Origin of the sequence: Pseudomonas sp. lyk4-R2A-8 (assembly GCF_030209095.1) — a bacterium.
GTDB classification, from domain to species: domain Bacteria; phylum Pseudomonadota; class Gammaproteobacteria; order Pseudomonadales; family Pseudomonadaceae; genus Aquipseudomonas; species Aquipseudomonas quebecensis.
This window is the reverse complement of the sequence record NZ_JARVSS010000015.1, coordinates 167,673-225,343: the sequence shown is the minus strand read 5'-3', so window position 1 is coordinate 225,343 and position 57,671 is coordinate 167,673. Positions and strand designations below refer to the sequence as shown.

At 61.2% G+C, this 57,671-nt stretch carries 49 protein-coding genes and 2 tRNA genes (1 of these 51 only partly in view); 24 read left to right on the top strand and 27 right to left on the bottom strand.

All coding sequences use genetic code 11. The annotated features are described in order from the left end of the window. Positions 1-92 precede the first annotated feature (92 nt). Positions 93-1,397 (top strand): homoserine dehydrogenase, encoded by a 1,305-nt coding sequence (locus tag QRN10_RS16655; protein ID WP_285428723.1) that lies wholly within the window; start codon positions 93-95, stop codon positions 1,395-1,397. A gap of 103 nt (positions 1,398-1,500) precedes the next feature. After that, the gene (gene thrC / locus QRN10_RS16650) at positions 1,501-2,910 is read left to right on the top strand and encodes a threonine synthase (protein WP_181078917.1); all 1,410 of its coding nucleotides are present in this window, start codon (positions 1,501-1,503) and stop codon (positions 2,908-2,910) included. Positions 2,911-2,991: 81 nt separating this feature from the next. On the opposite strand, the gene QRN10_RS16645 is transcribed toward thrC, so the two are convergent. Further along, positions 2,992-3,234, bottom strand: coding sequence for a hypothetical protein (locus QRN10_RS16645; protein ID WP_253509224.1), 243 nt, complete (start codon positions 3,232-3,234; stop codon positions 2,992-2,994). A gap of 325 nt (positions 3,235-3,559) precedes the next feature. On the opposite strand from QRN10_RS16645, the gene QRN10_RS16640 reads away from it, so the two are divergent. After that, on the top strand, positions 3,560-3,844 hold the full coding sequence (locus tag QRN10_RS16640) for a DUF3509 domain-containing protein (RefSeq protein WP_181078919.1): 285 nt from the start codon (positions 3,560-3,562) through the stop codon (positions 3,842-3,844). Positions 3,845-4,102: 258 nt separating this feature from the next. On the opposite strand, the gene QRN10_RS16635 is transcribed toward QRN10_RS16640, so the two are convergent. Continuing rightward, a complete protein-coding gene (locus QRN10_RS16635; RefSeq protein ID WP_253509222.1) occupies positions 4,103-5,302 on the bottom strand; it encodes a CaiB/BaiF CoA transferase family protein in 1,200 nt (399 codons plus the stop codon). A gap of 147 nt (positions 5,303-5,449) precedes the next feature. On the opposite strand from QRN10_RS16635, the gene QRN10_RS16630 reads away from it, so the two are divergent. Further along, positions 5,450-5,992, top strand: a complete 543-nt coding sequence (locus QRN10_RS16630) for a YaeQ family protein (protein WP_253509220.1) — start codon at positions 5,450-5,452, stop codon at positions 5,990-5,992. A gap of 62 nt (positions 5,993-6,054) precedes the next feature. Beyond that, a complete protein-coding gene (gene recJ, locus QRN10_RS16625; protein ID WP_253509218.1) occupies positions 6,055-7,764 on the top strand; it encodes a single-stranded-DNA-specific exonuclease RecJ in 1,710 nt (569 codons plus the stop codon). A gap of 60 nt (positions 7,765-7,824) precedes the next feature. Here recJ and QRN10_RS16620 read toward each other — a convergent pair whose 3' ends face one another. From QRN10_RS16620 to QRN10_RS16605, 4 genes are all read right to left on the bottom strand, one after another. Next, a complete protein-coding gene (locus QRN10_RS16620; protein WP_285428722.1) occupies positions 7,825-9,105 on the bottom strand; it encodes a virulence factor family protein in 1,281 nt (426 codons plus the stop codon). Beyond that, positions 9,105-11,747: a bifunctional lysylphosphatidylglycerol flippase/synthetase MprF gene (gene mprF / locus QRN10_RS16615; RefSeq protein ID WP_181078929.1), complete on the bottom strand. Its 2,643-nt coding sequence runs from the start codon at positions 11,745-11,747 to the stop codon at positions 9,105-9,107. Before mprF ends, QRN10_RS16620 begins: the two co-directional genes overlap by 1 nt. 266 nt (positions 11,748-12,013) lie before the next feature. Beyond that, positions 12,014-12,090, bottom strand: a tRNA-Met gene (locus tag QRN10_RS16610). Between the two features lie 207 nt (positions 12,091-12,297). Beyond that, positions 12,298-12,374, bottom strand: a tRNA-Met gene (locus tag QRN10_RS16605). A gap of 279 nt (positions 12,375-12,653) precedes the next feature. Between QRN10_RS16605 and dinB the strand changes: the two genes are divergently transcribed. Further along, entirely contained in the window at positions 12,654-13,712 is a 1,059-nt protein-coding gene (gene dinB / locus QRN10_RS16600; protein ID WP_253509211.1) for a DNA polymerase IV, read from the top strand. 62 nt (positions 13,713-13,774) lie between these two features. Here dinB and QRN10_RS16595 read toward each other — a convergent pair whose 3' ends face one another. From QRN10_RS16595 to QRN10_RS16580, 4 genes are all read right to left on the bottom strand, one after another. Continuing rightward, positions 13,775-14,728: a hypothetical protein gene (locus tag QRN10_RS16595; protein ID WP_181078933.1), complete on the bottom strand. Its 954-nt coding sequence runs from the start codon at positions 14,726-14,728 to the stop codon at positions 13,775-13,777. Positions 14,729-14,748: 20 nt separating this feature from the next. Further along, positions 14,749-16,464, bottom strand: coding sequence for a proline--tRNA ligase (locus tag QRN10_RS16590; RefSeq protein ID WP_181078935.1), 1,716 nt, complete (start codon positions 16,462-16,464; stop codon positions 14,749-14,751). A gap of 138 nt (positions 16,465-16,602) precedes the next feature. Beyond that, positions 16,603-18,135, bottom strand: a complete 1,533-nt coding sequence (locus tag QRN10_RS16585) for an AmpG family muropeptide MFS transporter (RefSeq protein WP_181078937.1) — start codon at positions 18,133-18,135, stop codon at positions 16,603-16,605. Between the two features lie 43 nt (positions 18,136-18,178). Then, complete coding sequence (locus QRN10_RS16580; RefSeq protein WP_181078939.1) at positions 18,179-18,532, bottom strand: MGMT family protein; 354 nt, start codon at positions 18,530-18,532, stop codon at positions 18,179-18,181. A 162-nt stretch (positions 18,533-18,694) separates the two neighbouring features. Here QRN10_RS16580 and QRN10_RS16575 point away from each other — a divergent pair, with 162 nt between their 5' ends. From QRN10_RS16575 to groL, 5 genes are all read left to right on the top strand, one after another. Further along, the gene (locus QRN10_RS16575; RefSeq protein WP_181078941.1) at positions 18,695-19,702 is read left to right on the top strand and encodes a DUF481 domain-containing protein; all 1,008 of its coding nucleotides are present in this window, start codon (positions 18,695-18,697) and stop codon (positions 19,700-19,702) included. 94 nt (positions 19,703-19,796) lie between these two features. Further along, positions 19,797-20,528: a HugZ family pyridoxamine 5'-phosphate oxidase gene (locus QRN10_RS16570; RefSeq protein WP_285428721.1), complete on the top strand. Its 732-nt coding sequence runs from the start codon at positions 19,797-19,799 to the stop codon at positions 20,526-20,528. A gap of 66 nt (positions 20,529-20,594) precedes the next feature. After that, the gene (locus tag QRN10_RS16565) at positions 20,595-21,071 is read left to right on the top strand and encodes an FxsA family protein (protein WP_181078945.1); all 477 of its coding nucleotides are present in this window, start codon (positions 20,595-20,597) and stop codon (positions 21,069-21,071) included. 246 nt (positions 21,072-21,317) lie between these two features. Beyond that, entirely contained in the window at positions 21,318-21,614 is a 297-nt protein-coding gene (locus QRN10_RS16560; protein WP_017846112.1) for a co-chaperone GroES, read from the top strand. Between the two features lie 49 nt (positions 21,615-21,663). After that, positions 21,664-23,310 (top strand): chaperonin GroEL, encoded by a 1,647-nt coding sequence (gene groL, locus QRN10_RS16555; RefSeq protein ID WP_181078947.1) that lies wholly within the window; start codon positions 21,664-21,666, stop codon positions 23,308-23,310. A gap of 84 nt (positions 23,311-23,394) precedes the next feature. Here the strand turns inward: groL and QRN10_RS16550 are convergent, their stop codons facing one another. Beyond that, positions 23,395-25,344 carry an LTA synthase family protein gene (locus tag QRN10_RS16550; RefSeq protein ID WP_181078949.1) on the bottom strand — a complete coding sequence of 650 codons (1,950 nt, stop codon included), beginning with the start codon at positions 25,342-25,344 and terminating at the stop codon, positions 23,395-23,397. A gap of 201 nt (positions 25,345-25,545) precedes the next feature. Between QRN10_RS16550 and colR the strand changes: the two genes are divergently transcribed. The 5 genes from colR to QRN10_RS16525 all read left to right on the top strand — a co-directional run bounded on the left by colR (position 25,546) and on the right by QRN10_RS16525 (position 29,315). After that, the gene (colR, locus tag QRN10_RS16545; protein WP_034100290.1) at positions 25,546-26,229 is read left to right on the top strand and encodes a two-component system response regulator ColR; all 684 of its coding nucleotides are present in this window, start codon (positions 25,546-25,548) and stop codon (positions 26,227-26,229) included. Continuing rightward, positions 26,219-27,499 carry a sensor histidine kinase gene (locus tag QRN10_RS16540; protein ID WP_285428720.1) on the top strand — a complete coding sequence of 427 codons (1,281 nt, stop codon included), beginning with the start codon at positions 26,219-26,221 and terminating at the stop codon, positions 27,497-27,499. Before colR ends, QRN10_RS16540 begins: the two co-directional genes overlap by 11 nt. Before the next feature lie 187 nt (positions 27,500-27,686). After that, positions 27,687-28,367 carry a class I SAM-dependent methyltransferase gene (locus QRN10_RS16535; protein WP_181078953.1) on the top strand — a complete coding sequence of 227 codons (681 nt, stop codon included), beginning with the start codon at positions 27,687-27,689 and terminating at the stop codon, positions 28,365-28,367. A 4-nt stretch (positions 28,368-28,371) separates the two neighbouring features. Further along, entirely contained in the window at positions 28,372-29,091 is a 720-nt protein-coding gene (locus QRN10_RS16530) for a lipopolysaccharide kinase InaA family protein (protein ID WP_181078955.1), read from the top strand. Continuing rightward, positions 29,088-29,315, top strand: a complete 228-nt coding sequence (locus QRN10_RS16525) for a hypothetical protein (RefSeq protein WP_181078957.1) — start codon at positions 29,088-29,090, stop codon at positions 29,313-29,315. The genes QRN10_RS16530 and QRN10_RS16525 overlap by 4 nt, the downstream gene beginning before the upstream one ends. 78 nt (positions 29,316-29,393) lie before the next feature. Here the strand turns inward: QRN10_RS16525 and QRN10_RS16520 are convergent, their stop codons facing one another. The 3 genes from QRN10_RS16520 to QRN10_RS16510 are packed head-to-tail and all read right to left on the bottom strand — an operon-like array spanning position 29,394 to position 33,017. Then, positions 29,394-30,491, bottom strand: a complete 1,098-nt coding sequence (locus QRN10_RS16520; protein ID WP_253511906.1) for a DUF1513 domain-containing protein — start codon at positions 30,489-30,491, stop codon at positions 29,394-29,396. A gap of 2 nt (positions 30,492-30,493) precedes the next feature. After that, a complete protein-coding gene (locus QRN10_RS16515; protein WP_285428719.1) occupies positions 30,494-31,558 on the bottom strand; it encodes an imelysin family protein in 1,065 nt (354 codons plus the stop codon). A gap of 31 nt (positions 31,559-31,589) precedes the next feature. Next, complete coding sequence (locus QRN10_RS16510; protein ID WP_253509201.1) at positions 31,590-33,017, bottom strand: di-heme oxidoreductase family protein; 1,428 nt, start codon at positions 33,015-33,017, stop codon at positions 31,590-31,592. A gap of 140 nt (positions 33,018-33,157) precedes the next feature. Between QRN10_RS16510 and QRN10_RS16505 the strand changes: the two genes are divergently transcribed. Then, positions 33,158-33,721 (top strand): nitroreductase family protein, encoded by a 564-nt coding sequence (locus QRN10_RS16505; protein WP_181078963.1) that lies wholly within the window; start codon positions 33,158-33,160, stop codon positions 33,719-33,721. 184 nt (positions 33,722-33,905) lie between these two features. Here the strand turns inward: QRN10_RS16505 and QRN10_RS16500 are convergent, their stop codons facing one another. The 7 genes from QRN10_RS16500 to gap form a co-directional block, all read right to left on the bottom strand. Beyond that, the gene (locus QRN10_RS16500; protein ID WP_181078965.1) at positions 33,906-36,044 is read right to left on the bottom strand and encodes a methyl-accepting chemotaxis protein; all 2,139 of its coding nucleotides are present in this window, start codon (positions 36,042-36,044) and stop codon (positions 33,906-33,908) included. A gap of 125 nt (positions 36,045-36,169) precedes the next feature. Continuing rightward, entirely contained in the window at positions 36,170-36,583 is a 414-nt protein-coding gene (locus tag QRN10_RS16495) for a YbaN family protein (protein WP_285428718.1), read from the bottom strand. Between the two features lie 85 nt (positions 36,584-36,668). Continuing rightward, on the bottom strand, positions 36,669-37,277 hold the full coding sequence (locus QRN10_RS16490; RefSeq protein WP_181078969.1) for a biliverdin-producing heme oxygenase: 609 nt from the start codon (positions 37,275-37,277) through the stop codon (positions 36,669-36,671). A gap of 134 nt (positions 37,278-37,411) precedes the next feature. Beyond that, positions 37,412-39,979 carry a TonB-dependent receptor gene (locus QRN10_RS16485; RefSeq protein WP_285428717.1) on the bottom strand — a complete coding sequence of 856 codons (2,568 nt, stop codon included), beginning with the start codon at positions 39,977-39,979 and terminating at the stop codon, positions 37,412-37,414. 115 nt (positions 39,980-40,094) lie between these two features. Next, a complete protein-coding gene (locus tag QRN10_RS16480) occupies positions 40,095-41,063 on the bottom strand; it encodes a FecR family protein (RefSeq protein ID WP_253509189.1) in 969 nt (322 codons plus the stop codon). Positions 41,064-41,137: 74 nt separating this feature from the next. Continuing rightward, positions 41,138-41,656, bottom strand: a complete 519-nt coding sequence (locus QRN10_RS16475) for an RNA polymerase sigma factor (protein WP_253509187.1) — start codon at positions 41,654-41,656, stop codon at positions 41,138-41,140. 129 nt (positions 41,657-41,785) lie between these two features. Continuing rightward, positions 41,786-42,787, bottom strand: a complete 1,002-nt coding sequence (gap, locus tag QRN10_RS16470; protein WP_181078976.1) for a type I glyceraldehyde-3-phosphate dehydrogenase — start codon at positions 42,785-42,787, stop codon at positions 41,786-41,788. Positions 42,788-43,008: 221 nt separating this feature from the next. Here gap and edd point away from each other — a divergent pair, with 221 nt between their 5' ends. The 4 genes from edd (at position 43,009) to QRN10_RS16450 (ending at position 48,065) form a co-directional block, all read left to right on the top strand. Continuing rightward, positions 43,009-44,835: a phosphogluconate dehydratase gene (gene edd, locus QRN10_RS16465; protein ID WP_181078978.1), complete on the top strand. Its 1,827-nt coding sequence runs from the start codon at positions 43,009-43,011 to the stop codon at positions 44,833-44,835. After that, positions 44,832-45,788: a glucokinase gene (locus tag QRN10_RS16460; protein WP_181078980.1), complete on the top strand. Its 957-nt coding sequence runs from the start codon at positions 44,832-44,834 to the stop codon at positions 45,786-45,788. Before edd ends, QRN10_RS16460 begins: the two co-directional genes overlap by 4 nt. A gap of 86 nt (positions 45,789-45,874) precedes the next feature. Beyond that, the gene (locus tag QRN10_RS16455) at positions 45,875-46,606 is read left to right on the top strand and encodes a response regulator (protein WP_181078982.1); all 732 of its coding nucleotides are present in this window, start codon (positions 45,875-45,877) and stop codon (positions 46,604-46,606) included. Continuing rightward, positions 46,596-48,065 (top strand): ATP-binding protein, encoded by a 1,470-nt coding sequence (locus QRN10_RS16450; RefSeq protein ID WP_181078984.1) that lies wholly within the window; start codon positions 46,596-46,598, stop codon positions 48,063-48,065. Before QRN10_RS16455 ends, QRN10_RS16450 begins: the two co-directional genes overlap by 11 nt. 138 nt (positions 48,066-48,203) lie before the next feature. On the opposite strand, the gene QRN10_RS16445 is transcribed toward QRN10_RS16450, so the two are convergent. Then, the gene (locus QRN10_RS16445; RefSeq protein WP_181078986.1) at positions 48,204-49,133 is read right to left on the bottom strand and encodes an AraC family transcriptional regulator; all 930 of its coding nucleotides are present in this window, start codon (positions 49,131-49,133) and stop codon (positions 48,204-48,206) included. Between the two features lie 327 nt (positions 49,134-49,460). Here QRN10_RS16445 and QRN10_RS16440 point away from each other — a divergent pair, with 327 nt between their 5' ends. Then, positions 49,461-49,802, top strand: coding sequence for a putative quinol monooxygenase (locus QRN10_RS16440; RefSeq protein WP_181078988.1), 342 nt, complete (start codon positions 49,461-49,463; stop codon positions 49,800-49,802). 42 nt (positions 49,803-49,844) lie between these two features. After that, complete coding sequence (locus tag QRN10_RS16435) at positions 49,845-50,090, top strand: hypothetical protein (protein WP_253509185.1); 246 nt, start codon at positions 49,845-49,847, stop codon at positions 50,088-50,090. Positions 50,091-50,210: 120 nt separating this feature from the next. Here QRN10_RS16435 and QRN10_RS16430 read toward each other — a convergent pair whose 3' ends face one another. Beyond that, the gene (locus QRN10_RS16430) at positions 50,211-50,843 is read right to left on the bottom strand and encodes a flavin reductase family protein (protein WP_181078992.1); all 633 of its coding nucleotides are present in this window, start codon (positions 50,841-50,843) and stop codon (positions 50,211-50,213) included. A 176-nt stretch (positions 50,844-51,019) separates the two neighbouring features. Between QRN10_RS16430 and QRN10_RS16425 the strand changes: the two genes are divergently transcribed. Further along, positions 51,020-51,775, top strand: a complete 756-nt coding sequence (locus QRN10_RS16425) for a COG4705 family protein (RefSeq protein WP_285428716.1) — start codon at positions 51,020-51,022, stop codon at positions 51,773-51,775. A gap of 54 nt (positions 51,776-51,829) precedes the next feature. Here the strand turns inward: QRN10_RS16425 and QRN10_RS16420 are convergent, their stop codons facing one another. From QRN10_RS16420 to QRN10_RS16405, 4 genes are all read right to left on the bottom strand, one after another. Beyond that, positions 51,830-53,149, bottom strand: a complete 1,320-nt coding sequence (locus tag QRN10_RS16420; protein ID WP_181078997.1) for an MFS transporter — start codon at positions 53,147-53,149, stop codon at positions 51,830-51,832. 184 nt (positions 53,150-53,333) lie between these two features. Further along, positions 53,334-54,659: a two-component system response regulator MifR gene (gene mifR / locus QRN10_RS16415; protein ID WP_181078999.1), complete on the bottom strand. Its 1,326-nt coding sequence runs from the start codon at positions 54,657-54,659 to the stop codon at positions 53,334-53,336. Further along, on the bottom strand, positions 54,653-56,419 hold the full coding sequence (locus QRN10_RS16410) for a sensor histidine kinase (RefSeq protein ID WP_181079001.1): 1,767 nt from the start codon (positions 56,417-56,419) through the stop codon (positions 54,653-54,655). Before QRN10_RS16410 ends, mifR begins: the two co-directional genes overlap by 7 nt. Positions 56,420-56,590: 171 nt before the next feature. Continuing rightward, positions 56,591-57,671: the 3' portion of a fumarate hydratase gene (locus tag QRN10_RS16405; RefSeq protein WP_266246562.1), read on the bottom strand. It continues 443 nt past the right edge of the window; 1,081 of the gene's 1,524 nt are visible here — the last part of the coding sequence; the start codon falls outside the window, past its right edge — the gene reads right to left on this strand; it ends in the stop codon at positions 56,591-56,593.

Sequence of the window (57,671 nt, the reverse complement as noted above, 5' to 3'; positions counted from 1 at the left end):
GATAAGCCGGCGGGCCATTAATTGAAAGCCGCGGTTGTGCGGCTGTTTTCCACGGCCGACCTAGCGTCGGCCGTTTCATGGGGAGTTCTTCAGTGAAACCGGTCAAAGTAGGCATCTGTGGGTTAGGGACCGTCGGTGGCGGTACCTTCAACGTTCTTCAGCGTAACGCTGAAGAAATTTCGCGCCGTGCAGGGCGTGGAATTGAAGTGGCACAAATTGCCACGCGTTCGCCAAAGCCTCAGTTCCAAACGACCGGTATTGCGATTACCCACGATGTCTTCGCCGTGGCCACCAACCCCGAGATCGATATCGTCATCGAACTGGTGGGTGGCTACACCGTGGCCCGCGAACTGGTGCTCAAGGCCATCGAGAACGGCAAGCATGTGGTCACCGCCAACAAGGCGCTGATTGCCGTGCATGGCAACGAGATCTTTGCCAAAGCCCGCGAGAAGGGCGTGATCGTGGCGTTCGAAGCCGCGGTAGCCGGCGGTATCCCGGTGATCAAGGCGATCCGTGAAGGCCTGTCCGCCAACCGTATCAACTGGGTGGCCGGTATCATCAACGGCACCGGTAACTTTATCCTCACCGAAATGCGCGAGAAGGGCCGCACCTTCGAAGACGTGCTGGCCGAGGCCCAGGTCCTGGGCTACGCCGAAGCCGACCCGACGTTTGACGTGGAAGGCATCGACGCGGCGCACAAGCTGACCATCCTGGCGTCCATCGCCTTTGGTATCCCGCTGCAATTCGACAAGGCCTACACCGAAGGCATCACCAAGCTGACCACCGCCGACGTGAATTACGCCGAAGCCCTGGGCTATCGCATCAAGCACCTGGGCGTGGCTCGCAGCACGCCGGCGGGTATCGAGTTGCGTGTGCACCCGACGCTGATCCCGGCCGACCGTCTGATCGCCAACGTCAATGGCGTGATGAACGCTGTGATGGTCAACGGCGACGCCGCCGGCTCGACCCTGTTCTACGGCGCCGGCGCCGGCATGGAGCCGACTGCGTCGTCGGTGATCGCCGACTTGGTGGACGTGGTGCGCGCCATGACCAGCGACCCGGAAAACCGCGTACCGCACCTGGCCTTCCAGCCGGACTCCCTCTCGGCCCATCCGATCCTGCCGATCGAAGCCTGCGAAAGTGCCTACTACCTGCGCATCCAGGCTCAGGATCACCCTGGCGTATTGGCTCAGGTGGCCAGCATCCTGTCGGAGCGCGGCATCAACATCGAATCGATCATGCAGAAGGAAGTCGAGGAGCAAAATGGCCAGGTGCCAATGATCCTGCTGACCCACCGTGTGCTGGAACAACACATCAACGATGCCATCCAGGCTCTTGAAGCTCTCCAGGGCGTAGTTGGGCCGGTAGTCCGGATTCGCGTCGAACATTTGAATTAATTCAGCTGCAAGCGCCAAGCTGCAAGCTTCAAGTAGAAGCAGATCTGCTCTAACTTGAAGCTTGTCACTTGAAGCTTGAAGCCCAAACCGAAGGTTTGCCCCTATGCGCTACATCAGCACCCGCGGCCAGGCACCGGCCCTGAATTTCGAAGACGTCCTGCTGGCGGGACTCGCCACCGACGGCGGCCTGTACGTGCCGGAAAACCTGCCGCGCTTTACCCAGGAAGACATTGCTTCGTGGGCCGGCCTGCCGTACCACGAGCTGGCGTTTCGGGTGATGCGCCCGTTCGTCACCGGCAGCATTCCGGATGCGGACTTCAAGAAGATTCTGGAAGAGACCTACGGCGTGTTTTCCCACAGCGCCATCGCACCGTTGCGTCAGTTGAACGGCAACGAATGGGTGCTGGAGCTGTTCCACGGCCCGACCCTGGCATTCAAGGACTTTGCTCTGCAATTGCTGGGTCGCCTGTTGGACTACGTGCTGGCCAAGCGTGGCGAGCGTGTGGTGATCATCGGCGCCACGTCCGGTGATACCGGCTCGGCGGCGATCGAAGGCTGCAAGCACTGCGAAAACGTCGACATCTTCATCCTGCATCCACACCAGCGCGTGTCGGAAGTGCAGCGTCGCCAGATGACGACTATCTTCGGCGAAAATATCCACAACATCGCCATCGAAGGCAACTTCGATGACTGCCAGGAAATGGTCAAGAACAGCTTCGCCGACCAGAGCTTCCTCAAGGGAACGCGTCTGGTGGCGGTGAACTCGATCAACTGGGCGCGGATCATGGCCCAGATCGTCTACTACTTCCACGCCGCCCTGCAGTTGGGTGGCCCGGCGCGTTCGGTGTCGTTCTCGGTGCCGACCGGCAACTTCGGCGACATCTTCGCCGGCTACCTGGCGCGTAACATGGGCCTGCCGATCAACCAGTTGATCGTCGCCACCAACCGCAACGACATCCTGCACCGCTTCATGAGCGGCAACCAGTATGTCAAGGAAACCCTGCACGCCACATTGTCGCCGTCCATGGACATCATGGTGTCGTCGAACTTCGAGCGTCTGCTGTTCGACATGCATGGTCGCAACGGTGCGGCCATTGCCGGCTTGATGGACACATTCAAGAGTGGCGGTGGTTTCAGCGTTGATGAAGAGCGTTGGACCGAAACCCGCAAGCTCTTCGATTCCCTGGCCGTGGACGACGCGCAGACCTGCGAAACCATCGCCGAAGTCTACGCCCACACCGGCGAGTTGCTCGACCCGCACACCGCCATCGGTGTAAAGGCCGCCCGCGAATGCCGTCGCAGCCTGGATATCCCGATGGTGATCCTCGGCACCGCCCACCCGGTCAAATTTCCGGAAGCGGTGGAGCAGGCCGGGGTCGGCAAGGCTCTTGAACTGCCGGCGCATCTCACAAACCTGTTCGAGCGCGAAGAGCGCTGCACGGTGTTGGCCAATGACCTGAAGGTTGTGCAGGCGTTTGTGAGCCAGCATGGCAATCGCGGTAAGCCTTTGTAAGGCCCATCGCGAATGCAAAAACGCCGCTTTCCCTTCCTTGGGTCAGCGGCGTTTTCGTTTCTGGCAGGCCCGGGTCTCGCGTTACGAGAGTAGTTTCTGCGCGATCACGACGACTGTGCCCACAGCGGCATAGAAGCCTGTCGCGATAGCCACCGGGTACCAGAACGTCTCACAGGTTATCTTCAGCGATTCTGCGTGAAGTTTGTTTTGCTCTGCATTCATGCGTGATATCTCGGCATTCATCCGTGACACCTCGGCAAAAATACGAGACACCTCTGCGTGCATTCTGTCTGTCGACGTCTGCGGTTCATTGTGTTCCGCCATCGCTTTTATCCTTCGTAATATGGGCCTTTTGACATGCGCTTGTGTCTGCATCGCAGCGCGGCCAACGCTTATCGAGTATAGGATTCAGCCTCAGCCTCAGCCTCAGCGTTGGCGCCCGGCAAACCCCAAAACAGCAGCCCATTGCGTAAGCATTTATGTGCCGCCGTTTTTTGCCTGTCATGTTGCTAGCGCATGCTGGAGACGTCATCCCCCGGCGACCCCACATAAACAAAAAAGCGAACTTTCCTACGTCGCAACCAGTCACTAAGGAAAGATGCAGCTCCCGTTTACAAGAATGTTTGCGAACTATTGAGTGGTGATCGAGATGGAAATTATCAGCCTATTGCTCGAAGAAGCACTGAGCCCTTATCAGGTGACGTTGACCACCGCGGGTATGCAGGATGAGTGCTTGGTGACTGTCAGGAACCCTGCTGACGCGATCGTGGTCGAGCGTGAATTCGACCGCGCACAGTTGATGGACAAGCGCGGGCTGGTGGATGTGGTGGATTGCCTGTTGCGCGATATCAAAATCGCCGAAGGGCGGCTGGAACCGTCGGTGATCGCCGCGCTGCGCAATGCCGCCCAGACTCGCGGCGCCGTGCGCGCATGAAGAATTGTTTATTTATGGAAACTTCCTACAGCGTGCCCGGTCAGATTTCGTAACAGCAAGAGCAAACATTGTGCTCCGGTGTTTGTGGCTTGTTGTACTGGTCTTGTTGTAGGCCACGTTTAACCCCGAAGTGTCTCCCCACTCTTCGGGGTTTCTTTTTGCCTGCGATTTGTCAGGGCGGGGGCGACGCTACGCACCCGCCAGCCTTCTGTGCGCCCAGGCCGAACCGAGCAAGCCTTCGCCTGTGCCGATGGCGTATCAGATCGCGCCTTCCTCACGCAGGCGCGCAATCGCCGCCGTGTCGTACCCCAGCTCGCCCAGGACTGCGCCGTTGTGCTCGCCCAGCTGCGGGCCGACCCACTCGCAGCTGCCGGGCGTGTCCGACAGCTTGGGCACGATGCCAGGCATTTTGAAATCCTTGCCGCCGGGCAGTTGTGCCTTGAGGAACATTTCCCGGGCCAGAAACTGCGGGTCTCCCAGCATGTCCTCGGCGCTGTAGATGCGACTGGCAGGCACCTCGGCCTGGTTCAGTTGCGCTATGACCTGATCCAGCGGCAGGGCGTTGACCCAGCGGTCGATCACGCCGTATAGCTCATCGCGGCGACTGTCGCGACCGTCGTTGCTGGCCAGTTGGGGATCGTTGGCCAGGTCGTCACGACCGATGGTCGCCATGAAACGCTTGAAGATTGCGTCGCCATTGGCGCCGATCTGTACATGCTTGCCGTCCGCGCTGGTGTGGATCGAGGAGGGCGTGATGCCGGGCATGATGTTGCCGGTGCGTTCGCGGATGAAGCCGAACACGTCGAACTCGGGAATCATGCTTTCCATCATGGCGAAAATGGCTTCATACAGCGCCACATCGACCATCTGGCCCTGGCCGCCGTTGACCTCGCGATGCCGCAGCGCCATCAGCGCGCCGATTACCGCCCACAACGCCGCGATAGAGTCGCCGATGGAAATCCCGGTGCGTACCGGCGGGCGGTCTTCGAAGCCCGTGATATAACGCAGCCCGCCCATGGATTCGCCCACCGCGCCGAACCCTGGCTGGTCCTTCATCGGCCCGGTCTGGCCAAAACCCGACAGCCGCACCATCACCAGTTTCGGGTTGAGCGCGTGCAAGGTCTCCCAGCTCAGGCCCAGTTTTTCCAACACGCCGGGACGGAAGTTTTCGATCAGAATGTCGGCATCCGCCAGCAGTTGCTTGAGAATGGCCAGGCCATCCGGGTGTTTGAGGTTCAACGTCAGGGATTTCTTATTGCGCGCCTGCACGAACCACCAAAGCGATGTGCCTTCATACAGCTTGCGCCATTTGCGCAGCGGATCGCCGCCGTCCGGGGATTCGACCTTGATCACCTCGGCGCCGAATTCCGCGCAGATACGTGAGGCGAACGGGCCCGCGATCAGGGTGCCGAGTTCGATGACTTTCAGGCCGGCAAGCGGTTTGGCATTAAACGACATGGGGATCCTTGGCTGCGCAGAACAGGTGTGTGATGCCTTTTAACATAGGCGAGGGCCCAGGGATAAGGCGGATGCAGCGCAGTATTCGTGGATTGGCGTCGCCATCGGTTAGACTGGCCGCCTTTCCTTGTCTCTAGAAGCCCGTTCATGGCCCAGCCGTCCACGACCTACAAATTCGAACTTAACCTCACCGACCTCGATCGCTCGGTGTACGAGAGTGTCAAACAGACCATCGCTCGCCATCCGTCGGAGACTGAAGAACGCATGACCGTGCGGCTCCTGGCCTACGCGCTTTGGTACAACGAGCAGTTGTCGTTTGGCCGTGGCCTGTCAGATGTAGACGAACCGGCCTTGTGGGAGAAAAGCCTGGATGACCGTGTATTGCACTGGATCGAAGTCGGCCAGCCCGATGCCGACCGCCTGACCTGGTGCTCGCGTCGCACCGAGCGCACCAGCCTGCTGGCGTACGGTAGCCTGCGCGTGTGGGAAGGCAAGGTGGTGCCGGTGGCCAACAACCTGAAGAATGTGCACATCGCAGCCGTACCGCAGGAAGTCCTCGAGACCCTGGCCAAGGACATGCCCCGCGTGATCAAGTGGGACGTGATGATCAGCGAAGGTACGATCTTCGTCACCGACGACCGCGGCCAGCATGAAGTGCAACTGCAATGGCTGGTCGGCGAACGCGATTGAGTTCAGTTGATTTCAGCCTTGCTGTTTAACCGTTGTATTAGAAGAGAAGTGCCCGTCACCCCATGCGTATCGATCCCCGCCCATTGCCCGCCGTCCTGCCGTTTCTCGGTGAACTGCCCCCGCTGTTGACCCGCCTCTACGCCGCGCGCGGGGTGCAGTCCGAGGCCGAGCTGGACAAGAGTTTGGCGCGGTTGATTCCCTATCAGCAGCTCAAGGGCATCGACGCGGCGGTGGATTTGCTGGTGACGGCGCTGGAGCAGCGCCAGCGCATCCTGATCGTGGGCGACTTCGACGCCGATGGCGCCACGGCCAGCGCCGTCGGCACCCTGGGCCTGCGGCTGCTGGGCGCTGCCCATGTCGACTACCTGGTGCCCAATCGCTTCGAATACGGCTACGGCCTGACGCCGGAAATCGTCGCCGTGGCCCTGCAGCGCGAGCCGCAATTGCTGATCACCGTGGACAACGGTATCTCCAGCGTCGAAGGCGTGGCCGCGGCCAAGGCGGCCGGGCTGAAGGTATTGGTGACCGATCACCACTTGCCGGGGGAAGAGTTGCCGGCGGCGGATGCTATCGTCAACCCGAACCAGCCGGGGTGCACCTTCCCCAGTAAAGCCTTGGCCGGTGTCGGCGTGATCTTCTACGTATTGATGGCCCTGCGCGCGCGCCTGCGCGAGTTGGGCCGATACGCGAACACACCGCAGCCCAATATTGGTGATCTGCTCGATCTGGTTGCCCTGGGCAGCGTCGCGGACGTGGTGCCCCTGGACGCCAACAACCGCATCCTGGTGCATCAAGGGCTGGAGCGCATCCGCGCCGGACGGGCGCGGCCGGGGATCAAGGCGATCCTGGAGGTGGCCAAGCGCGACGCGGCGCGAATCACCTCTACCGACCTCGGCTTTATTCTCGGGCCACGGCTCAATGCCGCCGGGCGCCTGGATGATATGAGCCTGGGCATCGAATGCCTGCTCACCCGAGATGTTGCCGCGGCGCGCGAGATGGCCGCACAACTGGACGGCATGAACCAGGACCGCAAATCCATCGAGCAAGGCATGCAGCGCGAAGCCCTGGCCCAGCTCAAGGACTTGCCGGTGGACTCCATGCCCTATGGCCTGTGCCTGTTCGACCCGCAGTGGCACCAAGGAGTAATCGGTATCCTGGCGTCGCGCATGAAAGAGCGCTACTTCCGGCCGACCATCGCCTTTGCCGACGCCGGGGACGGCCTGCTCAAAGGCTCAGGGCGCTCTGTGCCGGGTTTTCACATCCGCGACGCCCTGGCCGTGGTTGCCAGCCAGCATCCCACGCTGATCGCGAAATACGGCGGGCACGCGATGGCGGCGGGGCTGACATTGCCTGAGGAAAACTTCCCACTGTTCGCGCAAGCCTTCGATGCCGAAGTGCGTCGCCAATTGCGCGAAGAAGACCTCACGGGCCGCCTGCTGTCCGACGGCACTCTGGCGGTGGAGGAATTCCACCTGGAACTGGCCCGCGCTCTGCGACATGCCGGCCCATGGGGGCAGCACTTTCCCGAGCCGTTATTTCACGGCGTGTTCCAGTTGGTGGAGCAACGTGTGGTGGGGGAGCGCCACCTGAAAGTGGTGCTCAAGAGTGAGTGCGGTTCGGTGAAGCTCGATGGCATCGCGTTCGGGGTGGATCGGGAGGTCTGGCCGAACCCAACGGTGCGTTGGGTTGAACTGGCCTACAAGCTGGATGTGAACGAGTTCCGTGGCAATGAAACCGTGCAACTGATGATCGCGCATATCGAGCCGCGCTGACCAAACAAAGGTGGGAGGGGGCAAGCCTCCTCCCACATTTTGATTCCTGTAAGGCCGATTTTATTCGGTTTTGGCCTGGTGCTTGACGATGATATCCACCAACCGTTTGGCCAGCGCCGGATAATTTTCGTCGAAGTGATGCCCGCCCGGCAGCTTCAAGGCTTCACCCACGGCGGTCTTGTCGGTGCAGCCGCTCTCGTCGACTTCTTCGGCACCGTAGATGCACACCACCTTGTCTGCCGGCAGCTTGGCCATTTCGGGTCCGGTGGCGGCTTCTTTACCGGCGTTACCCAGCCAGCCTTCCACTTCGATTTCAAAGCTGCCGGTACGGGCGAAGGCCAGCAGGATGATTGCATCGACCCGCTGTTGCTCGTTCTCCGGCAGGCGATTGTAAATGGCCGGCAGGACGTCGGCGCCGAAGGAGTAGCCGGTCAGCACGAAGCGCTTGGTGCCCCACTTTTGCCGGTAGTGCTGCATCAATTCGGTGAGGTCTTTGGCGCTTTGTTCCGGCGTCTTGTGCTGCCAGTAGTAGCGCAGTGTGTCGATGCCGACCACCGGGTAGCCGATCTTGGCCATCTCGCTGGCTACGTCGCGGTCCAGGTCGCGCCAGCCGCCATCACCGGAGAGGAACAGCGTTACCGTGTCCTTGGCCTGGCCGGCCGGCACTTCGACCACCGGGATCGCCAGCCCGCCGTTGTCCGAACCGACCAATTGCTTGCGCAGTTCGTTGTTCAGCACTTGCGGGTAATGAATGTCGTAGTCGCTGATGCTGGTGGTGGCGCGCGGCGTGTCACGTACGAAGCTGGCGCTTTCATCGTCAGGGTTGTCATTCCATGCCACCAGCCAGTTGCCGTGGGCGGCGGTTTTCGGCAAAGGATCCTTGCACCCTTCCTGCACAAGCGCAAAGCCGACCGAGATGGCGTTGGCCTTGTCGTCGTTCTGTGTGGCCAGCCAGCGCCAGGCCAGTGCTGCGCCAGGGCCGATGCCGCTGACCAGGGTGGCCGGGCCCTTGAGCTGCGCCAGGGCCTCTTGCAGGGCTTGTTCCTGCAGTTTGCAGTCATCCTTGGGCAGCACCACTTGCACGATCTGCGCCTTGCCGCCCTGGCTCAGGGCCAGCAGTTGGCTGTCGGCCAGCACGTCGTCGGCCAGCACGGCCACGATCACGCGGGCTTTGGCGGTGCCGGCCGGGGTCACACGGGTCAGCGCCGCGCCATCGGCCTGGGGCAATTGCTCCAGAGTGGGCTGCGGGGCAGGGCGGTTCCAGTACCAAAAGCCGCCACCCAGGATCAGGGCGAGCAGCACTACTAAGGCCAATACATACCGCCAGGAGCGTCGAATCATCAGCGTTTCACCAATCCAGTCAAGCCGCCCGCGATGAGGGCGGCGGTATCGGCCAGTGCCACCAGCGGATCGAGTCCTGCGGGCACGGCCATATAGCGAGGTTCCCAGTCAGGCTGGAATTTGTCTTTGAAGCGGCGCAAACCTTGAAAGTTATACAGTTGCTCGCCGCGACGGAACACCATCGAGCCCAGGCGTTGGGTCAATGGGGCGCCGCGTCGTGGCTGCAGGCCCGACAACGGCACCATGCCGAGGCTGAAGCGGGCGTAGCCATGGTTCTTATAGTGTTGAATCAGGCCGACCATCATGAACTCCATGGTCAGCTTGGGCGCGTCCGGGTGCGCACGCATCAGGTCCAGACTGGCCAGGTCATGGTTGTAGGTTTCGAGCAGGTTGGCGAAGGCCACCGGGCGCCCTTCGAAGCGAATGATCGCGATGCGAAAGTGCTTGAGGTAGTCATCACTGAAGCGCCCCAGGGAAAAGCCTTTTTCGCGCACATTCTTACCGGTAAGCCAGGCGTCCGAGATAACTTTTAATTCATCCATCGGCGCCGTGCCCGGCTCGCAGATCTCCAGGGACAGGCCATCCCGGGTGCCACGGTTCCAGGTGTAGCGCAAATCCTTCATCTCTTTGCCCTTGGCTTCCAGGTCAAAGCGCTTGAGGTCCACGCGGGCTTCCTCGCCCAGCTTGATCGCGGTCAGGCCGATGTCCATGTAGTACGGCAGATTCTCCGCCCGCACCTGGTAGAACACCGGGCGCGCATGGTGGATGTCGCACAGGTCGCGGAACTGCCAGATCATCTCGGCGCGTTGTTGGGTCGGCCCGATCGGGTCGTACAGGGCCACCAGGCTGCGCCCACGGCGGGCGTACATCAGGAACGCTTCGTCATTGGGGTGGAAGAGCAGGGCTTTGTCTCCCGTCAACGCCAGGCCACCGTCGGGTTGGGACGAGGCCATCAGGATCCTGGTGGCGCGCTCCAGTTCTTCCGGCGTGGGCAGATGGATCACGGGGCGCGCAGTACGCAGCAGCCAGGTCAGCGACACGATCACCAACAGCACGGCGGCGCCGAGCAAGGAGCGCAGGCCACGCGGGGCGTTGGCGTCGAGGGTGAACTGCCACCAGAGTTGGTGGCTGTAGGGGACGTCCTGGTAGGCAAACAACAGCAGCCAGATCGAGGCGCCCAGCACGCATACGCTGGCCACCAGGTACAGCGGCGAAAACGGCAGTTCGGTCAGGCGACTGGCGCGGTAGAACGAACGTCGGAAGATCGCCAGCAGCACCGCGGTCATGGTCATCAGACTGGCTTCTTCCCAGTCGAAGCCTTTAAGCAGCGAAAGCAGGGCGCCCACCAACAGCAACACCATGGTCAGCATCCAGGCGGCCGACAGGCGTCGACGCAGGCCCTGGGCGAGCAGCAGGCACAGCACGCCGATCAGGCTGGCACCGAAGTGGGAGGCGTCAATCAGGCGGTGGGGAATCAGGAAGCCGATGTTTTCCAGGCGTGAATCGATCTCCGGCGTGGCGCCGGAAAACAGCAGGACCACGCCGGACAAAAAAACCAGTACGGCCAGCACCGGGGCCGCCAGGCCCGAGGCCACTCGCAGGCTCTGCTGGGTCTGGAACAGGCGCTGGGCCTCGTTGACCAGCAGGAAAACGCAAGCGATCAGCAGTGGCAGCACCACGTAGATCATGCGATAGAGCAGCAACGCCGCCGCCAGTGGCGCGGCGCCGAGCTTGTCGGCGAAGGCTGCGAGCAGGATCGCCTCGAACACTCCCACACCGCCCGGTACGTGGCTGAGCACACCTGCGGCCAGGGCCAGCAGGTAGACCAGCAGGAACGGGCCGAAGGGCGGCGCTTCCGGCAGCAGCATATAAAGGACGGCGGCGGCGGCGGCAACATCCAGTGCGGTAATGACCAGTTGCAGGAAGGTCAGGCGACGACCCGGCAGGCGCAGGGTGCGGCGGCCGACCTTGACCAGCAGGTTGTCCGGATAGGGCTGTTCCGGCAAACGACGGCGATAGATACCGATGCACAGCGCGGCCGACAGTATCAGCACCGCGCCGGCAATACCGCCGAGCAGTATTTGCGGCAGATGCAGATAGCTGGAGGCGGCCGGCAGGTTGCTCAATGTCGCGATCGCGGCCAGCGGCGGCAGGGCAGTGCCCAAGGCCAGGCTGGCAAACACCGTCATGCGGGCTACTTCCGAGGCCCCGATGCCATGGCGTGCATAGAGACGGTAGCGCACCGATCCGCCCGAGAGCATCGACAGGCCAATGGCATTGCCGATGGCGAAGGCGGTAAAGCCGCCGAGGGCCAAGGTCTTGGCGGGCAGGTTTACCCCTGCGTAGCGGGCGCCGGAAAACTCATAGCCCAGCAGGATCACAAAGCCGGCGACGGCCGCAGCGAAGGCTCCCAGCAAGGCTGGCTTGGGCACTTCCAGGATCGAGTCGTGGAGAGCGTAGAGATCCAGTTCCAGCAACAGATGTCGGCAGGCGATCAGGGCGATGGCGAACAGCAGCAACGTCACTGCCAGGCCGATCGGCTGTCGGTATTTGCTCAACAGATCGAGCCAGCGCAAACGGGTGGGGGCGATCGGTTGGGTTGCTGTGACGGAATCTTGTGGTTCAGACGAGTTGGCGCGCATCAATCACCTCGTGGATTGTGCGCGACAGGATGGAGGTATCCAGCCAAGTTACCAATCCCTATGGACAAAATAATTACAAATATTAACGCGTATCACCGGGTGCGGCGACTGCGGCCATTGGTCGTAGAGGAGTAAGCATAGCGCGTGATCAGATGGACTCCACAAACCGTGTGCGGTTTCATGAAATATGCCATCTCATTGTTTCAGAAGAACTTTTTCTTCAGATACAAAAAAGGCCACTCTTTCGAGCAGCCTTTTTTGATGTTTGGTTGCGGGAGCCGGATTTGAACCGACGACCTTCGGGTTATGAGCCCGACGAGCTACCAGACTGCTCCATCCCGCGTCTGTGGGCGGCATTCTACAGTCCAGCGGCGAGGTGTCAACCGTTAATGGCCCGATGGGTCAAATAAGTGTGAATCGGAGGCTGCATACCGGTCAGGAGCGCTAAGTGCGCGGCGACTAAAGATTTTTTTGTCTTACAATTTTCGTACAGATGTAAAACAGGCAGGCACAAAAAAGGCCACTCTTTCGAGTAGCCTTTTTTGATGTTTGGTTGCGGGAGCCGGATTTGAACCGACGACCTTCGGGTTATGAGCCCGACGAGCTACCAGACTGCTCCATCCCGCGTCTGTGTGTCGGCATTCTACAGAGGAACGCGAGTGTGTCAACCTGTGATTGCAAGAAAAGCGCTTTGGGTTCAATCGGTTAGCTCTCGATAACGGCTTCCTTGACCGCACGGGCCCAGGCAGGCCGAGGGTTTCAGCTCTATTGCGCGGCTTGTTTCGATTGAGAAATTAAATCTCATCAGGAAAATTCCTACCGCTCAGACGGAAGATTCAAACTACTGGTGCTATATACAGGGGGTGAGTGCGATACTGAACGCCCGTTGGATTACCCCTTCTATTTATGACGCAGCGCAAAATCATCCACGTCGACTGTGATTGCTTCTACGCCGCCATCGAGATGCGCGATGACCCGAGCCTGGCCCGCAAGCCACTGGCCGTGGGCGGCTCGGCGGATCGGCGCGGGGTGATCGCCACGTGCAACTATGAAGCACGGGCCTACGGTGTGCGTTCGGCAATGTCGTCACGGCATGCCCTGAAGCTGTGCCCGGACCTGACCATCGTCAAGCCGCGCATGGATGCCTATAAAGAAGCGTCGAAGGAAATTCACACGATCTTTCGCGACTATACCGATCTGATCGAACCGCTTTCACTGGATGAGGCTTACCTGGACGTTTCCGACAGCCCGCATTTTGGCGGCAGTGCCACGCGCATCGCCCAGGACATCCGCCGTCGGGTTTCCAACCAACTGCACATCACCGTGTCTGCTGGCGTGGCGCCGAACAAGTTCCTGGCCAAGATCGCCAGCGACTGGAAGAAGCCTAACGGCCTGTTTGTGATTACCCCGGACCAGATTGAAGATTTCGTCTCCCAGCTGCGTGTGAGCAAGCTTCATGGGGTGGGCAAGGTCACCGCCGACAAGCTGGCACGCCTGGGTATCGAGGACTGTCTGCAACTGCGAGAGTGGAACAAGCTGGCGCTGGTACGTGAATTCGGCAGTTTTGGCGAGCGACTATGGAGTCTCGCCCGTGGGATTGATGAGCGCGCGGTGCAGAATGACAGCCGGCGACAATCCATCAGTGTGGAAAATACCTACGATACCGATCTGCCGGATCTCTCAAGTTGCCTGGCCAAGCTGCCTGAGCTGATGGAAACCCTGGCCGGGCGCATGGCGCGCATCGACAGCAGTTATCGGGCGGGCAAGCCGTTCGTTAAGGTGAAGTTTCATGACTTTACCCAGACCACCTTGGAGCAGGCCGGGGCAGGGCGGGATCTGGAGAGTTATCAGCAGCTACTGACCCAGGCGTTCAATCGCGGTGGGAAACCAGTGCGTTTGCTGGGGATTGGCGTGCGCTTGCTGGACCTGAGTGGCGGTAACGAACAGTTAGAGTTCGCCTGGTAGAAACCGCCAGTCAAAATGTGGAAGGGGCTCCTCCCACATTTGATCTCCAACCCTTTGCGCTCTCAGCGTGCGCCTGGATCCGCTACGAGTCGCCCTGCATCCTTGGTCAACGCCTGCAAAAATTCCTGCTGCAACTCAGGATCATTGCGGGTCAGTTCGATCAGGCTTTGTTCCAGCTCGCTGGCTTCTTCTTCCAGGCCCAACTCCGACAAGCGTTTGACGCGGTGCACCCACTGGCTGACTTCGTCGTCTTCCAGGTCGTCGTAGATCAAACCGTGGGCTTCGAGCAACTTGCCACGCAGGGTGTGGCTGATGGCCAATGTCGAATCCACGTGCACATCGTCCTGACCATCCTCCACATTGATCTTCAAGGTGGTGACGTGGTTCAGGTCCTGCTCGGCAAAGGGGCTGTCCAGCAAATTCAGGCGCAGCACGCCGTTGCGGTCGGTGGTCAGCTCATGGGTCTGTTTGCCGGCAGTGACCTGGACCGGACGTTCGCTCCAGGGCAGGCTCGAATACTCCAGGCGCTTGTCGCGCTGGACTTCATCGATACCGGCCAGATTCTGCTGCGCGCGACCATGAGACTGCACGTTCATGAATGGGTTGAGCCCGTCCACGCCGTAGATCAGCCAATCATGGGTCACGCTCGTCGGCAGGTTGCCGAGGGCGAAGATGTTCGCCACGTTGGCGCCTGCACCTGCTACCAACGCCACCGCACCCAGTGGCATTTCATACACTTCGCGCCAGGGTTGGTAAGGCGTATAGCGGTCATAACGACGGGTGACTTCGAACTCGGTGACCTCAAAGGTCTTTTGTTCGTGAATGCGCACCCGGCGTTGCGGCAGTTCCAGCACTTTGGGCTCGCCTACATCGATCTGCAGGCTGTGATCGAGCAATTTGCGCTCGACCCGCTCCTCGTGCTCGCTGCGTTGCGACATCTGATTGGCGCAGCCGCTGACCAGCAGGGCGCCGCACAAGGCGGCGCCCCCCAGGGCTCTGGTGTTTCGCTTGAACATGACTTCTCTTGATCTGGTTTTCAGCGACGAATACGCGCCTGAAGGAAAGACAGCACGTCAGCCACCGGCAACGGTTGGGCTTCGGCTTCGGTCCGGCTCTTGTATTCCAGATTGCCATCGGCCAGGCCGCGGTCGCTGACCACGATCCGGTGAGGGATGCCAATCAGTTCCATGTCGGCGAACTTGATGCCAGGGCTGGTTTTCTTGTCCCGGTCATCAAGCAACACTTCAAAACCGGCGGCCGTCAGTTCGGCATACAGTTTGTCGGTGGCTTCGCGTACTTGCTCGGTTTCATAGCGCAGCGGTACCAGCGCCACTTGGAACGGCGCCAGGGCGTCACTCCAGATGATGCCTTTCTCGTCGTTGTTCTGCTCGATGGCAGCCGCCACCACGCGGGACACGCCAATACCGTAGCACCCCATTTCCAGGGTGATCGGCTTGCCGTTCTCGCCCAGCACTTCGCACTTCATCGCTTTGCTGTATTTGTTGCCCAGCTGGAAGATGTGCCCGACTTCGATGCCACGCTTGATTTCCAGGGTGCCCTTGCCATCCGGGCTAGGGTCGCCGGCCACCACGTTGCGCAGGTCGGCGACGGTGGGAACCGGCAGGTCACGCTCCCAGTTCACGCCGAAATAGTGCTTGTCGTCGATGTTCGCACCGATACCGAAGTCGCTCATCAGCTCGACCGAACGGTCGATGATGATCGGCAGCGGCAGGTTCAGCGGGCCGAGGGAACCGGCGCCAGCGCCAATGGCGTCGCGCAGCTCGGCATCGGTGGCCATGACCAGTGGGTTGGCAACGCCCGGCTGCTGGGCGGCCTTGATTTCATTGAGTTCGTGGTCGCCACGGATCACCAGCGCGATCAGCTTGCCTTCTTCTTCAGCGTGCACGATCAGCGTCTTGATGGTCTTTTCAATCGGCAGATTGAATTTTTCCACCAGGGCCGCGATGGTCTTGGTGTCCGGGGTGTCCACCAGGCGCAGTTCTTCGGTCGGGGCAGGGCGCGAGGTTTCCCGTGGCACGGCCTCGGCTTTCTCGATGTTCGCCGCGTAGTCGGAGCCGTTGCTGAACACGATATCGTCTTCGCCGGACTCGGCCAGTACGTGGAATTCGTGGGAGCCGGCGCCGCCGATGGAACCGTTATCCGCTTCAACCGGGCGGAATTTCAGGCCCAGGCGCGTGAACACGTTGCAATAGGCCTGGTGCATGCGGTCGTAGGTGACCTGCAGGGACGCCTGGTCAGCGTGGAACGAATAGGCGTCCTTCATGATGAATTCACGGCCGCGCATCAAGCCGAAGCGTGGGCGGATTTCATCACGGAATTTGGTCTGGATCTGATACAGGTTCAGCGGCAACTGTTTATAGCTGCTCAGCTCGTTGCGCATCAGGTCGGTGATCACTTCTTCATGGGTCGGGCCGGCGCAGAAATCGCGGCCATGACGGTCCTTGAAGCGCAGCAACTCAGGGCCGTACTCTTCCCAACGTCCGGATTCCTGCCACAGTTCGGCCGGCTGAGTGCTCGGCATCAACACTTCCAGGGAGCCGGCGGCGTTCATTTCTTCACGAACGATGGCTTCGACCTTGCGCATCACCTTCAAGCCCATGGGCAACCAGGTGTACAGGCCCGAGGCCAGTTTGCGGATCATGCCGGCGCGCAGCATCAGTTGGTGGCTGATCACGACCGCATCGGAAGGCGTTTCTTTCTGTGTGGCGAGCAAATATTGACTGGTACGCATGGTAGGCCGTTGTCGGTTGCTTGAACTTGAAATGACTTGGGATTGTACGGGCGCGGGCTGCCGGAGTACAGGCATCAGAATGCAGAGGGGTATGTGGGAGGGGGCAAGTCGAATCGTCGCAACGCCCCTCCCACATTGTCAGTCCTCAGCCGGTGGACTCAACCGAATCCGCCGATTCTCCTGATACCAGTGCAACGCGATCAGCAGCAGCGTCGGCACCCCCAGCATGCAGGTGATCAGGAAGAAGTTGTGATAGCCGAACTTCTCCACCATCACCCCCGAATACCCGCCGATCAGGCGCGGCAACAACAGCATGATCGAGCTGAGCAGCGCATATTGGGTAGCGGAGAACTTGAGGTTGGTCAGGCTCGACAAGTAGGCCACGAAGGCCGACGTGGCCAGGCCCGAGCTGAAGTTATCCAGTGAGATGGTGAAAATCAGCATCTGCAGGTCCGGGCCCATGTCGGCGAGCATCACGAACAGCAGGTTGGTGCCGGCCGACGCTACGCCACCGATGAACAGGATCGGCAGGATGCCGAAGCGCACAATCAGCAGGCCGCCCATGCCGGCGCCGAGCAGCGTCATGATCAGGCCGAAGATTTTGCTGACCCCGGCAATCTGGTCCTTGGTAAAGCCCTGGTCGATGTAGAACACATTGGCCATCACGCCCATGACCGTGTCGGACATGCGATACGTTGCGATCAGGCCCAGCAGCAGCAACGCCTGCCAGCGATAGCGCAGGATAAAGTCGTTGACCGGTGTCAGCACCGGCGCCAGGCCACGCCGGCCCATGGCCGACAGGCACAGGCTGGTGAGCGTGATATAGAGGATGGCCCGCAGGAACGCGCGGTCTTCCATCAGCAGGTCCCACAGGCTCACGCCCTGGAAGAGCACACTGGCGAAATCGGTGTTGTACAACTGGGTGAACATCGCCGGTACCGACACCAGCAGTACGATCAGCACGAACACCGACACCAGTTGATGCACGAAGCTGTAGCGGCCGGCCTGCAACTGGGTGCGCAGTGGCACATTGGGCTCGCGCATGAGCAGGGTGGTCAGCAAGGCTGGAATCATCAGCACGCCGAACAGCACATAGGTGCCGGTCCACGCCGAGTGTTTGTAGTTGAAGCCGGTGGAGCCGAAACCTTCGGCGAAAAACAGTGCGCCGGCGGTGGCCAGCAGCGCGGCGATCCGATAACCGGACATATAGCTGGCGGCCAAGGCAGCCTGGCGACTGTCGTCGGCGATTTCCAGGCGATAGGCGTCGACCGCAATGTCCTGGGTAGCGGAGGCAAAGGCGACGATCACTGCAATGGCGATCAGCCAGGACAAATGCTTCTGCGGATCGCAGAAGCCCATGCCGATCAAGCCCAGGATCACCAGCGACTGGGCCAGCACCAGCCAGGAACGACGCCGCCCGAGTTTGCCGAGCAGCGGCAGGCGCCATTGGTCGAGCAGCGGTGACCAGACCCATTTGAAGGCGTACGCCAACCCGATCAGGCTGGCATAACCGATGGTTTCGCGGGCCACACCGGCTTCGCGCAACCACACCGAAAGCGTCGAGAACACCAACATGTAAGGCATGCCGGCAGCGAAGCCGAGCAACAACAGCACTAACGTCGAGGGGCTGGCATAGGCAGCGAGCGCGGCGCGCCAGGTTTTACGGGGCATGGGCTGGAGTCTGCCTCAGATTCACGGAAACAAAGCGCGCACTCTAACCGCTGTGCTCTACCGGGCGCCAGCCATGGCGCTGAATATCAACGCGATTGTTCAGGATACTGACGCCTTCGCTGCGCAAACGCGCACGTTGTTCGTCGCCCGAGGCGCTGCCGACCGGCAGGCTTATCCGACCGCCGGCACCCAGCACACGATGCCAGGGCAAGCGCGTGTCTTCGGGGAGCTGGCTCAAGGTGCGGCCCACCCAGCGAGCCGCGCGCCCTAAACCGGCCAGGTGCGCCAGCTCGCCGTAGCTCACCACGCAGCCTTCGGGCACTTGTGCCAGCGTCAGGTACAGCGCTGTGCGGCGTATCTCGGCAGGGCTTTGTTCAGGCTCGAGTGTGGGATTCACTGTGGCGCTATCCGTTTAAAACGTCAGTAATAATGTAAGAAACGTCTGTGAATATGGCGGTGAGAATTGAACTCATCTGCGATCCTTGAGTCAGTGCTTGCTAAGACGTGATCTAACACGATAATGCCCTCTTTTCGCCACGCCCGAGCCTCGAATCCGCTTATGTTGTCCAGAACCCTGCTGTGCCTTGCTGTTCTCAGTGCCTCAACGCCTCTGCTTGCCGATACCGTCTGGTTGAAAAACGGTGATCGCCTGACCGGCAAAATCAAGCTGTTCGACGGCGGCAAGTTGCTGATCCAGACCGCTTACGCCGGCGCTGTGCCCGTGGACTGGAAGCAGGTCAAAACCCTGGAAAGCGACCAGGAACTGCTGGTCAAGCAGGATGCCTACAGCGGCGAGAAGGCCAAGTCCCTCCACGCGGCGGAAGACGGCAAGGTGGTGCTGGCCAATGGCGAGGCACCCAAGACCGTGGAGCTGGCGAGCATTCAGCAGATCATCAAGCCAAAGCCTGTGATCGAGGACCTGGTATGGAAGGGCAACGTCGACCTGGCCCTGGATTACAAGCGCGCCGAGAAAGACACCAACGACTACGATATCGATTTCAAGACGTCCGCGCGTCATGGTCAATGGCGCCATACCGGGCAGGGCGAGTACAACCGCGAATTTCAGGACGATGTGACCACCACCGACAACTGGGCGCTGGAATACGACCTGGACCGTTTTCTCACCGAGCACTGGTTCTGGCAAGGGCGTCTGACCTACAAGCGCGACAAGGTTGAAGACCTGGCCCGCCAGCGCACCGTGGGTACCGGCCCCGGCTACCAGTTCTGGGACGATGAACTGGGCGCGTTCTCCCTCGGCTCGCTGGTCAACCGAACCGACTATGAATATGCCGACGGCGGCAAAGACAACTTCTATTCCCTGGCCATGAAGTGGAACTACAACCGCTACCTGGTGGGCAAGACCGTTGAGTTCTTCACCAACGGCGAACTGGGCAAGCCTATCGATGCACCGGCCGAGTACTCGTTGGATGCGGAAATGGGCCTGCGCTACAAAGTCACCGAGTGGGCATCGCTCAACCTCAAGGCCGAGCGCGATGTGATCAGCGGCGACTCCCAGAGCAGCCTGAGCAAAACCCGCTACACCGCTGGGTTCGGCGTGGCCTGGTAATCGAGCCCCTGGCAACCGCGGCCTTTATTGATTACCTTGTGTTGAGATCCATTCCCATACGCAGTGGGCGGCTGAATACCCGAGGAGTCATACGTTGAGCGCACAGGTTGCCAGGAACGCCCGAGAGCTGTTGCTCAAGGAATACCGTGGGGCTCTCTCCACATTGTCCAAAGCCATGCCCGGCTTTCCCTTTGGATCGGTGGTGCCGTACTGCCTGGACGAGCAGGGCCGGCCATTGATTCTGATCAGCCGCATCGCCCAGCACACCCATAACCTGCAAAAAGATCCCAAGTGTTCGCTGCTGGTCGGCGAGCGCGAGGCGGACGATGTGCAGGCAGTGGGGCGCCTGACCTACCTGGCCGAAGCCGAAAAACTGCAGGACGCCACCGCCATCGAGGTAGCGGCCGAACGCTATTACCGCTACTTCCCCGAGTCGGCCAACTACCACAAGGCCCACGATTTTGATTTCTGGGTGCTCAAGCCGGTGCGTCACCGCTATATAGGCGGGTTCGGCGCGATCCATTGGCTTGATCAGCTGACCCTGGCTAACCCTTTCGCCGGCACGGCCGAGCGCAGCATGGTCGAGCACATGAACAGCGACCATGCCAAGGCGATTTCGCATTACGTGGCACTTGCCGATTTGCCTGCCGGCGAGCCCGCGCAGTTGGCCGGGATCGACAGTGAGGGCATGCACCTGCGCATTGGTCAGTCGTTGCACTGGCTGCCGTTCGCAACGTCTTGCAACACGCCGACACAGGTGCGCGAAGCCCTGGTTTCATTGGCTCATGCCGCTGCCTGGCCGAAAAAAACGGCGTCCGACGCTTGAATTCACGAAACGGCGACGTCATCTAAGGTGGACTGGCAAGGCATTCTTGCGTTGAGGAACCATTTGATGCGCCCTTTTTTATTGCTCTTTCTGCTGTTCCCGGTGTTGGAGCTGTTCGTCTTCGTTCAGGTCAGCAGTGCGATCGGGTTTTTCCCGGCATTGCTGTTGATCATTCTAGGCTCGATGCTTGGCGTTCTAGTGCTGCGCGTCGCCGGACTGGCTACGGCATTACGTGCCCGGGAAAGCCTGAACCGCGGCGAGTTGCCCGCCCAGACCATGCTGGAAGGCCTGATGATGGCCCTGGCCGGTGGCCTGTTGATCCTGCCGGGTTTCATCAGCGACGCAGTCGGTCTGGTGATGCTGCTGCCGGTCACCCGCAAATTGCTGGCCGGCAAAATGCGCCAGCGCGCCGAAGAGGCCGCGATTCGCCAGCGTGCGTTCGCCGACGACCTGCAGCCTCGTGGTGGCCCGGCCCCGCGCCAGCCTCTGGGCCGTGAAGGCGATGTGATCGAAGGCGAGTTCGAGCACCGCGACGGCAAATAACCCCCACCCACACGGCACCTTCAGGTGCCGTGCTGCATTTACCGGCTCCCTGGACATAAAAAATTTCATTCGCGGGCCCTTGTAATAAGCACAGGCGCCCTTATGTAACGGTCACCGCAAGGTTTCTGGTGGTGACACTAGACAGACTTCCGCGTTTCGCCCAGCGAACCGCGACCGGCACCGCCGGAATTTAACCCGCCGGAATTGATACCGGCCGATGAAAAACACAATTAGGAGAGATCGACAATGAGCAAGCTTCGTCCTCTGCACGACCGCGTCGTCATCCGTCGCAGCGAAGAAGAAAAGAAAACCGCTGGCGGCATCGTTCTGCCAGGTTCGGCTGCTGAAAAAGCCAACCACGGTGTGATCGTCGCTGCGGGTCCGGGCAAGACCCTGGAGAACGGTGAAGTACGCGCGCTGGCCGTGAAAGTGGGTGACAAGGTTGTTTTCGGCCCTTACTCCGGTAGCAACACTGTGAAAGTCGACGGCGAAGACCTGCTGGTAATGGCTGAGAACGAAATTCTCGCTGTACTGGAAGGCTGATTTCCCGCTCATTTTCCCGTTACGTCAAAGTATTTAAGGAATATCGATCATGGCTGCTAAAGAAGTTAAATTCGGCGACTCCGCCCGCAAGAAAATGCTCACTGGTGTCAACGTTCTGGCTGACGCAGTAAAAGCGACCCTGGGCCCGAAAGGCCGTAACGTGATCATCGAGAAGAGCTTCGGCGCTCCGACCATCACCAAGGACGGCGTTTCCGTCGCCAAAGAAATCGAACTGGAAGACCGTTTCGAAAACATGGGCGCGCAGCTGGTTAAAGACGTTGCCTCCCGTGCCAACGATGACGCAGGCGACGGCACCACCACCGCCACCGTTCTGGCTCAGTCGATCGTCAACGAAGGCCTCAAGGCCGTTGCTGCCGGCATGAACCCGATGGACCTGAAGCGCGGTATCGACAAGGCGACCATCGCCATCGTCAAAGAGCTGAAGAACCTGTCTAAGCCATGCGCCGACACCAAGGCCATCGCTCAGGTGGGTACCATCTCCGCCAACTCCGACAACTCCATCGGCGACATCATTGCCGAAGCCATGGAAAAAGTCGGTAAAGAAGGCGTGATCACCGTTGAAGAAGGCTCGGGCCTGGAAAACGAACTGTCGGTGGTAGAAGGCATGCAGTTCGACCGCGGCTACCTGTCTCCGTACTTCGTCAACAAGCCTGACACCATGGTTGCCGAGCTGGACAGCCCGCTGATCCTGCTGGTCGACAAGAAAATCTCCAACATCCGCGAAATGCTGCCGGTGCTGGAAGCTGTTGCCAAAGCCGGTCGCCCACTGCTGATCGTGGCTGAAGACGTTGAAGGCGAAGCCCTGGCGACTCTGGTTGTGAACAACATGCGTGGCATCGTCAAAGTCGCCGCCGTCAAGGCGCCAGGCTTCGGCGATCGTCGCAAGGCCATGCTGCAGGACATCGCCGTCCTGACCGGCGGTACCGTTATCTCCGAAGAGATCGGCCTGAGCCTGGAAAGCGCCACCCTGGAAAACCTGGGTAGCGCCAAGCGTGTGACCCTGTCCAAGGAAAACACCATCATCGTTGACGGTGCCGGCGTTGAAGGCGACATCGAGTCGCGCATCAACCAGATCCGTGCCCAGGTTGCCGAAACTTCCTCCGACTACGACCGTGAAAAACTGCAAGAGCGTCTGGCCAAGCTGTCCGGCGGCGTTGCAGTGATTAAGGTTGGCGCCGGTTCCGAAGTTGAAATGAAAGAGAAGAAGGCCCGCGTTGAAGACGCCCTGCACGCAACCCGTGCAGCCGTTGAAGAAGGTGTGGTACCTGGCGGTGGCGTTGCGCTGATCCGTGCCCTGGAAGCCCTGACTGACCTGACCGGCGACAACGCTGACCAGAACGTCGGCATCGCTGTACTGCGTCGCGCTGTTGAAGCACCACTGCGCCAGATCGCTGCCAACTCCGGCGACGAGCCAAGCGTTGTGGTCAACGAAGTCAAGAACGGCAAAGGTAACTACGGTTACAACGCTGCGACTGGCGTCTACGGCGACATGATCGAAATGGGCATCCTGGACCCAACCAAGGTAACCCGTTCGGCGCTGCAGGCAGCATCCTCCATTGGCGGTCTGATCCTGACCACCGAAGCGGCGATCGCTGATGCACCGAAGAAAGAAGGCTCGGCTGGCGGCGGTATGCCAGACATGGGCGGCATGGGTGGCATGGGCGGCATGATGTAAGCCAGCCTTACCCCCGTACTGAAAAAGCCCCGCCTGCAGTGATGCAGGCGGGGCTTTTTTATTGCTTGGGGGTCATGAGCTGGCTTAGCGCTCGGTCAGCCGTGGGCTCGTCTCCTGGGGCGCTTTCCAACTCAACAACTGTTGTTTGAACCCGTAGCTGGCGGCCTGGTAATAGGTGATTGCTCGCTGGATCAAGGGATCATCACTGCCCACTCGCGACTCCTGGCTTTCAGCCAAGGCCTGGTCGTGGCGACGCAGACCCAGGCGCGGGCTGAGAATGGCCAGGTCCTTGCCGTCGAACAGCCCCAGATGCTGGTAATTGCCGACCACCACGCGCGGCGGCAGCGGGTTATCCTGAAGCAAGTCGCGGCCGAAGAACGTCGACTCGTAGCTCAGGTTGATCAGGCCCAGCAGGGTCGGCGCCAGGTCGATCTGACTGGCCAGTTGCGCGGACTCCCGTGGGTCGATCAGTTTGGGCGCATAGATGAACAGCGGAATCTGGTAGTTGGTGATGGGCAAGTCTTCCTTGCCCGCGCTGCCGGCCGTGTGATCGGCGACGAACACAAAGATCGTGTTGTCGAACCAGGGCTTCTGACGTGCCGCGTCGAGGAATTCACCGATGGCATGGTCGGTGTATTTCACCGCGCCGTCGCGGCCATTCCCGGATTTGATATCGATGCGCCCATCCGGATAGGTGTAAGGGCGATGGTTGGAGGTAGTCATCAATTGCAGCAGGAACGGTTGCCGCTTGGCGTAATCGGCGTCGGCCAGTTTCAGGGTTTGTTTGTACAGGTCTTCGTCGGCCATGCCCCAGGCGTTTTTAAACGAGATTTCGGCCTCGGGTACGCTGCTCTGATCGACCACGCGGTAACCGTTGCCGCTGAAAAACGCGTTCATGTTATCGAAGTAACCGCGCCCACCGTACACGAATACGCTGTCATAACCGACGGCGGTGAGCTGTTGCCCGAGGCTGGCGAAACCGCTTTCACGGCCGATGCGTTTGACGATCGAGCGTCCCGGCGTAGGAGGGATCGCCAGGGTGATTGCTTCCAGGCCCCGGTCTGTGCGGGTGCCGGTGGCGTAGAAGTTATTGAAATACAGGCTTTGTTTTCGCAACGCGTCGAGGTTCGGCGTGAGATTGCGCCCGTCGCCATTGCTGCCCATGTATTTGGCGCTGAAGCTTTCGATGGTTACCAGCACGATATTGGGCGTGCTCGGCGGGCCGGAGTGGCTGATGGACCGGCGGATATCCAGCGGGTCCTGGCCGATAAAGCGGGCGTTGGGCTCGCTGAGTTCGGCGCGCAACTGGCGGGCGACCACGTCGGTCGGCAGGCTTTTGTAGAACTGCGAGTAATCCAGTTCGTTGTTACGAAAGGCTGCAAAAAACTGATATGGGCCATTACTGGCCAGCTCGTTTTTGTAGGCATTGCCGCCCTGGGCGCGGGGGCTGTCCTGACTGATCAACTGCAGGCTGAGGCCGACGGCCAGCACCAGCACCACCGCGTTGAACAAGCGGCCGCGCAAGGGTGGCAGTGGTGAGGCCGTGGCGGCATTGAACGCTTTACGCAAAGCCAGGCTCAACACAATGGCCAGCATTGCCAATAAGCTGAGCAGTTTGCCGATCGGGTAGGACTCCAGCAGGTTGTTCAACACTTCGTCGGAATACACCAGGTAGTCGACGGCGATGAAGTTGAAGCGCACCCCGAACTCGTCCCAGAACAGCCATTCGGCGACCGAGGTAAACAGCATTGCGAAGAGACTGACCGTGAGTACCGCCTGCAAAAACCAGCGGTGGCCGCGACGACGCCACAGGCCCGGCGGGCATAGCAGCACGTACAGTCCCAGCGGCAGCGCTGCGTAGGCAAGAAACCCCAGGTCATACAGCAACCCCACGCCGAACACCGGCAGCAGGTTACCGCCGACTTCGTCCAAGTGAGTCAGCAACAGCACGGCACGGGTGACCAGGAAAATCAGTAACCAGGCACCGGTTATCAACAGCAAATAGCGCATTGGCGCAGTTTTGACCAAACCCATGTCTATGTTCCTTATATAAATGGGAGGCGATGGTCGTCCTGACACTGTAGTCAGTTTGTGAAGCTATAGTGAAAAACTCGTTGCCCTCTCAATTTGATTGAAAACCTTGATCCACGCGCCCTGGAGGTCTATCCCTGAGCCCGACTTGGCCTTAAGCTGCGCGAGCCAACACGGCCGTTACCGCGTACGGAGACACTGCCCATGCGAATTTTATTGGTTGAAGACAACCGCGATATTCTGGCCAACCTGGCGGACTACCTGGGGCTGAAGGGCTACACCGTCGACTGTGCGCAGGACGGGCTGTCGGGCCTGCATCTGGCCGCCACCGAACACTACGACCTGATCGTGCTCGACATCATGCTGCCGGGCATCGATGGCTACACCTTGTGCAAACGCCTGCGCGAAGATGCGCGTCGTGATACGCCGGTGATCATGCTCACCGCGCGCGATCAGTTGGACGACCGGCTGCAGGGTTTCAAGTCCGGCGCCGATGACTACCTGCTCAAGCCATTTGCCCTGTCGGAACTCGCCGCGCGCATCGAAGCGGTGCTGCGTCGTGCCCAGGGTGGCGGGCGCCGCGCGTTGCAAGTGGGCGACCTGAGCTACGACCTCGACACCCTGGAAGTGACCCGAGAAGGGCGCCTGCTCAAGCTCAACCCGGTCGGCCTGAAGCTGCTGGCGGTGCTGATGCAGAAAAGCCCCCATGTGCTGCGCCGCGAAATTCTCGAAGAAGCGCTGTGGGGCGATGATTGCCCGGACAGCGACAGCCTGCGCAGCCATGTCCACCAACTGCGCCAGGTGATCGACAAACCGTTTGCCAAGCCATTGCTGCACACGGTGCACGGCGTGGGTTACCGCCTGGCCGAGGGTCGCGATGGAGTTTAAGCAAAGCCTTGCCCAGCGCATCATCATCGCGTTTGCCTTGATGAGCGCACTGGTGGCGGGCGCCTTCGCCATGGGCATCGTTGCGACGGTGCACCTGGTGGAAGAGAAGTTGATTTCAGCGGGCCTGGGCGGTGACCTGCAACGCTTGCTGCTGATGGACAGCGTCGAAGACTGGAGTCATCGACCCGAGCCGGACCAACTGTTCTATTTCAGCGGCGGCCGTGGCGACTTTGAATTGCCCAAGGATTTGCGTCATCTGGAACCGGGCTTTCACGAGGTGTTTCGCGAGTCGCTGTCGTACCACGCCATGGTCGAAGTGATCGACGGTCGGCGCTATGTGCTGCTGCAGGACCAAAGTGACTTCGAAGAGCGTGAGCGGGTGCTGTTCGCCGTGGTCCTGGTGGGCTTTGTGCTCAGCCTGGCGCTGGCGGTGTTCCTGGGATGGGTGCTGGCGCGCAAGGTAATGGCGCCGGTGGTGCGCCTGGCTCGCCAGGTGCGCCACCGTGACCAGTTGCTGGGCCTGGCACCGCCTCTGGCGCCGGACTATGCGGCTGACGAAGTGGGCGAATTGGCCGTGGCCTTCGACGCCACATTGGGCCGACTGCGCCAGGCGCTATCCCGTGAGCAGTTGTTCACCAGCGACGTAAGCCACGAGTTGCGCACCCCCCTGATGGTCCTGGCCAGTTCCTGCGAATTGCTGCTGGAAAATCCGGCCATCGATCAGCGTGGACGTAACCAGGTGCTGCGTATCGCCAGGGCCTGCGAAGAAATGCGCGAGCTGGTGCAAACCTTCCTGATGCTGGCGCGGGCGCAACACAGCGAGTCCACCATGTCGCCCCAGGTAAGCCTCACCCAGGTGGCGGAGGACTTGCTCGGGATCTGGCGCGAACCCATCGAGCAGAAGGGCCTGCAACTGATCTATCAACCGGGCAGCCCTCTGGACACACGCTACAACACCACCTTCCTGCACGCCGTAATGGGCAACCTGCTGCGCAACGCCTTGCATTACACCGAGCAGGGCTTTATCCGCCTGACCCTGGAACCTACCGGTTTCGTGGTGGAAGACAGCGGTGTCGGTATCCCCGAAGAAAAACGCGAGGCCATGTTCGAACCGTTCGTGCGTGGCACTGAGAAGCGCGGTGAAGGCCTGGGGCTGGGCCTGTCACTGGTGCAGCGGATCTGCGAGAACCAGGGCTGGAGTGTCAGCCTCAGTACCATGGAACCCAACGGTTGCCGCTTTCACGTTGAGTTGAGTCAGGTCAAGCCTTGATCGCGTCTGCTGCCGCTATCCTGCCATAAGCCGCCGTTATTCGGCGAAGATGGCGACTTGCTATTGATTGTCTTTGTAAAGTCTTGAAATGTATGAAGTTGGACAGGACAAGATTTTCACAACGAGTTGACCTGGCGATCACGTATCGCTGAATAGTTTGTAGGCATCAGTCATTGGAGACCTGTTGATGCCTACCCCGATCAAACTCGAATTTTCCGAAAAGTACGACGATCAGCACGCTCAGAAATATTTGCTCAAGCATCAGGACAATTTGGCGCGCCGGTTGTCCCACAAACGCGACGAGCAATTGGCCCGAGGCGCGCTGGCGATGGCGGGCGAGCCCGGTTTGGTTTTGGACTTGCCGTGTGGCGCCGGCCGTTTCTGGCCGCTGCTGGCGGAAAAGCCCAACCGAATCATTATTGGCGCCGATAATTCCGCTTCGATGTTGAAGATAGCAACCGGCGCCCAACCGGCAGAGGTGGTGAAACGGGTACGGCCTTTGCAGACTTCAGCCTTTGATATTGATTTGCCAGATAACGCGGTCGACAGCATTTTTTGCATGCGCTTGCTGCACCACATAGGTGATCCGGCGCATCGCCTGGCGATACTGCGGGAGTTTCAGCGAGTTACCCGAGACAGCGTGATCATCTCACTGTGGGTTGACGGCAATTTCAAGGCGTGGAAGCGCAAGCGTTCGGAAGCGCGTCGTCGTAGGAAAGGTGAGCAGGAAGGTTACCAAAACAGGTTTGTGTTACCGGCTGCTACTGTAGAAGCAGAATTCGAGCAGGCGGGTTTTCGCGTTCAGGAATCCCTGGACTTCATACCGCTCTACGCCATGTGGCGGGTATACGTATTACGCAAGAGGTAACAGGATGGCAGTTGAGTGCGTAGCAGGCAGTCACGTAGCTCCAGAAGAACGCTTCGATTATTTCTGGCGTCAGCAAGGCGAGTGGGTGGAAGAGCCCAATCGTCGTCGCGGTGGTGAAAGTGGGGTACAGCGAATCAAGACCGCCAGTGGTCGTTTGCTCTACAGCAAGCGACAGACCGGGCATATTTATCGCAGTTGGCTGCATCCCTTCGGGCGCCCCACGGTGCTGCGTGAGCGTGATGCTTTGAAGGGCTTGCGCCTGCTGGATGTGCGGGTGCCGGAAATGGTCTTCTGCGAAGCACGTCGCGATCCCGAGCATCAATGGAAGGCGTTGTTGGTGACGGCTTCGCTGGATGGTTTCGACGAAATCGAAAAATGGTACGCCGCCGGTGGCCGTGAGCAGTACGGCGAGCAGGTGCACGAACGTCTGCTCAAGGAAGTGGCGACCACCCTGGCGCGCATGCACAAGGGGCGTTGGCAGCACGGCTGCCTGTACATCAAGCATATCTTTGCGCGGGTGACAGGCGAGGGCGACTCGGCCACGGTAGAAGTGGCGCTGCTGGATTTTGAAAAATGCCGCCAGCGCCTGACCGCTTATCGGGCGGCGTCCCATGACATGCTGCAACTGCGTCGCCATTCGTCGTGGAGCAGCGCCGACTGGGAAAAACTCAGCTACTTTTATGAGACGGCGTTTGGCAGCGCTATCAAGGGTTTAACCAGATGAAGCTAGAAATAGCGCGAGGTTTGTTCCTGGTGGGAGCGTTGGGCGTGGCAGCCTTGGCGCTGGCCGCCTGGGAGCAGCCTCGTACTCAGGTACTCAGCGCGTCGCAGGGCGGCGCGCAATGCCTGTTGCCGCGTGTCGCCAAGGCGAGCACGGCGGCCAAGCCCGATCATGAACTGCTGCTGTTCATGTTCGGTCTGTCTCAAGGAATGAGGCCTCAAAGTTGAAACGTTTAAACCTCCCGAACAGGGCCTTGCGATGCGAGGCCCTTTTTTTTGCGTTTTTTCCAGGCTGCCGGCTGGCGTTCACGCCAAGTGCAGGTGGTTATCCCAAAGCCCGGCCGGCAATTCCAAGGGTTTAGCCACCAACGGGGCCTGCCGGCAATCGTAGAAGCGGCACCGGCCCTGGCCCGAGGTGACCACGAACCCATCCGCCACCGCGCCCACACCGGCGCAGTCCGGCAGCGGACCGTCCAGGCGCAGCTCGCCGCTGTCCATGTCCCAGATAAAGAAGCGATTGCCGCGTGGCGCCGTCAGGGCCACCAGGCGCAACTCGCTGTGCACGGCCACGCTGGCGGTGTAATGCCCCATGGCCTGCAGTTGCGCGTCGGCCACCGGAAAAGCCATGAACGGTTGGCCTGGGCGCTTGATCGCCAGCAGTTCGGAGCGCTCCTGGGACGGGCCCATGAACTGCTGCCCGGTGAGAATCGTGCCATCGCTGGCGATGCCCATATGGCGCACGCTGTTCATCTGCTGGCCCAGGGTTTCCTTGCTGATCAGTGTGCCGTCGCGGCGCATCAGCACCAGGCTCGGCTCCATGGCGTTGAGGTTCATCTCCACGCGGCTTTCCGCTTCGGTGCGAATGCCCCCGTTGGCCACCACCAGGGTTTCACCGTCGGGCATCCATGAGACCTGGTGCGGGCCGATGCCGTGGGTGGACAGCTCGGCGCTGTGCACCAGGCGCTCGCCCTCGAACTTATACACGCCAAGGAGGCCACGGCCGGGGTCGGACGTATCGTTTTCGGTGGCGTACAGCCACTCGCCGCTCTTGTGGATTACCGCGTGGCCATAGAAGTGGCGATTGGCATTCGAGGTGATGGTTTGCAGCAGCGCGCCGTCGCGCAGGTCGATCAGGTAACTCTCGGTGCCAGGGCGACGGGCAACGAACAGCGCAATCGGCAGCGTGGGGTGGTTGATGATGTCATGGCAGCGCTGGCCGACCTGGGTAGCGAACACCTGCTTGCCGTCCAAGCGAAAGCCCACGGCGTAGTGCCTGCCGTCCGTATCGTCACGTGCCGACAGCAGCAGCGGGCCGCTGCCCTTCTGCTTGAACAGCGTCCAGCCACCCAACGTAAGTGCGCTGAGCAGCACGCTGCCGAGCGTCAAAGCCTGTCGCCTGAGCATCATCAGTCACCGTCGTTGGCGTTAAAGCCCAGTTGGATCCCCAGCGCCTTGGCCAGCTCACCTTCGTGCAGGCGATGGACCACGTTGAGGCTGTCGTAGAGATCGTTCAGCTGCTGGCGCCCGGCGTCATCGTTCAACAGTTCGTTGAGGCTGCGCTGGTTGCTGGCGAACAGTTTAAGGGACGCGGCGTAGGCGGCGTCGATCTTGTCGGCCAAGGCTTTCTGATCCGCCGGCAGCAAGCCACGCAGGCCTTTATTGTCGACGCCGACCCACACGGTCTGGGCGGCCGCGAGGCTGGCCTCCAGGCTTTGCAGCGACGACTGGCTACGCCACGCATCGGCCTGGAACGGCTGCGGGATGCCTTTGGTCTGGCGGCCCATGGGCGTGCCGAGCTTTTTCTTCAGGGTGTCCAGTGCGGTCACTTGCACCCGTAGAAGATCGGCGATCGCTTCGTGGGAATCGGCGTAACGCTGGTTAGGGAACTTGCTCATTTGCGCGAGCATGCCGTCGGTGCTGTTCCAGCTGGCCAGGATCTCTTCGGCCAGGGCTTTCTGGCGCTCACCGATAGCCACCAGCAGCGGGCAGTAGCGGGCTTTCCGGGCGTCGTCGGCGAGGTCGGTCCTGGCGTCGTAGAGGATGTATTCGTAAGCCGACAGGCCCTGCACCACCACGCTGGACTTGGCCAGGGCGGCGCCGTCGATCTGCGGCTGGGCCTCCACCAGTTGCTCGACCTGGCGACCCACCAGGTTCTTTTTATCCGGCCAGAACTGCACTTGCCAGGCGCGATTGCCTTCTGCCAGCGGGCCGATCAGCAGCGGCTGCAGTTCGGCCCAGGCTTTTTGTGCGTGCAGGAAGTCGGCGCGGGCGGTGTCCAGGCTTTCCTTGCCTTGGCAATAGGCCAATGCGCTGACCGCCAATTGGCGGTCGGCTTCCACCCAGCGGCTGTAGGTGGGCAGGATCACTTGCTTGGCGATCGCCGCCGAGGTCACGGCCTGCGGGTCCTGGGGCGAGCACGCACCGAGGGCAAGGGCGGCCAGGCTGGTGAACAACAACTTGGGACGGAACATGTCGAGCTCCCTTCTGTAATTGGGGCGAAGCTTATAAAGAGTTCAGGAACGCCAGCAACGCAGCGCGCTGCTCGGCATTGAAGGACAACACATGCTGCTGCGCCGCCTGGGCCTCACCGCCATGCCAGAGCACGGCTTCGAGCAGGTTGCGGGCGCGGCCGTCATGCAGAAACTGGGTATGACCGCTTACGGTTTGCGTCAAACCGATACCCCACAACGGCGGTGTGCGCCAGTCGCGGCCACCGGCCTTGAATTCGCTGCGCCGATCGGCCAGGCCTTCGCCCATGTCGTGCAGCAATAGGTCGCTGTACGGGCGGATGGTCTGGTTCGCCAGCTCAGGCTCGGCGGCATCGGCGGCGGTGGTGAACGTGGGCTTATGGCAGCCCTGGCAGCCGGCCTGATAGAACAGGTTTTTCCCGGCCAGCACCTGCGGCGCGTTGACGTCCCGGCGCACGGGCACGGCCAGGTTACGGGTATAGAACAGCACCAGGCGCAGGATGTTATCGCTGACTTCCGGCTCGCCATCGGGGCCATTGCCGTTGGGCGCCCGTTTGCAGGCGACTTGGGCGTCGGTGCAGTCATCGAAGGGTCTCAGGGTGGTGGTGAGGCCCATATCACCAGAGAACGCGTGAACATTTTGTTGATTGAGCGTGGGTTGCCCGGCTTTCCAGCCGAACCGGCCCAGCACGGTTTTCTGCTGGGCGTCGTCCCAGACCCAATTCGGCCGCCCGACAATGGCTTCGTTGTCGGCGGTTTTCGGGTCGGTGTTGCGCAGGATATCCGCGTCGCTGATCGCTTCGAGCAGGCCCAGGCCGATCATCGGCGGCGCGATGCGGGCCGAGAAGCGCGTGTCGGGGTGCATCGGGCCGTAGCCCAGTTGGGTGATTTGCAGGTCCGGCTTGCGCAGTTCCACCACGGTGCCGTCCTTGAAGGTCACATTGACCGGTGTGTAGTCGACGCGCACCTTGCCTTCCGGTACGACACCCGGCACGGCCATGTCCTGCAGTTGCCCGCCGTACACGGGCTCCGGCACCACGCCCAACTGCTCGATCAGCCTGGCGTAGGGTGCAGCATCCGGTATCGACAGGCGCACCAGCATGGACACGGCGTTGGGCGCGTCGGCCAGCGGCGGGTGCCCGCGGCCGTCCTTGATATGGCAGTTCTGGCAGGCATTGGTGTTGAACAGCGGGCCCAGGCCATCGCGGGCGGTGGTGGTAGACGGCGCGATCACCCAGGGGCTGCGGAAAAAACTGTTGCCGACGCTGAAGTCCAGGCGGCGCGTGGGCGACAGGTTGGCGGAGGGCAGGGAAAACGCATTCTGGTCGTTTTTGTTCACCGTCGCTGCGCCGCCGGCTCGCGCTTCACCGGGCTCGGCCTGAGTGAAACGCGGGGCGTCATCGCACGCAACCAGGCCCAGGGCCATGAAGGCGACGCACAGACGAAAAAGCGAACGGAACATCGAGTTTCCTGGACGAATGCGAAAAAGATGGGCGCAAAGTCTAACAGGGCAGGGCGGATTGAATAAGAGCAATTATCGTTTGATGGACTCACGGACCATTCCCGCTAGAATGACCGCACATTTTTTTCTGGAGGTGGCCAATGCAGGCTCTCGACGCTTTGCTCAACCGTGTTTCCGTGCCGCGTTTGCTGGAGCCGGCACCGACCCAGGCGCAGCGCGAGGTGCTTTTCGCTGCGGCCATGCGAGCGCCGGACCACGGCCAACTGCGTCCGTGGCGCTTTCTCACCGTCGAAGGCTCGGCCCGTGAACAGATGGGCACGCTGCTGGCTGAAGCCGCGCGCCTGCAGGACCCCGAAGCCCCGCAGGCGGTCATCGACAAAGCCCAGAACGGCCCGTTACGCGCGCCGCTGGTGGTGGTGGTGATCGCGCGCCTGCAGGAGCACTTCAAGGTGCCCAAATCCGAACAGTTGCTGGCAGCGGCCTGCGCGGCCCATGGCATTCTACTGGCGGCCTACGCCCAAGGCATCGGTGCGGTGTGGCGCACCGGCGAATTGTCCTACTCGGCTCACGTTGCCAAGGGTTTAGGGCTGGCGGCGAATGAGGAAGTGATTGGCTTCCTCTATCTGGGCACACCGCAGAACCCGCCGCGTACGGCGCCGAAGGAAGATGTGGCGGCATTTGTGCAGGCTTGGACGGGTCTTTGACAATGTGGGGAGGGGGCTTGCACCCAATTGCAGTGTGTCAGTCAACTTATCTGTAGCTGACACATCGCTATCGGGGGCAAGCCCCCTCCCACTGTTGATAGTCATTGCCTGGGCTGGATCATCTGAGCCCTTAACTGACTGGCATTAGAGCAAGCCCCCTCCCACATTGGTCCCGTGGTGTTTCTTAAACTTTGAACTGATCCATGAGCTTCATCTGCTGGCTGGCCAATGCATTGAGCTGGCTGCTGATGGCCGCCGATTCGGTCGCCTGGCCGGTGAGGGTTTCGGTCACGGTGCGGATCGCCGAGACGTTGCGGTTGACCTCTTCGGCCACAGCGCTTTGCTGCTCGGCGGCGCTGGCGATCTGCAGGTTCATGTCGCTGATCACCGTGACCGCGTCGCTGATTTTGCCCAGGGCCTGTACGGCCTGATGGATCTGCCCGGCGTTGTTCTGGGCCTGGTTTTGGCTGGAATGCATGGTCGCCACCACGCCACGGGTGCCGCTCTGGATACGTTCGATCACCTGGCGAATCTCCTCCACCGAGTCCTGGGTGCGCTTGGCCAGGTTACGGACTTCGTCGGCGACGACCGCGAAACCACGGCCGCTTTCCCCTGCACGTGCCGCTTCGATTGCCGCGTTCAACGCCAGCAGGTTGGTCTGCTCGGCAATGCTGCGGATCACCTCCAGCACTGAGCCGATCTGCTCGCTGTTGACCGCCAGCGCTTCGACTTCACCCACCGCCTTGCTGACTTCGTCGGCCAGGGTGGTGATGTCGCGGGTGCTCTTCTCGATAATCTGCATGCCTTCACGCGCCGACTGGTCGGCACCGCGCGCCGCGCTGGCGGCATTGGAGGCGCTGTTGGCGACGTCGTGGGCCGTGGCACTCATCTCGTTGGAAGCGGTGGCCACCTGGTCGATTTCGCGGAACTGCACCTGCATGCCTTCGCTGGTCTGGCGGGCGATGGCCGACGACTGGTCCGCCGTGCCACGGGCTTCGGTGATGCTTTGCTTGATCTGCGCGATGGTCGGCTGCAGCTTGTCGAGGAAGCGGTTGAACCAGTTCACCAGCTCGCCCAGTTCGTCCTTCTTGGCGTAGGCCAGGCGCTGGGTAAGGTCGCCTTCACCGCTGGCGATGTTCTTGAGCATGGCCGCCACGCTGTTGATCGGACGGGTTACGCCGGTGGCGGTGAGCCAGATCAGCAGCAGGCCGAGCAAGCCGGCTGCGGCCGCTACCAGCAGCGCCTTGATCGTGCCGCTGGCCTGGGCTTCGTCGAGCACCGCCTGGAGCTTGACGTTATCGGCGAGCATCACGCTTTTGGGGAGTTTGATCACCACACCCCACGGCTTGGCATCTGCAAGTGGCTTGACCGGGTACACGGCGCGAATGGTATCGCCCTGTTCGCGGATCATGCGGTTGTCACTTGCCAGCAATTGCACGATTTCCTTGCCTTCTTCGCCAAGGGTATCGATCAGGTTCTTGCCGACCCTGGCCGGTTCGCCGCTGTAGGCGGCAATCAGGCCGGTGCTGGAAAGAATCTCCAGGTGCGCCGCGCCATTGAACAGGTCTTTCTGTGCGGCGTCGGTGGTCGCTTGCAGGGCCGTCAGGGCAATGTCCACACCGACGACGCCGATCAGTTTGCCCTCCACGATCAGCGGCGAGGCGATGGTGGTCATCAGTACCTTTTGGCCTCCCACCGTATCTTCATACGGGTCCAGCAGGCAGGTGCTGCGGGTGTCTCGTGGGCAGGTATACCAAATGTTGTAGGGCGTCCCGCTGAGGGTGAGGGTCGTCTTGTTCAGGTCCTCTTCGACCATCACGGTGTTCAGGCCTTCGCCGCCGGCACGGCTCCAATAGCTGGAGAAACGCCCTTTTTCATTGGACGCGCGCGCCTTGTCGTCGAGGAATTCGCTGTCCTTGCCATCCAGGGCGTTGGGTTCGAATGACAGCCAGAAACCCAGCACCTTGCTGTTGCGATCGAACGTGGTTTTCAGGCTCTGGTTGATGTCCTCGCGCAGTGCGCCGGCTTCCAGGCCACGTTTGCTGGCCTGGATGCGCAGGTCTTTGATCTGGTCGGACAGCGCGGTCAGCGCCAACAGGCTGTCGCCGAATGTTTTCTGCAACTGCACCGCCTGTTCCGCGGCCTTGGCCTGCAGCAACTGTTCAACGCCGTCGGTGAGCATGCGCGAGCTTGAATCGCTGACCAACTGATCATTCTGGTTGGTGTTGTAGATGTTGATGCCGACCACCAGCGCTATCACCCCTAACAGGCAGAGCCCGGACAGCAGCACGATTTTCAAGCGGATAGAGAGGGTGTCGAACATAGGTTCACTCACGAATGGACGTGTTGGGTGGGCAAGGCAGGGCCAAGTCCATTCAGCGCTATGTCTGAAACATCGGCGCAACGGGTCGATTCATGAGCAGCAGGCGATAAACGGTAGGAAAACAGCTACAGCCTTTGCTGTGCGGGCACTGCCAGCCGTTCAGGGCGTGACCAGATCCACAGATTGCCCAGGCCCATGCCGACGATTGCCAGGTAAACCGGCCAGCCATGGTCGAGCATGACCAGCATCAGGACGGCGCACAGCAGCATGCTCACAGTGGCGCTGACCTTGGCGCGCCGCGCGATGATCTTGCCATTGCGCCAGTTGGACAGGATCGGTCCGAACAGGCGGTGGTTCTCCAGCCACGCGCTCAGGCGCGGTGAGCTTTTGGTGGCGGCCCAGGCGGCCAGCAGGATGAATTCGGTGGTGGGCAACCCCGGCACCACAATCGCCACCAGCCCGATGCCCAGGCTGACGTAGGCCAGCAGGCCGAAGAGGAACTGGGCGATTTTCGAGGTGGATTGGGTTTGGCGGGTCATGGGGTATGCAACGTCAGGAACAAACCAATACAAAAGTGGAGGGGGCAAGCCCCCTCCCGCAGTCGATTGCATTTCAAATCGGCGATCAGGCCAGCTCAGGGGCGCTAGCGTACGCCTGTTCCAGCAAAACGGTGAAGCGCACAAACGCGTCAATCGCGCCTTTTTCCGCCGCGGCTTCTTCATCGGCGCTCAGGTGCAGTGCATCCAGGGTGCGAGTGAAGCTTTTCCAGCCTTCGGCACGTCCACCGGCTGGCTCAGCCAGGTGGCGGGCGCCGAAGGTTTCGCTCAGGCCCAGGCCCACGGCGCGTTTGATCAGGAACGCGGCGCCGAGTTTGGAACCCTCGGACACAAACAGCCAGCCCAAGGCTTCGGCTTTGCTCGGGTGGCTCACCGCGCCGGCCACCGGCGCCGGCACGTCGGTCTCCAGGTCGGCGAGATCGAGCCGGGCGGCTTCGGCGCGGCAACGTTCGGCCAGGTCCGGCACCAGTTCGATCAGCTCGGGATCGGTGTACAGCGCCACCAGTTCCGATTGGAACAGGTACTGCGCCACCACAAAGCGTGCGAAGTTGGCCTGGTTTTCAAACGGCGCATGGGCCTTGACCAGTGCATCGAGCCTGGCGTGCGGGGCGTGGGTGATCTGGTTCAGGCGCTGGGAGCGCAGGCTTGGGCGTTCTGCGGTAGGGGAAGCGGTCATGAAAAAGTCCTTGAGAGGGGAGCGCCTGGTTGCTCTTAAAGAGAGTGGTTATCAACTAGACGAACAAGAAGACGCAGCACAGTAAAAAATCCTCACCTCGTCACTGAAATTTCGGCGAGGTGAGGCTGGCGTGGTCAGATGTCCCAGATCACATTGATCGCCACGTTGCGGCCGGGCTGGGTCAGTCGGTCCAGGTTGGCCGGCGAGGTCACGCCGGCTTCACCGACGCCGTCGTAGCTGCGCACGTCGTCCCAGTTCCAGTACTTCTTGTCGGTAAGGTTGTAGAGGCCGCCGTTGATGGTCACGTCGCGGGTGACTTTGTAGAAGCCGGTCAGGTCGACGATCCCGAAGCCTGGCGTCTTGAATGGGCCACGGCTGGTGTTGCCGTCGGGGGCGAAAAAGGTGGTGCTGTCGACGCGGTCCTGTTTCTTCACCAGGGTCCAACTGACCAGCGCGCCATAGCGATCCTGGTCGTAGCCCAGGCCGAATACGCCTTTGAGCGGGTTGACGCTGTTGAGCGGCTCGCCGTTGTCGTCATTGCGGCCATGGGCGTAGCTGATAGCGCCTTGAGTGTAAAGACCGTGCGGCGCGCCCAGGGCATCCAGGTTCAGGCGACCCTTGGCTTCCACGCCCTTGATGGTGGCGCGCTTGATGTTCTTGGCCTGGAAGGCTTCGACGGTGCTGCCGGCAACCACCGCGTCTTCATCGATGAAGTCGCGGTATTTGTTGTAGAACAGCGCGATGTCGAAGGAGCCCGCGTCGAACTGGCCGCGAATCCCGGTCTCGATGCCTTTGCTGGTCTCTGGCTTCAGGTCGGGATTGGGCTCCACGGTGTAGCCCTGACCGAGGTTTTCGAAGCGGCCATACAGCGCTTTGGCCGAAGGCGTGCGGAAACCTTCGGCGTATTGGCCGAACCAGGTGTATTGCTCGGTCAAGGCATAGGTCAGGCCGAATTTCGGCGTGACGCGGTGCCAGGTTTTTTCTTTGTCGCTGTGATCGTAGAGCCGGTTCGGGTCCACGGTGTTGAGGAATTCCTCGGTCAATTTGGGCTTGAGCTGGGTGTAGTCGTAGCGAACGCTGGGCAGGAACGTCCACTTGTCCCAGGCGATCTGGTCCTGGGCGAACAGCGAGTAGGTGTTGATGGTCGGGTCAGGGAAGTCACTGGCCTTTTTCACACTGTCGCTGGGGGAAGGGCTCGGGGCGCCAATGGCCGTGCAGCCCGCGCCGACCGCCAGGCACGTGGCGGCACCTTCGCGGGAGCCGGTGACTTTCTGTTGTTTGAGCGTCGTGCCGTAAGTGACCTGGTGGTCGGTGGCGCCGAGGCTGAAAGCCTTATCCAGTTGTGCATCGAAGACCCACTGTTTTTCTTCATAGAGCGTTTCGCGGGTACGCAGGACGCGGCGTGATGGCTGGTAGATTTCCGCCGTGGTCTGGTCGGTCTTGGCGATCTGGTAGTTGAGGCTGGTCTTGATATGGTCGGCAATCGGTGAGTCAAGGCCGAAGCGGTTTTCAAGGCCCAAGCGTTCCCGGGTAATGGTGTCGTTGCCCGAACGGGCGCGGTAGAAGTTGAAGCCTCGGCCGCCGGTGAAAGGGCCGCCTACCGCGCTCTTCAGGTTAACGTCGCGATCATCTTTGTATTTTTCATAGGTCAATCCCAGGCGGTTATCGTCGCCGTAGTTCCACCCGAGCTTGGCCAGCACGTTGGTGGTGCGTGCGTCTTCCGGGTTGGCGCCGGTGCGGGCCAGGCCGGTGGCGTTGTTGCCGTCGTAGGATTCGGTTTCATGGCCGTTGCGCTGGCTCAGGTGCAGCAGGCCATCGACGTCCGCCACGCGGCCGGCGAAGGTGCCCGAAGTCAGCCAGCTGTCGTCGGCGGAGCTGTAGCCGGTCTTCAGGCGCGCGCCGACATCCTGGCCGGGCTTGATGATGTCGTCCGGGTCGAGGGTGAAATAGCTCACGGCGCCACCGATGGCGCTGCTGCCGTACAGGGCCGAGGCCGGACCGCGCAGAATCTCCACGCGCTTGACGATTTCGGGGTCGACGTAGTTGCGCCGGGTTTTGGCGTAGGGGCCGTTGAAGAAGTTGTCCGGTACTTCCACACCGTCCACCTGGGTGAGGATGCGGTCGCCGTCGATGCCACGGATATTGAAACCGGCGTTGCCCGAACGGCTGCCGGCACCGCTCACCGAGACGCCGGGTTCGTAGCGGGCCAGGTCGCGGATAGTGTTCACGTTCTGGCGGTCGAGTGCTTCGCGGTCGTGCACGCTGACGGTGCTTGGTACGCTGCTGATGTCCTGCGCGTTACGGGTAGCGCTGATGGTCACTTGCTGCAGGTTGAGCGTGCTGCCGGCGGCGCGTGGCTCCAGGACGATGTTATTGCTGCCCAGTTTGCGATAGGTCAGGTTGTTCCCCACCAACAGCCGGTCCAGGGCTTTTTCCGCTGCCATCGGGCCGCGCACGCCAGGAGAGGACATGCCCTGGCCGAGTTCCGCCGGCAGGCCGACCTGCCAGCCGGTCACCGCGGTAAACGCGTTGAGAGCCGAAACCAGTGGCTGCTGTTCGATGCTGAATTGATAATTGCCGTAGCTGCGCGGCGCCGGTTCAGCGGCCGTGGCGCTGGCAACCGGCAGGCCGGCCAGCAGGATGGCGGCGGTGAGCAAGGACAGGACGGGCGAAGAAGACCGGCGGTTGAAACAAGAGGACATCGAGAGCGCTCCGGGGTACGAATCTTATAGTTGCGAACCTTTCCAAATAGGAATCAGTTGCATTGGCTAAGACGAGACGTACCACCGCAGACTATCGAGTAAAAATTATTCTCATTTAGTTGAGGATCACCAGCGCCGGGTATTCCGAAAGCTTGGCCGACGTGATGTGGGCCAGCGAGCGCACCACGTCCAGCGGCTGGTCGAGGCGATAGTTGCCGGTGACGGCGACCCTGGCGAGCTGCTCATTGGTGTTGACGATCCAGCCGGGATAATAGCGGCGTAGTTCGGCGAGCACCTGGCTCATCGGGCAGTTTTCGAAAATCAGCCGGCCCTGCACCCAGGCCAGGTCTTTGTTGATGTCCAGTTTGCCCGGCTGACCGAAGCCCTGGGGGCCGATGCGGATACTTTGCCCGGCGCTCAGGCGTACCCGGGCATCGTCGAAGGTATTGCTCAGGTCCACGTCGCCGCGCTGCACCTGCACTTGCGCCTCGCCATCGAGGTAACGCACGGCGAACGCGGTGTCGCGCACGCTGGCACGCACCGGGCCGGCGTCGATTTCCAGCGGCAGGCCACGGTTGGCGGCCACGTCGAAAAACGCTTCGCCCTGGTACAGGCGCGCGATTCGCTGCTGGTCCTGGATGCGGCTGGAAAACGCCGAATTGGTGTTGAGCAACACGTTGGCACCCTCGTCCAGTTGCAGGCGCTGACGTTCGCCGACCACGGTGAGGTGGTCGGCTTGCAGGCGCACGGGCAGGTTGCTGAAACTGCACAGCCCGATCACCAGCAAGGCGGCGGTGGCCAGCGGTTTCCAGTGTGGCCGAATACGGCGCCAGACACTCGGCCCTCGTGGCGCCGCCAGGGCTACGGCGGCGCTGTGCACTGGCGCGCCACCCCAAGCGGCCTGGGCTTTTTCGAAGGCCTGGCGATGGGCCGGATCGCAGGCCAGCCAGGCTTGGAATTCAGCCTGCTGGCCAGGTTGCGGGCACTGCAGGGCGATCAGCCAATCGAGAGCCTGGTCCATCGCCGGGTCTTGCAGCACCTCATGCGCCAACGCAAGGGGGCGCACGTTATTCGGGTCCGTCACGGTGTTCCTCGGGTCTTCGCCACGTTTTATTCATTTTTCCTACGGTTTGCGTCGACGCTTCTGTGGGATGCAGCTTAAGACTGATCCAACCGTTCGGCCACACCTACGCAGATCGCCATGATCAATTTCAGTTCCTTCTGCACCGTACTCAACGACACCCCCAGTTGGTCGGCAATCTCCTGGTAACTGCAGCCGTGCAGGCGGCTGAGGATGAATATCCGCTGCTGGCGGGCGCTCAACTGACCCAGGCTGACGCTCAAATGCTCCAGCAGTTGCTCGGCCTGGGTCGCGTCTTCGGGGGTAGTGATCGGCGCGGCAACGCTTTGCAGGATTTGCAGCGGTACATCTTCCTGCAGGGTGCGCGCCTGGATCTTGCGCGCGCGCAGGTGATCCAGCGCCAGATTGCGCGCCGTCTGATAGACGAAAGGTTCCAGATGATCGATCGGCCGCTCGCTCAGGGCCCGGGTCACGCGCAGGTAGGTTTCCTGCAGAAGGTCTTCGGCGGTGCTGTGGTTATGCACCATCCGTTGCAGGGTGCGCAGCAGGATCGCCCGTTGAGTGAGAAAAACATGGTTGAAGCGAGATTGGCTCACAGTGATACCAGACCGATAGGCAGTTAATGATAATGCTTATCATCAACGCAAATGGCAAGTGGCTATTCTTTTCTGCGTTACACCAAAACCACAGTGGGAGGAGGCAACCCCCCTCCCACGCAAACTACATTACTCGGCGTTACAGAGTGCCAGGCAGTTATCCAGCATTCGGTTGGAGAAGCCCCACTCGTTGTCGTACCAGGCGAGCACTTTCAGCAATTTACCGCTGACCTTGGTGTGATTGGCGTCGAAGATCGACGACAGCGGATTGTGGTTGAAGTCGCTGGAAACCAGCGGCAGGGTGTTGTAGCCGAGAATTTTGGAGTGCTGGCTGGCGTCCTTGAGCAGTGCGTTGACTTGCTCGGCCGTGGCTTCTTTCTTCAGTTGCACGGTGAGGTCCACCAGGGACACGTTGATCACCGGCACCCGCACGGCCATGCCGGTCAGTTTGCCCGCCAGTTCCGGCAGCACCAGGCCGACCGCTTCGGCGGCGCCGGTCTTGCTCGGGATCATGTTCTGGGTGGCCGAACGCGCGCGGTACGGGTCGGTGTGGTACACGTCGGTCAGGTTCTGGTCGTTGGTGTAGGCGTGGATTGTGGTCATCAAGCCGCTTTCGATGCCCAGTTCACGGTGCAGCACCTGGGCCACCGGCGCCAGGCAGTTGGTGGTGCACGAGGCGTTGGAGATGATCTGATGGGATTGACGCAGGATGTCATGGTTAACGCCGTAGACCACGGTGGCGTCTGCGCCCTTGGCGGGGGCGGAGATGATCACTTTGCGCGCGCCGGCAGTGATATGGGCGGCGGCCTTGGCGCGATCGGTGAACAGGCCGGTGCATTCAAACACCACGTCGATGTTCAGCGCGGCCCACGGCAGTTCGGCCGGGTTGCGAATGGCACTCACGGCAATCCGGTCGCCATTGACGGTCAGGCTTTCCTGATCGTGGGCAACCTCTGCATCGAAAGTACCGTGTACGGTGTCGAATTTGAGCAAGTGGGCATTGATCGAACTGTCGCCCAGATCATTGATGGCGACGATCTGCAAATCCTGGCGGTAGCCTTGGGTATACAGTGCGCGCAGGACATTACGGCCGATACGGCCAAAACCATTGATTGCGATACGAAGAGTCATTGGAGAGTGCCTGTCGTCGATTTGTTGTAAGAATTACAAGATTATTCGCATAAAAATAGAAAACAAGCCTTTTTAGTGGCAATATTTTGTTCAATCTACAACGAGTGACCTGAATCAACTGGTCCGATGATCCAAACGACACCCTGCCATCCCATGCGCTGCGGGCGTTTGATCAGCATAGACACTCAGGTCGCCACATCCGTTAGCCTGGAGTTCTACACATGCATCCCCGCGTCCTTGAGGTCACCGAACGGCTTATCGCCCGCAGCCGCGCCACCCGCCAGGCTTACCTTGCGCTCATTCGCGGCGCCGCCAGCGACGGCCCGATGCGCGGCAAGCTGCAATGCGCCAACTTCGCCCATGGCGTGGCCGGTTGCGGCACCGAAGACAAACAGAGCCTGCGCATGATGAACGCCGCTAACGTGGCAATTGTTTCTTCATATAACGACATGCTCTCGGCGCATCAGCCCTACGAACATTTCCCTGAACAAATAAAGAAAGCCCTGCGTGAAGTCGGCTCGGTCGGCCAGTTCGCCGGCGGCACCCCGGCGATGTGCGACGGCGTAACCCAGGGCGAGCCGGGCATGGAGCTGAGCCTGCTCAGCCGTGAAGTCATCGCCATGTCCACGGCAGTGGCGCTGTCGCACAACATGTTCGATGCGGCACTGATGCTGGGTATCTGCGACAAGATCGTGCCCGGCCTGATGATGGGCGCACTGCGCTACGGCCACCTGCCGATGATCTTCGTGCCGGGCGGGCCGATGCCGTCGGGCATCTCCAACAAGCAGAAGGCCGATGTGCGCCAGCGCTACGCCGAAGGCAAGGCCAGCCGCGAAGAGCTGCTGGAGTCGGAGATGCAGTCCTATCACAGCCCCGGCACCTGCACCTTCTATGGCACCGCCAACACCAACCAGCTGCTGATGGAAGTGATGGGTCTGCACCTGCCCGGCGCTTCGTTCGTCAACCCGTATACGCCGCTGCGTGACGCACTGACCCGCGAAGCCGCGCATCAGGTCACGCGCCTGACCAAGGCCAACGGCAACTTCACCCCGATCGGCGAAATCGTCGACGAAAAATCCATCGTCAATTCCATCGTGGCCCTGAATGCCACCGGCGGCTCCACCAACCACACCCTGCACATGCCGGCCATCGCCATGTCGGCGGGTATCATCCTGACCTGGCAGGACATGGCTGACCTCTCCGAGGTGGTACCGACCCTGTCCCACGTCTATCCAAACGGCAAGGCTGACATCAACCACTTCCAGGCGGCGGGGGGCATGTCGTTCCTGATTCGTGAACTGCTTGAAGCCGGCCTGCTGCATGAAGACGTCAACACCGTGGCCGGCAAGGGGCTGAGTCGCTACACCCAGGAACCGTTCCTGGTCGACGGCGAGCTGATCTGGCGCGACGGCCCGATCGAGAGCCTCGACGAAGCCATCCTGCGCCCGGTGGCCCGCGCGTTCTCGCCCGAAGGCGGCCTGCGCGTGATGGAAGGCAACCTCGGCCGTGGCGTGATGAAAGTCTCGGCCGTGGCCCTCGAGCATCAGATCGTCGAAGCGCCGGCGGTGGTGTTCCAGGACCAACAGGACCTGGCCGATGCGTTTAAGGCCGGCGAGTTGGAGAAAGACTTCGTCGCGGTGATGCGTTTCCAGGGCCCGCGCTCCAATGGCATGCCGGAACTGCACAAAATGACGCCGTTTCTGGGTGTGTTGCAGGACCGTGGCTTCAAAGTGGCGTTGGTGACAGACGGGCGCATGTCCGGCGCGTCGGGTAAGATCCCCGCCGCGATCCATGTGAACCCCGAAGCTCAAAGCGGCGGGCCGCTGGCACGCGTGCGCGATGGCGATATCATTCGCGTGGATGGCGTCAAAGGCACCCTGGAGCTTAAGGTGGACGCCGAAGAATTCGCAGCGCGCGCGCCTGCCACGGGTCTGTTGGGCAACAACGTGGGGGCCGGTCGCGAGCTGTTTGCATTTATGCGCTTGGCCGCAAGCTCCGCAGAGCAGGGCGCCAGCGCCTTTACCTCTGCCCTGGAGACGCTTAAGTGAAGTTAGCGCTGGTCGGTGACATTGGCGGTACCAACGCGCGTTTTGCGTTGTGGCGGGATCAGGCCCTGCATTCGATCCGCGTGCACGCCACGGCGGACTACGACAGTCCCGAGGCGGCCATCCTGGTATACCTCATGGAAGAAGGCCTGCAAATCGGCGATATCGGCGCGGTATGCCTGTCGGTGGCCGGGCCGGTGAGTGGCGATGAGTTCAAGTTCACCAACAATCACTGGCGCTTGAGCAAGACCGCTTTCTGCAAGACGCTGCAGGTGGATGAGCTGCTGCTGATCAACGATTTTTCGGCCATGGCCCTGGGGATGACCCGGCTGCAGCCCGATGAATTTCGCGTGGTCTGCGAGGGCACGCCGGAACCGCTGCGTCCGGCGGTGGTGATCGGGCCAGGCACGGGGCTGGGCGTCGGCACCTTGCTGGATCTTGGCGCGGGTCGTTTCGCGGCCTTGCCGGGGGAGGGCGGCCATGTCGACCTGCCTTTGAGCAGCCCGAGGGAAACCCAGCTGTGGCAGCATATCTATAACGAAATCGGCCACGTCAGCGCAGAGACGGCCTTGAGCGGTGGTGGTTTGCCGCGTCTGTATCGGGCAATCTGTGCGGTTGATGGCCACACGCCGCAGCTGGACACCCCCGAAGCCATCACGGCGGCTGGCCTGGCCGGCGACCCGATTGCCATGGAAGTGTTGGACCAGTTCAGCATCTGGCTGGGCCGAGTGGCGGGTAACAATGTACTGACCACCGGTGGACGTGGTGGTGTGTATATCGTGGGCGGGGTAATACCGAGGTTTGCCGACTTCTTCATTCAAAGCGGCTTTGCCGGGAGCTTTCGTGACAAGGGCTGCATGAGCGACTACTTCAACGGTATTCCGGTGTGGCTGGTGACCGCGCCGTATTCCGGCTTGACCGGGGCGGGTGTGGCGCTGGAGCAGGCATTTGCTTAGGCAGTGATGGCTTCCCACATCAGTGTGGAAGGGGGCTTGCCCCCATGAGGCCTTCAACTACACCGCATAACAACAAGGAGGACCCCGTGAGCGTAATCAGTAAATCGATTCTCCTCGTCGACGACGACCAGGAAATCCGCGAGTTGCTGCAGACCTACCTCAGTCGCGCCGGTTTCCAGGTGCGGGGGGTGCCGGATGGCGCGGGATTCCGTCAGGCGATGAACGAGGCGCCGTGCGACCTGGTCATCCTCGATGTGATGTTGCCGGACGAAGACGGTTTCAGCCTGTGCCGCTGGATTCGCCAGCACCCGCGCCAGGCGCAGGTGCCGATCATCATGCTTACCGCCAGCTCCGACGAAGCCGACCGCGTGATCGGCCTGGAGCTGGGCGCCGATGACTACATCGGCAAGCCGTTCAGCCCGCGTGAGCTGCAGGCGCGGATCAAGGCGCTGTTGCGCCGCTGCCAGTTCCAGGAGCGCAACACCGGGGGCGATGTGCTGGTGTTCGACGAATGGCGGCTGGACATGATCAGCCACCGGCTGTTCCACGTCGACGGCGAAGAAGTGATCCTGTCCGGGGCCGACTTTGCCCTGCTCAAATTGTTTCTCGACCATCCCCAGGAAATCCTCGACCGCGACACCATCGGCAACGCCACCCGTGGCCGCGACCTGATGCCGCTGGACCGTATCGTCGACATGGCCGTCAGCCGCCTGCGCCAACGCCTGCGCGATACCGAAAAACCTCCGCGGCTGATTCGCACCGTGCGCGGCAGCGGCTATCAACTGGCAGCCAACGTGGTTGCCGGCAATGCCCATTGAGCCGGTGAGCGAACGGCGTCGCCGGTTTCCGGTACCGCGCTCGCTATTGGGGCGCATGCTGTTGCTCACATTGCTGGCAGTGCTGTTCGCCCAGGCACTGTCCAGCGTGATCTGGGTCTCACAGTTGCGCGCCACCCAGCTCGAAGGCCTGGTCACCAGCGCGCGCAGCCTGGCGCATTCGATGACCGCCAGCGTGAGTTATTTCCGCTCGCTGCCGGTGGCCTATCGCCCGTTGGTGCTTGACCAACTGCGCAGCATGGGCGGCACCCGCTTTGTGGTGACCCTCAACGATCGCCCGCTGGACATGCAGGTGCTGCCCGAAACCCCGCGCAAACAGGCGGTGCTGACCGCGGTGGATGAAGTGCTGCGTCAGACCCTGGGCGCCGATGTGCATATCTCGGTGGAGTTCGTCAGCGCCGAAGACCTGCGGATTTTCAACGCCGGCCTCAAACTCGATGAATTGCCACGCTCCTGGGCGCACTACGCACTGACCCTGGAACCGGTGAACCCGCCGGTGCTGGTGACCCAGATTCAACTGGCGCCCGGCGAGTGGCTGTATATCGCCTCGCTGTTGCCCGAGCCCTACACCAGTCTGGAAGAGCAGGGCCTGCCGTCCCAGCAGGTGTGGTTTATCGTGCTGACCAGTGGCTTTCTACTTCTGTTCATAGGCCTGCTGGTGCATTGGCAGAGTCGGCCCCTCAAACGCCTGGCGCTGGCGGCGCGGGACATGTCCCTGGGCGCCGACGTCGAGCCGGTGGCCGAGGGCGGCGGCAGTGAAGTGGTGGAAGTGGGCCGTGCGTTCAATGCCATGCGCGAGCGCATCAGCCGCTACCTGACCGAACGCAGCCAGTTGTTCAGTGCGATTTCCCACGATCTGCGTACACCCATCACGCGCCTGCGCCTGCGCGTGGAACTGTTGGAAGACGAGAACCTGCAGGCCAAGTTCGGTCGTGACCTGGATGAGCTGGAATTGCTGGTCAAGGGCGCGCTGCAATGCGTGAAAGACACCGATATTCACGAGAACATCCAGCCGGTCGACCTCAACCATGTGCTCGAATGCCTGGTGGAGCCGTACGTGGCGCCCAACGGCAACGGCCGCGTGACCCTGGATGGCATGGCGCTGGCGGCGTACCCGGGCAAACCGTTGGCGCTCAAACGCTGCATCGGCAACCTGATCGACAACGCGTTGAAGTACGGGCAGAACGCCCATTTGCATATTGAGGACGACGGCGCGGAATTCATCCTGCATGTGGATGACGAAGGCCCCGGTGTACCGGAGCAACGTCTGGAGCAAGTGTTCGAGCCGCACTTTCGCCTCGCCGGCCAGCAGCAAGGCTACGGCCTGGGGTTGGGCATCGCGCGCAACATTGCCCACAGCCATGGCGGTGAGGTGAGCTTGCAGAACCTGCGCGAGGGCGGCTTGCGCGTCACCCTGCAACTGCCCCGAACCCTGGACTGATAACACGATTGGACAAAGGTGGGAGGGGCGGTGCGACGATTCGACTTGCCCCCCGATGACGGGGCTTCAGTCACTGGATGGCTTGGCTGACGCACTGCTATCGAGCCAGCCCTTTGTCACCAGCGTTTCTCTCGTGTGTCAGATGCTTTGGCGCAGCCGCGCCAGATCCCGCAGCGGTGGCGCGCCGAACAAACGGCTGTACTCGCGGCTGAACTGCGATGGGCTTTCATACCCCACCCGATAACCGGCCGCCGACGCTTCCAGCCCTTCGGCAATCATCAGCCTGCGCGCTTCCTGCAGGCGCAGTTGCTTCTGGTACTGCAGCGGGCTCATTGCCGTGATCGCCTTGAAGCGATGGTGCAAGGTCGAGACGCTCAGGTTCACTTCCTTGGCCAAATCATCAATGCGAAGCGGCTGTTCGTAATTGCCGTTCAGCCACTTGATCGCCTGGCTCACCCGATGGCTCTGACTGTTGGCCACCGCAATTTCATACAGCCGATAGCCCTGCGGCCCGCGCAGCAGCCGGTACAGGATCTCGCGATTGATCAGGGGCGCGAGCATGGCGATGTCTTTGGGCGTATCCAGCAAACGTGCCAGGCGCAGCACGGCGTCGAGCAACTGGGTGTCGATACGGTCCACGTACATCCCGCGCGAGGTCGGGCGCGTGGGCACGCCCATGGGGCCGGCCTCGGCAATCAGCGCTGTGAGCTGCGCCGGGTCGATATTGATGCGCACCGACAGGTTCGGGTCCTCGGGCGTCGCATCAATGACTCGCCCGGCCACGGGCATCGCCACGGAAAACACTAGATAGTTGAGCGGGTCATAGGCGAAAACTTCGTCGGCCAGGCGCACTTCTTTGCTGCCGTTGGCGAGGATGCACAACGCGGGCTCCACCAGTACCGGCATAAAGTCTCGCGGTGCGTTGTGGCGGTTCAGGTACAACGAAGTGATTGCGGTGCCGTAGGAACCATCTTCCCAGGTATGCCGGTGCACGATGCTGGCCAGTTCAGCACGCTGTTTTTCCATCTCGGCATCGAGGGGGGTGGGCTGATGTTCGGGTGACGACATGGCGCGTCCTCTGCAGGCTGCTGTGATGGGGCCAGCTTAGCGGCGGCTTTTCAAAATGTGTTAGGTCGATTCTGCCCGATCCTTGCCTGATCCTGCGGCCTATCGTCAATCAGGCAAGCGCCGGGCGTGTCACGCGCCTGAAACACGGCGTTTGGGTGTGGAATAAAGCCGCCGGCCCGACGTCCTATCTACGCTTCTCGCAGGATCGTGCAATAAGCCGGCAGGAATCGACTAACCGCGCTCGCACCCGCGCCGTTATCGTTGATCCTGTGGCAACACACCTCCACAGTGCTTGCCGAGCATCACTTCTCAACGGGAGAGTCGAATATGTCCACCCCCATTCCCGCGAGCCATATGGCCTTTATCCGCGCCCGCAGCGGGTGCAGCACCGAACTGGGTGCACGCTTGAGCAGTTTGATCGAACCGGGCCGCCAGGCGCAGGGTTGCCTGCAATTTTCGTTGCAGCATTCCCAGGTCGATCCCGATGTGTGGCTGGTCTCGGGCCTCTGGAGCAGCGAGCAGGCGATGAGCGCCTACTTCAACTCGCCGGCCCTGATGATCTTTACCGAACTGTTGAACGACATGGTCGTGCGCAGCATAGACTTCCAGACCTTCACCGATGCCTGCGCCGTCAATGCCTACGGTGAGTACCTGCAACTGGCCGGTTAATGGTTAGAATGGCCACCTTTTCCATTGGCCAGGACCTGCAACATGGCACGTAAACAATTTGCTCAGCACGAAGCCGTTTCCGCCGTAGTACCGGGTGAAGGGGGCTACAGCGCCGCCGTCGCCGTCAAAGCGCTGGACGGCATGGGCGCCCCGCGGTTTCACAAGATCCTCGATGGGCAGACGTTCAAAACTGCCTCCGATGCCGATGATGCGGCCACCGTGCAGCTTGAGCAGCTTGTGAATGTGGATGAAGAAGGTCAACTGACCTGGGCGAGCGCCACCCGCTGAACAACGGCGCTGATCTGATGTGGAAGGGAGCTCGCCACAAGAACCTCATTTTCTCAGGTTATGTGTAGATACCCATGGCCATCGGGGGCAAGCCCCTCCCACAGTTTGACTGTATTTCAGTCAGGGTTTGCTGGCGCCTGGGCGGTACATCTTGAATAACGCCTCCGGCCCCAACTGGAAGTAATCCGCCGGGCCGCCACCACGCAAAATCGGCTCGGCGGCGGCGGTGTCGTACACGCCGTCCTTGAGCAGCCACTTGGCAATGTGAACGGCGACCACTTCGCCCAGCACCAGCCAGCTTGGCACCAGCGCCTTATCGGCACGTTGCAACTGGATGATTTGCGTCACCTTGCACTCGAACGACACCGGGCTTTCGCCCACCCGCGGTACGCCCACGATTTTCGACGGCACCGGGGTCAGGCCGGACAGCTCGAATTCATTCACGTCCGGCGAGACCGCCGCGCAGCTCTGGTTCATCTGATCGGCCAACGGGCGGGTGGCCAGGTTCCAGACGAACTCGCCGGTCTGTTCGATGTTGTTCAGGCTGTCTTTGCGCCCGACGCTGGAGAACCCAATGATCGGCGGAACGTAGTTGAACGCGTTGAAGAAACTGTAGGGCGCCAGGTTCAGCCGGCCCTCGTTGTCGTGTGACGAAATCCAACCGATCGGCCGTGGGCCGACGATGGCGTTGAACGGGTCATGGGGCAGGCCGTGGCCGTTGGCCGGTTCGTAGAAGTGGATATCGTCAGGCATGGGCCGGGTTCCTGCTGTGGGGTTCTGGAAGGCAGCCATAGTGCAATCCACAGCGACGAATTTCCATGCGCCGATGGAATTTTCATTCAGCGCCCACCTATTTTTCACAGCGGCCCATTCAGTCTGCGCCTAGGTCGACACCCCTTATAAGACTGAGCCTCGGAGCCTTCAACCGCATGAACAAACTTCCTCAGATCACCCTGGCGTTCTGGGTCATGAAAATCTGCGCAACCACCTTGGGCGAAACCGCCGGTGACTTGCTATCGATGACCCTGAACGTCGGTTACGCCATCAGCTCGATGATTTTGATCAGCGTGTTCCTGGTCACTCTGGTGACGCAACTTTGGTCGAAAACCTACAACCCGGTGCTGTACTGGATCGTGATTTTGTCCACCAGCACTGCCGGCACTACCATGTCCGACTTCATGGATCGCACCCTGGGCTTGGGTTACGCCACCGGGTCGATGATCCTGATTGTGATACTGATGATCATCTTTGCATTGTGGCACCTCAGCGGTGACTCGCTGAACGTGAACAAGGTGCAGACCTTCCGAGGCGAGTTGTTCTATTGGATGGCCATCCTGTTTTCCAACACCCTGGGAACGGCTCTGGGCGATTTCCTGGCGGATGATTCGGGGTTGGGCTTTGCTGGCGGGGCCCTGCTGATTGGCTCGACCATCGCGGTGGTGGTGGTGCTCAAGTACTTCACCCAAATCTCTTCGGTGCTGTTGTTCTGGGTAGCATTTGTGTTGACCCGGCCTTTTGGCGCAACCCTGGGCGACTTCTTGACCAAGCCCCACGAAAAGGGCGGATTGGATTTTGGCACCATTGGCTCTTCGGCGGTATTGGCGGCCGTGCTGGTGGTAATGATTGCCGGGGCTTCGTATGCGCAAAGGCGGTATGGACGGGCCGATGTGGCGCAGTTGTCCTGATTCAAAATGTGGGAGGGGCAAGCCCGCTCCCACATTTGTTACTGCATCCAAGCGTTAGTCCGTCGTAATCCGCGAGTGCTTGCGGGTGTCCTTCATGGTCACATAGACCACCAGCGACACCGCGATACACGCGGTCACGTACCAGTAGTATCCGGTTTCCATCCCGATGCTCTTGAACCACAACGCGATGTATTCAGCGGTACCGCCGAAGATCGACACGGTCAGCGCGTACGGCAGGCCGACGCCCAGGGCGCGGATTTCAGTGGGGAACAGTTCGGCTTTGACCACCGCGTTGATCGAGGTGTAGCCGCTGACAATGATCAGCGCCGCCATGATCAGGAAGAACGCGCCCCACCAGGTCTGGATGGTGTGCAAGGTGCTGAGGATCGGCACGGTGAACAGCGTGCCGAGGATGCCGAAGGCGATCAGGATCGGCCGGCGCCCGACCTTGTCCGACAGCCCGCCGACGATAGGTTGCAGGCACATGAACAGAAACAGCGTCGCCGCCGAGATGGTGGTGGAGTCGGAAATGCTCATGCCGACGGTGTTCACCAGGTATTTCTGCATGTAGGTGGTGTAGGTGTAGAACGCCAGGGTGCCGCCCATGGTCAGGCCGACCACGGTCATCAGTTCCTTGGGGTGCCGCAGCAAGGTGCGCATGGCGCTTTCCTTGGCTTTTTCCTTCTTGGTGAACGACTCGGTTTCTTCCATGCCGCGACGCAGGTACAGCGCGACCACGGCACACAGGGCGCCGATGGCGAACGGGATACGCCAGCCCCAGTCGTAGAGTTGCTCGGTGGTGAGCACTTGTTGCAGCACGATCAATACCGCCAGCGCGATGAGCTGGCCGGAGATCAGGGTCACGTACTGGAAGCTGGAGAAGAAGCCCCGGCGTTCCTTGGTTGCCATTTCACTCAGGTAGGTGGCCGAGGTGCCGTATTCGCCACCCACCGATAAGCCCTGCAGCAGGCGCGCAAATACCAGCAGGATCGGTGCACCGACACCAATGGTTTCGTAGCCGGGGCTGAGGGCGATGATCAGCGAGCCGAAGCACATCAGCAGTACCGAGGCCATCAGCGCGGCCTTGCGACCTTTGTAGTCTGCATACAAACCCATCAGCCAGCCGCCGATCGGGCGCATCAGGAAGCCCACGGCGAAGATCGCGGCGGTATTGAGTAATTGGGCGGTGGTGTCGCCTTTAGGGAAAAAGGCTTTGGCGAAGTACAGCGAGAAGGCGGCATAGACATACCAGTCATACCACTCGACCATGTTGCCCACCGAGCCGCTGAAGATCGATTTGATCCGGCTGGTGGTGGTGCGTTCTTTGGTCGGCACGGCTGCCGACCCTGCAGGCAGGGTGTTGGAGTTATCCATCGAAGGAACCTTCATCTAGTTGTTTTTATGAAGCCGCGTGAGCGCAGCCTGGCTGGGGCTATAGCAGGAGCTGTGCCAGGGGGATGAAGGCCCGGCCTAGAAGGGTCGCCGGTTTTTTTTGAGCGGATATTCGCCGATGCTTTTCAGGCGATAAGCGGAAATCCGCCTAAGCCGGATGCTGCGCTCAGAGGAACGCTTCTCGGGTCAAGCCGTGGCGCTGCATCTTTTCGTTGAAGGTTCGCCGAGGCAGTTGCAGTTCGGCCAGAACCGCCTTGATATCGCCCTTGTGCCGCGTCAGCGCGGCTTTCAGGCACTGTGCTTCGAATGCTTCCTGCTGCGCCGCCAGGGATTGCCCGGCCTCGATACCTTCCGGCTCCGGTTCGCCCAACCCCAGTACCTGACGTTCGGCGACGTTGGCCAGCTCGCGAACATTGCCCGGCCAGTCATGGCTGAGCAGACGACCCAGCTGCGCACCGCCGAGTGGTTCGACCGTGCGGCCGAGGCGCTCGGCGGCGCTGTGCGCAAAGTGCTCGTAGAGCAGAGGAATATCTTCACGGCGTTCGCGCAGCGGAGGCAGGCGCAGTTGCGCAACGTTCAGGCGATACGCCAGATCTTCACGAAAGCGCCCGGCGCGGGCCTCTTCCAGCAGGTCGGGCTTGGTCGCGGCGATGATGCGCAGATCCACGTGGATGCTCTGGTTGGAACCCAGGCGCTCAAGTTTCTGCTCCTGCAACACCCGCAGCAGCTTGACCTGCTGGGCCAGGGGCATGCTCTCGATTTCATCGAGGAACAGGGTGCCACCATGGGCATACTCCAGTTTGCCGACGCGCTTGCCCTGGGCCCCGGTAAAGGCTCCGCTTTCATGCCCGAACAGTTCGGCCTCGAACAGTTGCTCGGGAATCGCCGCGCAGTTGAGCGCCACAAAGGGCTTTTTTGCCCTCGGCCCAAAATCATGCAGGCAACGGGCGACCAGTTCCTTGCCGCTGCCGGTTTCGCCGCGGATCAGCACATTGACCGGCAGGGCCGCCAGGTCCAGCACCTGGCGGCGCAGGTTCTGCAGCGCGCGCGACATGCCCAGCAAGCTCGACTCCAACTGTGCCCGCTGGCCGGCCTGCTGATGCAGACGGCGGTTCTCCAGGATCAAGCTGCGTTTGTCCAGGGCGCGACGCAGGCTGTTGAGCAGGGCATCGGGGCTGAAGGGCTTTTCGAGGAAGTCGTAGGCACCGTCGCGCATCGCCTCGACAGCCATCGGCACATCACCGTGACCGGTGAGCAGGATCACCGGCAAGTCCGCATCGCGTCGTTGCACTTCGGCCAGCAACTCCAGACCACTGAGCCCTGGCATGCGCACATCGCTCAGGATCACCCCGGCGAAGTCCCTGGGCAGTTGCGCCAGGCATGCCTCGGCGCGGCTGAACAACTGCACGTCGAAGCCTGACAGGCTCAACCATTGCTCCACGGCCGTGCGAATGCTGGCTTCGTCATCGACCACAATTACGGTGTTCAACATGGCTCGGCGGCCTCCAGTGCGATCGGCAGGGTGAGGGTGAACACCGCGCCATCGCCTCGGTTGCCGGCGCTCAGGCGCCCGCCGAGTTCGTGCACGATGGCGTAGGACACTGCCAGCCCCAGGCCCAGCCCGTCGCCCACCGGTTTGGTGGTGAAGAACGGGTCGAATACATTGTTCAGATGCTCTTCGGCAATACCGCCGCCGCTGTCGCTGACCGTCAGTTGCCACAGCTGCTGGTCGGCGTGCAAGCGGATTTCCAGACGCTTGCGCGGCTTATCGGCCATGGCGTCGAGCGCGTTGCGCAGCAGGTTGATCAGCACTTGTTCCAAGCGAATCGCATCGCCGCGCACCCAGGCGGGCCGAGTCAGGTCCAGCACGGTGCCGATGCCTTCATCGCGCAGGCGCGCGTCGAGCAACTGCAGGGATTGATCGACCACGGTGGCCAGGTCCAGGCGTTCGCGCAGGCCGCTGGGGCTTTTGCGCGCGAAGGTCTTGAGATGGCCGGTCAGCGCGGCCATGCGCGTGAGCATATCGTCCAGCGGCGTGAGCGCCTTGTAGGCGTCATCCACGCGACCATGGTCGAGCAGCAGGCGCAGGGTGGCCAGTTGCATGCGCTGGGCCGTCAACGGCTGGTTGATTTCATGAGCGAGAGCCGCCGACATCTGCCCCAGGGCCGCCAGCTTGGCGGACTGCACCAGGCCGTCCTGGGCGGTGCGCAGGGCCTGGGTACGCTCTTCCACCAGGCGCTCCAGCTCTTCGCGGCTGCGCTGGCGCAGGCGGGCCAGACGCCAACGCTGGGTCAGGAACAGCACCAGGAACACCAGCGCCAGCCACGACCCGGCGGCGGCCAGCCCGGCATTGCGTTGATCCTCGAACGCGAGCTGCGGTTTGCGTAACAGGTGCAGGGTCCAGCCTTCGGCCTTCAGCGGCAGGGATTCCCAGATGTAATCGGCGCTGCCATCGGGGCCGCTTACGTGCATCAGGTGACTGTTTTCATCGAAGCGTTGCAGCGGCTGGCTTTCGAGCGGCTGCAGTTGCTTTTTGTCGTATTGGCGGGTGGCCTTGAGTTCGGCAAGGTCGCTGTCCGACAGCGGTCGCAGGTTGCGGTAGCGCCAGCCCGGCTGGTTGGCGATAAACACGATGCCGCGCGCGTCGCTGACCAGCAGCAGATCGTCGCCCTGGGCCCATTCGCGCTCAAGCTCGGGGAATTCCAGCTTGACCACCATGGCGCCAAGGAACTGCTCGTGTTCATCCAGCACCGCGCTGGAGAGGAAGTAGCCGGGAATCCCCGTCGTCACCCCCACCGCGTAGAAGCGTCCGGTGCCCTGGCTGCGGGTCTGGCTGAAATAAGGTCGGAACGCGTAGTTGTGACCCACATAACTGCTCGGCAGGTTCCAGTTACTGGCCGCCACGGCCAGGCCGGTGTGGTCCATCAGCTCCAGGGTGGATGACTGCGCGGCGTTGTTGATGCGTTCCAGCTTTCGGTTGAGCAGGTCCTGGGTGGCGGCGTCCAGCGGGCCCTTGAGTGCGTTGATCATTTCCGAGTCCAGCGCCAGTACGGCGGGCAGGGCGCGGTAGCGTTCGATCAGGGTATGCAGGGAGTTGGCATACAACGCCAGTTGCTGATTGGCGCGGGCGGCATCGTCCACCAGTGCCTGGCGCTCGGCATGCCGCGTGGCCAGGGCCGCGGCCAGCACCGCACCGGCGATGATCAGCAGGGAATAGAACGTCAGGCGCAGGGGGCGAGGGATCGCGATCATACGGTGATGAACAGGCACGGTAAGGGGAGTGCACCATAGCATGAGCGGTAGAGGTCTTGTGGTGCGCGCGGTGGTTGTAGATAAGCAGGCTCCCCACTGAGAAATGGGCGGGCAATAAAAAAGCGACCGTGCTGATCGCATCGGTCGCTTTTTCTGTCGCTGAGGCAGCGCTTATTGCACTTCTACCGCCAGGCTGTCACTGATCTTTTTCTGCCAGATGGCAGGGCCGGTGATATGCACGGATTCGCCCTGGCTGTCGACCGCCACGGTAACCGGCATGTCTTTGACGTCGAACTCGTAGATCGCTTCCATGCCCAGTTCGGCGAAGGCCACCACGCGGGATTTCTTGATGGCTTGGGCGACCAGGTACGCGGCGCCGCCGACGGCCATCAGGTACACGGCCTTGTGGTCCTTGATCGCGTCGATGGCGGTCGGGCCGCGTTCGGACTTACCGATCATGCCCAGCAGGCCGGTCTGCTCGAGGATCTGACGGGTGAACTTGTCCATCCGCGTCGCAGTGGTCGGACCGGCTGGGCCAACCACTTCTTCGCGCACCGGATCAACCGGGCCGACGTAGTAGATGAAGCGACCCTTGAGGTCCACCGGCAGGGTTTCGCCCTTGTTCAGCATCTCGACCATGCGCTTATGCGCCGCATCGCGACCGGTGAGCATTTTGCCGTTGAGCAATACGGTCTCGCCCGGCTTCCAGCTCTGCACTTCTTCCGGGGTCAGGGTGTCGAGGTTGACGCGACGGGCCGATGGGCCGGCCTCCCAGACGATTTCCGGATAAGCGTCCAACGGTGGCGCCTCCAGCGACGCCGGGCCGGAACCATCGAGCACGAAGTGCGCGTGACGGGTGGCGGCGCAGTTGGGGATCATGCACACCGGCAGCGAGGCCGCGTGCGTCGGGTAATCCATGATCTTCACGTCGAGCACGGTAGTCAGGCCACCCAGGCCCTGAGCGCCGATGCCCAGTTGGTTGACCTTCTCGAACAGCTCCAGACGCATTTCTTCGATACGGTTCTGCGGGCCGCGCTTTTTCAGCTCGTGGATGTCGATGGATTCCATCAACACTTCCTTGGCCATCACCGCGGCTTTCTCGGCGGTGCCGCCGATGCCGATGCCGAGCATGCCCGGCGGGCACCAGCCGGCACCCATGGTCGGAACGGTCTTGAGCACCCAGTCAACGATCGAGTCGGACGGGTTGAGCATGGCCATTTTCGACTTGTTCTCGGAGCCGCCGCCTTTGGCG

Bases quoted from the DNA above. Each gene is read 5' to 3' on its own strand.
- QRN10_RS16565 (WP_181078945.1), top strand. From the start codon at position 20,595: ATGCGCCCTTTTTTATTGCTCTTTCTGCTGTTCCCGGTGTTGGAGCTG.
- QRN10_RS16410 (WP_181079001.1), bottom strand. From the start codon at position 56,419: ATGATCGCGATCCCTCGCCCCCTGCGCCTGACGTTCTATTCCCTGCTG.
- QRN10_RS16490 (WP_181078969.1), bottom strand. From the start codon at position 37,277: ATGACCGCTTCCCCTACCGCAGAACGCCCAAGCCTGCGCTCCCAGCGC.
- QRN10_RS16440 (WP_181078988.1), top strand. From the start codon at position 49,461: ATGTCCACCCCCATTCCCGCGAGCCATATGGCCTTTATCCGCGCCCGC.
- mprF (WP_181078929.1), bottom strand. From the start codon at position 11,747: ATGCGCGCCAACTCGTCTGAACCACAAGATTCCGTCACAGCAACCCAA.
- recJ (WP_253509218.1), top strand. From the start codon at position 6,055: ATGCGTATCGATCCCCGCCCATTGCCCGCCGTCCTGCCGTTTCTCGGT.
- QRN10_RS16445 (WP_181078986.1), bottom strand. From the start codon at position 49,133: ATGTCGTCACCCGAACATCAGCCCACCCCCCTCGATGCCGAGATGGAA.
- QRN10_RS16575 (WP_181078941.1), top strand. From the start codon at position 18,695: ATGTTGTCCAGAACCCTGCTGTGCCTTGCTGTTCTCAGTGCCTCAACG.
- mifR (WP_181078999.1), bottom strand. From the start codon at position 54,659: ATGTTGAACACCGTAATTGTGGTCGATGACGAAGCCAGCATTCGCACG.
- QRN10_RS16450 (WP_181078984.1), top strand. From the start codon at position 46,596: ATGCCCATTGAGCCGGTGAGCGAACGGCGTCGCCGGTTTCCGGTACCG.
- QRN10_RS16435 (WP_253509185.1), top strand. From the start codon at position 49,845: ATGGCACGTAAACAATTTGCTCAGCACGAAGCCGTTTCCGCCGTAGTA.
- QRN10_RS16495 (WP_285428718.1), bottom strand. From the start codon at position 36,583: ATGACCCGCCAAACCCAATCCACCTCGAAAATCGCCCAGTTCCTCTTC.
- QRN10_RS16525 (WP_181078957.1), top strand. From the start codon at position 29,088: ATGAAGCTAGAAATAGCGCGAGGTTTGTTCCTGGTGGGAGCGTTGGGC.
- QRN10_RS16550 (WP_181078949.1), bottom strand. From the start codon at position 25,344: ATGGGTTTGGTCAAAACTGCGCCAATGCGCTATTTGCTGTTGATAACC.
- QRN10_RS16530 (WP_181078955.1), top strand. From the start codon at position 28,372: ATGGCAGTTGAGTGCGTAGCAGGCAGTCACGTAGCTCCAGAAGAACGC.
- gap (WP_181078976.1), bottom strand. From the start codon at position 42,787: ATGACTCTTCGTATCGCAATCAATGGTTTTGGCCGTATCGGCCGTAAT.
- thrC (WP_181078917.1), top strand. From the start codon at position 1,501: ATGCGCTACATCAGCACCCGCGGCCAGGCACCGGCCCTGAATTTCGAA.
- QRN10_RS16515 (WP_285428719.1), bottom strand. From the start codon at position 31,558: ATGTTCCGTCCCAAGTTGTTGTTCACCAGCCTGGCCGCCCTTGCCCTC.
- QRN10_RS16560 (WP_017846112.1), top strand. From the start codon at position 21,318: ATGAGCAAGCTTCGTCCTCTGCACGACCGCGTCGTCATCCGTCGCAGC.
- QRN10_RS16640 (WP_181078919.1), top strand. From the start codon at position 3,560: ATGGAAATTATCAGCCTATTGCTCGAAGAAGCACTGAGCCCTTATCAG.
- QRN10_RS16520 (WP_253511906.1), bottom strand. From the start codon at position 30,491: ATGCTCAGGCGACAGGCTTTGACGCTCGGCAGCGTGCTGCTCAGCGCA.
- QRN10_RS16505 (WP_181078963.1), top strand. From the start codon at position 33,158: ATGCAGGCTCTCGACGCTTTGCTCAACCGTGTTTCCGTGCCGCGTTTG.
- QRN10_RS16430 (WP_181078992.1), bottom strand. From the start codon at position 50,843: ATGCCTGACGATATCCACTTCTACGAACCGGCCAACGGCCACGGCCTG.
- QRN10_RS16630 (WP_253509220.1), top strand. From the start codon at position 5,450: ATGGCCCAGCCGTCCACGACCTACAAATTCGAACTTAACCTCACCGAC.
- QRN10_RS16535 (WP_181078953.1), top strand. From the start codon at position 27,687: ATGCCTACCCCGATCAAACTCGAATTTTCCGAAAAGTACGACGATCAG.
- QRN10_RS16590 (WP_181078935.1), bottom strand. From the start codon at position 16,464: ATGCGTACCAGTCAATATTTGCTCGCCACACAGAAAGAAACGCCTTCC.
- QRN10_RS16645 (WP_253509224.1), bottom strand. From the start codon at position 3,234: ATGGCGGAACACAATGAACCGCAGACGTCGACAGACAGAATGCACGCA.
- QRN10_RS16585 (WP_181078937.1), bottom strand. From the start codon at position 18,135: ATGCCCCGTAAAACCTGGCGCGCCGCGCTCGCTGCCTATGCCAGCCCC.
- QRN10_RS16420 (WP_181078997.1), bottom strand. From the start codon at position 53,149: ATGGATAACTCCAACACCCTGCCTGCAGGGTCGGCAGCCGTGCCGACC.
- QRN10_RS16540 (WP_285428720.1), top strand. From the start codon at position 26,219: ATGGAGTTTAAGCAAAGCCTTGCCCAGCGCATCATCATCGCGTTTGCC.
- colR (WP_034100290.1), top strand. From the start codon at position 25,546: ATGCGAATTTTATTGGTTGAAGACAACCGCGATATTCTGGCCAACCTG.
- dinB (WP_253509211.1), top strand. From the start codon at position 12,654: ATGACGCAGCGCAAAATCATCCACGTCGACTGTGATTGCTTCTACGCC.
- QRN10_RS16485 (WP_285428717.1), bottom strand. From the start codon at position 39,979: ATGTCCTCTTGTTTCAACCGCCGGTCTTCTTCGCCCGTCCTGTCCTTG.
- QRN10_RS16595 (WP_181078933.1), bottom strand. From the start codon at position 14,728: ATGTTCAAGCGAAACACCAGAGCCCTGGGGGGCGCCGCCTTGTGCGGC.
- QRN10_RS16620 (WP_285428722.1), bottom strand. From the start codon at position 9,105: ATGATTCGACGCTCCTGGCGGTATGTATTGGCCTTAGTAGTGCTGCTC.
- QRN10_RS16425 (WP_285428716.1), top strand. From the start codon at position 51,020: ATGAACAAACTTCCTCAGATCACCCTGGCGTTCTGGGTCATGAAAATC.
- QRN10_RS16500 (WP_181078965.1), bottom strand. From the start codon at position 36,044: ATGTTCGACACCCTCTCTATCCGCTTGAAAATCGTGCTGCTGTCCGGG.
- groL (WP_181078947.1), top strand. From the start codon at position 21,664: ATGGCTGCTAAAGAAGTTAAATTCGGCGACTCCGCCCGCAAGAAAATG.
- edd (WP_181078978.1), top strand. From the start codon at position 43,009: ATGCATCCCCGCGTCCTTGAGGTCACCGAACGGCTTATCGCCCGCAGC.
- QRN10_RS16635 (WP_253509222.1), bottom strand. From the start codon at position 5,302: ATGTCGTTTAATGCCAAACCGCTTGCCGGCCTGAAAGTCATCGAACTC.
- QRN10_RS16510 (WP_253509201.1), bottom strand. From the start codon at position 33,017: ATGTTCCGTTCGCTTTTTCGTCTGTGCGTCGCCTTCATGGCCCTGGGC.